The organism is Lacticaseibacillus zeae DSM 20178 = KCTC 3804 (assembly GCF_000260435.1).
Lineage (GTDB): Bacteria > Bacillota > Bacilli > Lactobacillales > Lactobacillaceae > Lacticaseibacillus > Lacticaseibacillus zeae.
The window spans coordinates 1-57,671 of the sequence record NZ_BACQ01000012.1; the positions used below are offsets into that span (position 1 = coordinate 1).

The following is a 57,671-nucleotide window of genomic DNA, read 5'->3' on the forward strand; positions in this document are numbered from 1 at the left end:
CTTCCCGAACATCACTGCCTTCAAGGTTCTTATCCCGGTCTTTCAACAAGCCGACTTTGCGCGCGAACTCATTAAACGCCCGGGTCATCCCACTACGCAGGCCGATTTCGTGCGTGCCGCCATCTCCGGTGCGCACATTGTTAACGAAGGAAATAATATTTTCGGAATAGCCATCATTATATTGGCCGGCAAAATCAACCACAATGCCGTCTTTCTTGCCTTCAAAATTGATGACCTGCGACAAGGCATCTTTGCCTTCATTAAGATATTTGACGAAACTAACCAAACCATCCGGATAGTGGTACTGATCCTGCTTGCCGGTACGCTCATCAATTAAGTTAATCGTAATATTTTTCAGCAAAAAGGCTGATTCGCGCAACCGTTCGGCGAGTGTATCATAGTTGAAAACCGTGGTCTGGAAGATCGTCGGATCCGGTTTGAAGGTGATTGTGGTGCCATTTGGTTCATTCACTTTGCCGAGCTTTTGCAAACCACCGTCTGGATGACCACCGTTGATGAAGTGCTCCTCAAAAGCCCGTTTGTCGCGGACAACCCGCACGGTCAGTGATTCAGATAAGGCATTCACGACACTGGAACCGACTCCGTGCAGACCGCCGGATGTTTTATAGCTATTTTGGTTAAACTTCCCGCCGGCGTGCAGCACCGTTAAGATCACTTCAATCGTCGGCTTGCCGCTGGGATGCATCCCCGTCGGCATCCCCCGTCCATGATCCTGCACGGTAACCGAATTATCGGCGTGAATGGTTACATTGATTTCGTCCCCAAACCCCGCGAGCGCTTCATCGACTGAGTTATCCACGATTTCATAAACCAAGTGGTGCAACCCGCGGCCATCGGTGGAACCAATATACATCCCAGGCCGCTTGCGAACGGCTTCCAGGCCGTGTAGCACCTGAATGGATGAATCATTATATGCTTGCGTTGCTTTGTCCATAATAAACTCCCTTTTTGAAACAACTAATTTATAGAATACACCACGCACCCGCAGAGCGCGAACAAAGCATGACTAAAAAATGCTTAGAAAACGGCACAAGGGCGATCTCAGCCAACATTCGCACACAGCTGCTTTACGAACAACGTATTTCCAGTGTAGTCTTTGCGTCAATAAAAAGTCTGTGTTGAGGTTTCTCCAGGTCATTTAACCCATCGCCGCAAATCGAATGTCTGTTCGCATTATTTTAACGGCGTATCACTCAAAAGTCAAAAATGCTAAAATAGTTTTTAAGTCTGAGAGGAGGGGTACACTTGGTTCTTGTGCTTTGTTTTATACTCGCTTATTTCATTGGTGCCATTCCGTTTGGCGTGGTGATTGGCAAAGTATTTTATCATACCGACATCCGCAAAGGTGGCAGCCATAATATCGGGACAACCAACGCTTATCGGATGCTAGGACCGGTTGGCGGAACACTGGTGTTGCTATTGGATATTCTAAAAGGAACGTTGTCAGCCAGTTTACCCATTCTGTTTGGGATTGACCACCACTGGCTGATTCTGATTGTCGGGCTGGCGGCTGTTTTAGGCCATACTTTTTCGGTTTACATTCATTTCAAAGGTGGCAAAGCAGTGGCAACCAGTGCCGGCATTTTGCTGGCGTATAATCCCGAATTTTTCTTCATCGCCTTTGCTATCTGGTTTAGCCTGATTTTGTTGACGTCCATGGTCAGCGTTGCCAGTACCCTTGGCATGGTAATCATCACGAGCTGGTCGCTTGTTTATCACGACTGGCTACTCACCACCGTGGCGTGCGGCTTGCTCGTCGTTTTCTTCATTAAACATCGTGCCAATTTTAAACGCATCAAGGCCGGCGACGAGAACATGGTGCCATTTGGCCTCGGCCTTTACTTACGTCAACACCGCCGCCAGCAATAAGGGCAACAAAATGTGCCACGCAAAAAGACATCCCCTGTTGGATGTCTTTTTGTTATCGATCACCAGCTATCAGTATCCGCATCAAAAAATGCTGATTGTGTAGCCCTTTTCAAACGCCGTTCCCGGTTCCAGACGATTGATACCCAGCTTCTTGGTGAAATCACCGGTCGTGCCAATCGTATCTGCGATGCCCCACCAAGGCTCAATGCAAACAAACTCACCCGTCTTAGGATACGGGCTCCAAACGCCTAAGTAAGGTGTGTCTGTCATGGTGACACTCACACCGTGTTTGGTTTTGTCCGAAAGCAGATTAAACGAGGTCTTGCCAAGCGGAGCAAAGATGAGTGCATCATTTTTAAACGTCTCATGGGTCAGCGCTAGATTGGCATCAGTTGCGGCCAGCGTTCGGTGCGTATAATCCACGCCTTTGCCGGCAACCAGCGGAATTTGAACCAACGACTTGCGCGGTTTGAAGTTCATGTAATAATCCGTGAACTGCGTGTCTGCTGTCATCGGCACCTTAAACCCCGGGTGTCCGCCAACACTGAAATATAAAGGAGCCGTTTTGTCTGGATTATCGACATGGTAAGTAACGTGTAGGTTATTATTTTCCAATGCATAGGTGATAATCAGACGAAACGCAAAGGGATACATGGCACGCGTCTTGTCGTCATCTTTAAGAACAAGACTGGCCTTAAAAGGCGTTGCCGACACGACTGTGAAATCACGATCACGGGCAAAGCCATGCTGGGTCATGTGGTAAGTTTTGCCAGCATAATGATATTGGTCATCAGCCAGTGCACCGACAATCGGGAATAACACCGGTGCGTGGCGCGGCCAGACTTCCGGATCAGCCTGCCACAGGCGCTCACGCCCAGTCAGGTTATCCTTGATACTAGTCAGCTCGGCACCATGCCGACTGATGTCAACGGTCAAAAAGTCATTTGCAATCGTTACCATACATCCTCATCCTTTATCTACAGTTCTCCACGGGTTGCCTTACAAAATATACCGGGTCATGTTCGTATCGGCAGCGATATGGCCGATCTTATCATCGACATATTGCTGCGTCACCGTCACACTGCCCATCGCCATATCCGGGCCTTCATAAAGTACATCTTCCAACAGCTTCTCCAAGATGGTGGCTAATCGCCGCGCGCCGATGTTATCGGTGTCGTGATTAACCTGCGTGGCAATTTCGGCAATCCGATTAACGGCTTCCTTGGTAAACGTGATTTTCACGCCATCAGCACCGATCAACGCAATATATTGTTTAATCAACGCATTGTCCGGTTCGGTCAGAATCCGCACGAAGTCTTCTTCGGTCAGATCCTTTAGTTCAACCCGAATCGGGAATCGGCCTTGTAATTCGGCAATTAAATCACTTGGCTTAGCTTCGGCAAATGCTCCGGAGCCGATAAACAAAATATGATCCGTATTGATCGGGCCATATTTGGTGTTAATCTGTGAGCCTTCGACAATTGGCAAAATATCGCGTTGAACCCCTTCGCGAGAAACTTCACCACTGGTATGCTTATCGCCTGCTGCGATTTTATCGATTTCGTCAATAAAGATAATGCCATTGTTTTCGGCACTCTGGATGGCGTCGTGATAAATATCGGCATGGTTGACCAGCTTATCAGACTCTTCTTTAATGAAGATTTCGCGGGCTTCCTTCACGGTCATGGTGCGCTCGACTTTTTTCTTGGGCATTAACGCACCAATCGTATCACTTAAGTCAATCCCCATTTGGCCGTACATATCGCTCATGCCGCCGCCTTTTTTCTCATCGTTGACGGCAACGGTAATTTCCCGATCCTCTAGCAAGCCCTTCTCCAGCTGTTCGGCGACGCTTAAGCGCTTATTCCGAATGTCATCGGTCACTTCACCGCCAGCATCGGCATCGTCAGCAGCAGGCGTTTTGCCATTTTGCATACCTTGTAGCATGTTCATCATTTCAGCCATCGGATTCGAGTTCTTTTCTTTACGAATCGCTGGTACCAAAATCTTAACGAGGCGTTTGTTGGCTTCTTTTTCGGCGCGAACGCGGACTTTCTTGAATTGCTTTTCTTCTTCCATCGCCACTGCGGTTTCAGCAAGATCACGGACCATGGATTCAACATCCCGACCGACATAGCCGACTTCCGTGAATTTGGTCGCTTCGACTTTAACGAAAGGCGCATCTACAATTTTGGCTAATCGGCGGGCGATTTCCGTTTTCCCGACACCGGTTGGTCCGATCATCAACAAGTTCTTCGGCGTGATTTCTTCTTGCATCTTGGGTGACAACTGCATCCGGCGGTAGCGATTATATAAGGCAACCGCAACGGCGCGTTTGGCATCGTCCTGACCGATGACATATTGGTCAAGTTTTTCAACGATTTGTTTAGGTGTTTGAACTTCTACCATCTTAAACTTTATCCTCCTATGAGCGTGAGCCGGCGTGGTTAGAAACTCTCAACGATAATGTTGTGATTGGTGAAAATATCAATGTTACCGGCAATATTAACTGCCTCTTTGGCAATGTCGGAGGGGGTCATATCAGGCGCATGCCGCAACATCGCAATAGCGGCCGCTTGGGCAAAATTACCACCAGAGCCGATCGCCACAACATCCTCGTCCGGATCAATGACCTCACCGGAGCCGGATACAAGCAACAAGTCGTGTTCGTCCATGACGATCATCATGGCTTCAAGTTTTTGCAGCGTTGGATCTTTGCGCCAATCCTGTGCCAGCGCTACTGCGGAACGCCGTAAGTTGCCGGCATAGTGTTCGAGCTTCTTTTCAAACCAATCCTGTAAGGTGAACGCGTCGGCAACACCACCGGCAAAGCCGATGACAACCTGATCATGATAAATGCGCCGAACTTTTTGGGCGTTGCCTTTCATAATGACTTTTTCGCCCAAGGTTACCTGGCCATCGCCTGCTAAAGCGGTTACGCCATCTTTTCTAACTGCTGCAATTGTTGTCATTGTGTTACGCTCCTTTTTATTTCCCTGATAAGTCGCGCTCATCAGCGGTGGCGGTTATTGGCAACCGACCAATAGTCATACTTTAGAAAACTCAAGCACCGATTACATCGTACTTTAGTCTTAATGATGCTTAGGATAATATTTCATATACTCGTTTTTTAAATGGGCCATCGTCACGTGGGTATAGATCTGGGTTGTCGACAGACTCGCATGCCCGAGCAGCTCCTGGACAGTGCGTAGATCTGCTCCGTGATCCAACATGTGGGTAGCAAAGCTATGCCGCAACATGTGGGGATGGATATTGGCAGTCAGACTCGTCTGTTTAATAAGCTGATCCAGAATGTATTCAATTCCGCGTGCTGTGATCGGCCGACCATACTGGTTGACGAACACCACCCGATGTTGGGTCTGGTGCTTCTGCATCAACGTGTGGCGTCCATCCTTTAGATAAGTTTGTAACGCGCGCTGGGCGTACTGACCAAATGGTACGTAGCGATCCTTATTGCCTTTCCCATGAATCAGTAACAACCCTGTATTAAAGTCCACCTGGTTGAGTGTTAAGTTGGCACACTCGGAAACCCGGATGCCGGTGCCATACAAGACTTCCAGCAATGCCCGATTGCGCTGGTCAAGTGGCGTTTTGCCTTCAACGGTTTTAAACAGTTCCTGAATTTCCGCCTCATAGAAAAACTGCGGCAGGTGATGGTGTTGCTTCTTCAATTCAACTAATTCAAACGGGTTGCGCTTGACCGCATCAATTCGCACCAGATACCGATAAAAGCTACGCAAACTGCTAATTTTGCGGGCAATGGAAGTACGAGCCAGTCCCTGTTTATTCAAATCGGTTAAATAAGTCTGAACGTCTAGATCATCTACCTTGTTAAAATCCGTGAACCCGCCATTGGCTTTGAGAAAGGCCTGGAATTCCTGAATGTCGTTTAAATACGCCGTGACGGTTTCTGGTGAATACTGACGCTCGACCGTTAAGTATTCCTGAAAAGCTGTAATTGGCTTCATCCCGACATCCCTCCGCTTAATAGATTAACATAAAAAGAACGATTGTTGACGTTTTCAGAAGCTAAACCTTAATAGCTGGCGGTGAATTTTCGCTCTCCAGGCAACAAGATTGCTTAAGCACTGGCTTTGTTCCATTATAATAAGTTCTTTATGAAGATAACATGACACGACAATGAAAAAATCCCGGTTACCCGAGATCTTTTTATATTTTTAAGGTTGGTTAACGCGGCTTAATTCATTTTTAAATGCCGCGAGATCGGTCAAGGCCCGTTCTGCTAGTTGCTGGTTGCGCTCCTTCTTTTGCCGCACTTTGACTGCTAGCGGCGGCATAATGCCGAAGTTTGCGTTCATCGGCTGAAAATGCGTTGGCGAGGTGTGGGTGATGTAATGTGCCATGGCACCCATCGCCGTTGTTTCCGGAAATACCAGCGGTGGCAAATCCTGTGCCAGACGGGCTGCATTTGTCCCGGCAATTAATCCGCTGGCAGCACTTTCAACGTAACCTTCAACGCCGGTCATCTGTCCTGCAAAGAAGAGATCTGCGCGCCGTTTAGACGCATACGTCGGCTCAAGGACGGCCGGTGACTTCATGAACGTATTCCGATGCATCACGCCATAGCGGACAATCTGAACATTTTCCAATCCCGGAATCATCCGGAAGACCCGTTTTTGTTCGCCCCACTTAAGATGCGTCTGGAAGCCCACGATGTTATACAGGCTCGCTGCAGCGTTGTCTTGCCGCAACTGGACAACCGCATACGGTGTTTTGCCGGTTTGCGGATCCTCCAAGCCAACCGGTTTCAGCGGGCCGAACAGCATGGTTTTAATCCCGCGTTTGGCCATCACTTCAATTGGCATGCACCCTTCAAAGACCGTCATTTTTTCAAAATCGTGGCCTTCCGCAACTTCAGCAGAGATTAATGCCTGGTAGAACGCTTGAAATTCTTCCCGGTTCATCGGGCAATTTAAGTAAGCAGCTTCGCCACGATCATAGCGCGACTTTTTATAAACAATGTCGGTATTAATGGTGCTGGCATCCAAAATCGGCGCGGCAGCATCAAAAAATGATAAGCCAGCTTCACCGTTTAAGGCGACAATAGCATCAGCCAAGCCCGGTGCGGTCAGCGGCCCTGTAGCAACCACTGTCACCCCTTCAGGAAAATCAGTCAGCTCTTCATGAATGACATGAACACGGGGATGCGCCATGAGTTTCTGGGTCACTAACTGGGAAAACGGCTCGCGGTCAACCGCCAATGCCCCGCCAGCTGGCACGGCGGTCGCGTCAGCACTTTGAATAATAATCGAATCTAGGCGCCGCATCTCTTCTTTCAACAATCCAACCGCGTTCGTAATTTGATTGGCACGCAGCGAGTTTGTGCAGACCAGTTCCGCAAAATTGGCGGTGTGATGCGCCGGGGTCATCGTAACCGGACGCATTTCATATAAATTGACGTCGACACCTGTTTGGGCGATTTGCCAAGCGGCTTCCGAACCGGCTAGGCCGGCGCCAATGACGTTAACAATAGGCATGATGCATTTCCTCCTTTGGTGTGGGGTTTTGGATCGAGGGTGGGACGGGGACTCTTAAAGTTTGTTTGATGTGGGTTTTCGTGATGCTACATTTAACATGTGCTTTATTGGCGCAGAGGCTTGTGTGTGAGCTTTGGGCGTAGAAAAAGCCTTCTTGTGAGAAAAGTTTTTGGCCGATGCTGTCGTAAACGCGCTCACTGGCGCAGAAATCTCCGTGTAAGGACCTTGAAGCCTAAATGGCCAAAGCCCAGCCATTTAGGCTTCAAGGCCACTTACACTCCGATTTCTAAGCGCTCCTGTTCGCGCTCTGTCGTAAACGCGCTCACTGGCGCAGAAGCCTACGTGTAAGGACCTTGAGCGCAATGGCGAAGCCCACGCCATCACGCCCAAGGCCACTTACACTCCGGCTTCTGAACGCGCCAGCTCACGCCCTTGCCTAGTTTATCAAAAAAACCAGCAGACCCAAAGGATTCGGGCTTGCTGGTTTTGGTTTTATGCTTTTTGTAAGGCTTCCTTGTAATCGTTGTTTGGGCAAACGACTTGGGTGCCGGCTTTGGTTTTCTTTTCGACTAAGAAGTGACCACAGACCGGGCAGTCGCGGCCAACTGGTTTGTCCCAGGAGACAAAGTCACAGTCTGGGTAGCGCGAGCAGCCATAAAAGACACGGTTCCGCTTGCTCTTGCGTTCGACCACCTGACCCTCGTGACACTTAGGACAAATGACGCCAATTTCTTTGACAATCGCCTTGGTGTTGCGGCAATCCGGGAATCGAGAACAGGCGTAAAATTTACCGTAACGCCCCATTTTGATAACCATGGGTGCGCCACAGATGTCGCAGTTAAAGCCTGCTGGTTCATCCTTAATCTGAATCTTTTCGATGCCGGTTTCGGCGTGCGCTACTTCTTTCTCAAACGGCTTATAGAACTGGTCGATAACCTTTACCCAATTGGCTTCGCCGGTTTCGATACTATCTAATTCGGATTCAACATTCGCCGTGAACTTAATATTGACGATATCAGGGAAGAATTCAACGATCAGACTGTTGACGATTTCGCCTAATTCGGTGGGTTCAAACCGGCGGGCATTGAGCTTGACGTAATAGCGCTTCTGGATGGTTTCAATAGTCGGAGCGTACGTTGACGGCCGACCGACACCATTTTCTTCCAGCGCCTTAACCAGATTGGCTTCTGAGTAACGGGCTGGTGGCTGGGTAAAATGCTGAGCCGGATCGGTTTTCAGCATTTTAACGGCATCCCCGACAGCAAGCGGCGGCAAAACATTGTCCTTTTCGTCGTTATCACGCGAGGATACGTAGAGCTTAGTAAACCCTTCAAACTTCATCTGACTGCCATTAGCACGGAAAGTGACGTCATTTTGGTCGAGAGTAACGGCGACGGTGTCGATCACTGCCGGTGTCATTTCACTGGCAACAAACCGGCTCCAAATCAACCGATAAAGCTTCATTTGGTCTTTATCTAAAACCGATGCCAAACTTTCGGGCGTCCGCAACGTACTGGTTGGGCGAATAGCTTCGTGGGCGTCTTGAGCCCCTTCTTGAAGCTTACCTTGACGGATTTTAACGGCGGCATAGGCTTCGCCATACTTTTCGTGCAGATAGTGACTGGTCTCGGTTTTGGCGACATTGGAAACACGAGTCGAGTCAGTACGCATATACGTAATCAACCCGACCGTACCCAATTTGCCACCTAAATTAATGCCTTCATACAGCTGTTGGGCCAACATCATGGTCTTTCGGGTTCGGAAACCCAGCTTGCGGTTGGCCTCCTGTTGCAAGGTACTGGTGGTAAAAGGCGGTGCCGGGAAACGCTTGCGTTCTTTCTTTACTACTTTGGTCACGTTAAACGGCTTGGTTTTATCGACCTGGCTTAAGACTTTTTGAACAGCCTCATTATTTTTTAAGGCCTGTTTCTTGTTCTTGATGCCGTAAAAACTGGCCGTGAACTTTTTGCTGCGACCTTTCTGAAACTCTGCATCCAGTGACCAATACTCTTCAGGAATAAAATTCTTGATTTCATTTTCGCGATCAATAATCAGTTTTAATGCAACACTCTGAACTCGACCGGCACTTAAGCCTTTTTTGACCTTCTTCCACAGCAACGGGCTGATGGAATAGCCTACGAGCCGATCGAGAATCCGCCGGGCCTGCTGGGCATCAACGAGATCCATATCAATCCCGCGCGGCGTCTTAAACGCATTTTTGACTGCATCTTTGGTAATCTCGTTAAAAACGACGCGATTTTTGGCCTGAGGATCCAACCCGAGAATATGACTGACATGCCACGCGATGGCTTCTCCTTCACGATCCGGATCGGCTGCAAGATAAACGCGGCTAGCTTTTTTAGCGTCTTTCTTTAAGGATTTAATGACATCGCCTTTACCGCGAATCGAAATGTAGCGAGGTTCGTAGTTGTTTTCAACATCAACACCCATTTGACTCTTGGGTAAATCGCGAATATGCCCTAAACTAGCAACAACTTTATAGGTGCGGCCAAGATATTTTTCAATGGTCTTGGCTTTGGCTGGCGATTCAACAATGACTAACTTCTTGTCGGCCATGAACGCGCTCCTTCCGGTGGCATTGCTACAATAGCAAGCCCTGATTAATTTGTGCGGGCTGACGTGTTACCGTCAGTGCTTCATGATTCAGCAGGTCGCTATGCTCGGTCACAGTGGCGGATACGCCTCCGCCCAAAAACCATCCGATCACGCCTGCTGGCTCAAAACAGTTGCTATCATAAGCTAGTCATTTTGCTCTTGTCAAATCATATGAAAATTTTCCTACTATATAAAGGGCACTTTTTGGCACTTTACGGGTAATAATGCAGGTTCTCGATCACCGTATCCGGACCGGTCACAATTGCTGCGCCTGCTTGAATTAGCGCGTTGGTTCCTGCCCCCAAACGCTCGCCAAAACGGTTAGGTAACGCAAAAACTTCACGATTATGCTGCAAGGCATAATTTGCCGTGATCAGACTGCCGCTTTTGATTTCCGCTTCAGTGACCATCACCCCATGCGCCAAACCGGCAATAATCCGATTACGCGCCACAAATTGGAACCGTTGGGGAGCCGTTCCGGGCGGGTACTCACTCACGATCAACCCAACCCGGCCGATCCGTTCCTGCAGTAAACGATGCTTAGCCGGATAGACCTGATCGATGCCGTTAGCGATCACCGCAATCGTCGGCAAGCCAGCTGTAAGCGCCGCCTCATGTGCCATACTGTCGGCGCCGGTTGCCAAGCCGCTTGCAATCGTCATTGGCGGCAATTGCGGGAATAATTGCGCCAATGTGGCCGCTGAATAACCGGTAGCCTTACGCGAACCAACAACACCCAATGTTAATTGGCGAAGCAACTTTATCTGACCGCGATAAAAAAGCACCAGTGGCGGCTGGGGAATTTCACGCAGCCGTGGTGGATAGGCAGCATCGACATAAGTGACGTAGGATGACTGCCGCGCTACCGCCAATAGTGGTTCTACGGATTGAGTCAGTTTCTTGTCAAGTTCGTGTTGGAATGCCGTCAAATCGGCTTTGGCACGAATAGCTTTCTCCAAAGCGACCGCCAAACGTGGATTCTGATGGGTTGCTAAATGCCAAGTTAATAAAAAGTCGCGTAATCTCATGCCAGAAGTTCCTCCTGTCAATACATTACGCGGCTTAACGACGATTACGTCTTAAGGATTCAGCCAGTCACGCACCGGACCGAAACTACGCCGATGAATTGGCGTGACGCCATGAGCAGCCAGACCTGCTAAGTGTGCTTTCGTACCATAACCCATGTTGTGTTTAAAATCATAACCAGGATAAACCTGATCGTACATCACCATCAGCCGATCCCGAATCACCTTCGCAACAATGCTAGCCGAAGCAATGCTAATACTATTGGCGTCGCCTTTTATTAAGCGCTCCTGCGGCAAATCGACCGGCACATGCATCGCGTCTACCAGCAAAAACTCCGGGGCAACGCGTAAGTGACTCACCGCCTGTGCCATCGCAAGTTCAGTCGCATGGTAAATATTCTCCCGATCGATCTCGCAATTGTCGGCAACGCCGATGCCAACCGCGATGGCCTCCGTCAAAATATGCGGGTATAGCACATTTCGCTCATGGGCCGTCAGTTGCTTTGAATCATTCACCGGCCATTGAAAATGATGCGGCAAGATGACCGCCGCCGTCACAACCGGCCCAGCAAGCGGTCCACGCCCTACTTCGTCTAACCCAGCAACATACTGGTACGTTCCCCATAACTGGCGCTCATACCTGCTGCGATATTTCAGTGCCACTGCCTCAGCAGCGCGATGATCCTCACGCCGTTGATAAGCCGCCAGTAATTTGCCCGCACCAATGCGACTATCGTTTTTGAGCGCCGTCAAGATTGCGGGATCGACATGATCTGCTTGTAACAGCGCCTTATACTCACTCAGTCTCGGCATCGGTCTCACCAGGCTTTTCCAAGGTAAAGCGGCCTAATTTCCCCTGCCGTGCATCGAAAATCAGCCGTTCCGCCATGCGATTAAATTCCTCTCCGAATCCCTGTGTTCTTGTCAGCTTCACCAGCAAGTCATGCGGTGCTGCTTGCAAGTCGGCATCTGTGAGATGGTAAGCTTTTTTCAGGGCGTCTGGATAATGGGCCATAAAATAAGTTAAGCCATATAACCCGACCACATCTTCTTGAAAAACCGCGTCAGCAATCGCGCCGGTAAACGCCAAGCGCATCCCGATCGTCTGCGAGGCAAACTTAGGCCATAGAATCCCAGGGGTATCTAACAACTGAAAATTATCACTCGCCTTTAGCCATTGTTGATTCTTGGTCACGCCGGGCTTGTTACCAGTCACCGCAATATTACGGTGAACCAGCCGATTCAGTACAGTCGACTTGCCGACGTTAGGAATACCAATACACATCGCCTTGATCATGGGATTGCGAATTCCCCGCGCCTTCTTTCGCGCAATTTTCTCCGCCATCAATTTGGTGGCCAACTGGGGAATCTGCTGCAGTCGTTTAGCATGTTGCGCATCAGTCGCAATCGCAGCAAAACCTTGATCTTGATAGTATTGCACCCATTCACGTGTCAAGGCCGGGTCTGCCAAATCCTGCTTATTGAGGATCATCATGCGCGGCTTTTCGCCAATTATTTCATCTAACATTGGGTTGCGCGATGACTCAGGCGTGCGGGCGTCCACGACCTCAAGAATGAGATCAACCTGTTTAATTTTTTCCTGTACCTGTTTACGGGCCTTCGCCATGTGACCCGGGAACCATTGAATTGTAGTCATACTAACTCCTCTAATTTATCCGATAGCGATAGCTTTACTAGGGCCTGTTTTAAGACTGCCAAAGCCACAATGACACAGTGATGATTTTGGGCAAAATGGTATAGAAACTGTACTCGGCATCAACATAGTCGCATAAAAAGTTCGACTTGCTAAAACCCTACCAATAGGGCTCCACTCCAATCTTGGTGATTCTGTTAACGCGATTCAACCCTACTAACCGATTTTCTAAGATATATTTGATTTTTTACCCAAGCTGCTCCCTGAGTAACATGTATGTGCCTTGAATCTAAGCTCAAACCTTCAATGTCAATATCACTGGAAGTTCGACTATTGTGGAAATTTTATCACACAATCGCTAGTATCCGTCCAGCCGGGAAAAAGCTGTAGACCATCTTCCAGGATCGATAAATTTGGCAAAATCCCGTAGTAAGCGTAGCTACTTTTAAGCAACCACAAAATCGCACTACAAGGTACCTTTGTGGGGATAAGCGATCGTCTGGTGTGGAAAATGAAAATCAACGGTGCAATCTCTTCCCATTGCTTGTCAGGAAGTTCATAAAGCCTAGTCGGCCTTTTCCCAATTCCAAATTCTTGATCTAGGCTTTTGCAAATTCATCCATGAATAGAAATCAAGCATTTCGCTCCTAGTTGTTTCCGGACCTAAAGAACCCCTAAGAGCTATTCCCACAACGGTGTCTCCATTGGCATCTAATACAGGGCCCCCGCTGTTTCCCGATTGAATGCCACCCTTTTCATTGGTAATGATATCCATCTTACGAGTCTTTATTTCTTTGTTGGATAAGGAAAGAGTAAACTCATCCATTTGTAATGGGGCGTCTATCATACTCTCAATACGCTCCCGGGCCTCATACAACTGATAGGACTTACCTATTTGGTTTACGTATGGATATCCAACAACAAGAAGTCTCGTACTTGGCTTTAATATGTGAGTGGGGTGTTTAAATCCCCTTTTGCGCCAATCTTTATTTCCAAGAATCGTAAGAACTGAAACATCGAAGTTTGGCCAATATTCAATTTTAGTTACTTTATATCTTTTATGCTCCTCTTTGGTTTGAGGATTATATTCAACCATTTCAACACTGTCGATATCTTCAATTCTTTTTTGATCAGTAAAAATGTGAGTGCAGGAGTAAATCTTATCTCCACAAGCAAAGGCCGTTCCGTAAAAAATATTTTCACCCTTTTTTACTTCAACAGAAAAAACAGCATTGTAACGCTTGTAACGTTGTGGCATTGCAATTTTAAGATCAAAAAAATGTCTGCTATCAGGCCACTTAATCTGATTGAATTCTTGCATAAGGCGTCTCGACAATGCACTATCTTTCAGAGGATCTTGTCGAATCTGATAAATAAACGAGATCATACCCTTTACAATTTGAGCTGGATCGCCTTGATCACCTTTATTATAATATTTGAAGAATTTTTTACTGGTGTCGTCGTAATTTTCTGAAATCTGAAAATTGTGTAATATGGCTCTAACACGTCTTTCGTAACGTCTAGAAACATTTACTTTTTCATTTACAACAACTCCTGTAACCTCCATTCGACTTCCACGACCCGACTTTCACGTTTTTTCACTATTAACTCTGAACCCTGCAGCGTTAATAATCTGTTTGAGTTCATTGGATATATCGTCATGGTGCCAAATCACCTTAGGCATGTTCCCTCTAGAAGAAAACGTTATATCGTCAACATACCTTGTATAGGTAGTTCCTGTTCTTTTGGCAATACGAAGCATTTGGCTATCCAACTTATGTAAAATGATGTTTGAGAGACATGGGGAAGTCGGAGATCCCTGCGTCAAGCAATGATGTAGGCACACTAATTTTGCTAGAACATCACTAACAGCAATGGGCAAATTAAAATATTGCGCAAAAACACCGAAAACTTTATTTTGGGGAATACTAGGGAAAAAATTTTCAAGATCAAAATTCACTAATTTCTTTCGATGTTCGTGTTTACTCGCGCCATATCTCAATCCACGTTTAGAGACAAATCCGGACACACAACTTAGCGGATGATAAATCTCTGATATGGTAAAAGCAAGTTTCCTTTGAATTGTTTTCAGGGCATCGGAAGGCGCTTCAATAGTCCTGAAACCTCCCCGTTTTTTTCTTAACTTAAACGAGACATAATGTTTTTCTTTAATTCCTTCTGAAGAAAAGTATCCTAATTGTTTAGAGGTTATCGAAAGAAAAGAGGCAAGTTCTTGGACATTATTTAGGCCCAAAAACCTGTCTCTAACCTCGTTAGCAGTCATTCCAATAAAAGGATTGTCCATATTATTACCTACTTAGTATTACGTACTTGGTCCAGAGTAAAATACAACAGAGTCATGCTTACATCTTCTATTGCTGTTTTTCTGAAGGGTGTTACATGATGGTGGACTATCTGCTAACATTGTGATAGCCAGGCGAAACGCCGGACAGAGATTTACTAGAAGTAATAATATCGCCTTTCTTTGAACCAGTCAATTCTGTCTGTCTAGCAAATTTAAAAACGCTGGATTTAAGAATTTGATTCTAAACGCGGATTACCTAGAACGCCCTAAAGTACATGATCTAAGACAGCATTAATTGTGACAATCCCAACATAAATCAGCGCCAATTTCACCCCATATACTCTATAACTGATCAAGGCAGTACCGCCAAAAATAACCACTTCTGCAAACGCCCGTTCAAGTTCATTAAGTCGATGCGGTGACATCGGCGCCATGAACCGCGACCAAAATAAAACTAAAGCAATCGGCACGCAAATGCCTAAAAGAATCTTGCTTAATCCTTCACCTTTAAATCCAGCGCCAATCAGCAGCACAAGGGTGATCAGCTCCATCAAGAACCTAACGCCATCATTTATTGGCTTAATCATTAGGCTTGCTCCCCTTCAATTTTCATCAATAATATGTAAAGAATTTCAGTTTTTCGCAGTTCCTATTCTGAGAATACTTGCCAATATCTCTTCCCCAGGAGCGCTCATCTCAATGTTCTTCAAGACATCGTCAGAAATCTCTTCAAGTTCAGTATAAAAACGCTTCAGCTCATGAAAATCACGCCGCTTTTTAATCACTAAAGCAAGTGAACTGGTGCGACACACCTTACTTTCAGGACGGTTGACCAGATCAGTAATTAGCCGGATTTCCTCAATTTTCAAATTGGCTTTACGAAGTGTCAAAATAAGCTTGGCTGTTGCTACGTCGGATTCTTCATAATAGCGGTACTGATTGTCCGCACGATGAGCTGGTAAAAGACCCTCTCGATCATAAAAACGTAACGTGTCTTTGCTACAACCTAACTTTTTCGAAAATTCTGATATATTCAAAATGCGCGCCTCCGTTCTTTGTCTGGTCTAGTATCACATGTGAGTGCACTCTAATGTCAAGTTAATTTTTAACTTTTGAAAACAGACCATGGATTTGACCTCAAACACCGTTCCAACGACAGTAAAAAGGCTATTCGTATTTGAACTGTCACGAATTTTTGGTTAGAGTGTCGCGTACAGGGGCAGCCAGCTTATTTTCAGGATAGTAAACCGCTAAGATGTAGCGTAAACTTTGAATTAAATATCCAATCAAACCACTAAGCGAGGAACCCAGTATGGCACAACAACCACTCAGAAGGATTGAAAGTATGATCCAAAAGTTCATGGCCTCACCTCTACCAGAGAAACTGTTACCTTATATTGACGAAGATACCATCGAAGGCACGTTAGAAAAGTTTGGTACAGCCATGTATATGCAGACAGGGCGGGATTACACAGGTTGGACAGACGTCAATCGAATTTTAAGTGTGATGGAAAACCAGCTTACACCCTTTCATTCTGACTCGGTCGAATATGCTTCTCATTCGGCTATTATTCAGCTTTTTCTAACCTTCGTCGTACAACCTCGCTTACAGAATCCGTCAGCTTTGATCAAGGGAATTCAAACGCTTGCGCATCGACAAAACGTCACGGTTACTGATGATAATTTCGATACTGGTAGATTGAGAGTAATTGCTGGAATTGACCAATCGCCATCAATCCCCGAAGTAAAGTTTGCGGCGGCGAGAGGTATCAAAATTAGTTTTGATGGCGAATATGTCATGCGAATCGAACGGCCTGAGCGCTTACCGCATGCTACCCATTTAGGTAAATATGACTGGAAAAGCCTCACTGCTGAACGTACAACACCCAAGGCTTCTGGTTCGCCTTGGACTTGGTGGAAAGAAAGACGGAGTTGACCGCAAAGAACGTTTATGGGATGCCAACCGCGATCTTTATTGCACTGGTGACGACGTTTTATGCAGCCATGTATGCCGACGCGATTGAAACACCCAAACGCTGGTCCGCTTCAGCCCTTAATCGCCACCTGCAAAAAGCTCGAAATGAACTTCCTAAACTAGCGTGGAAACGTTACTGGCAGGTCGTTGATCTTGTTATCAACAGTTTATGGGACAGCCGAACATTGGCAGCGAAGCAAGCAAACGAGCTGGAAAGAATTGTGATGGACGGGCAACCTTAGCCGACAATTTTAAAAATTAACGGCGACACACCGAAAAGCTGCGAAATTTCTGATTTCTTGAAACTTCGCAGCTTTTGTCTTGGACAGCTATTCACTTGCTTGTTAGGTTCGGATTAACAAATTCATTTTCCAGCTGAAACTTCATGCTTGGAACGGATTCATCAATACATTCATGCCAAAAAGCGACATGAACCTTATCAATCGGATTAGGACTCTCTGTGACATCCGGACTAGGCGCGGTTTGCTCAGAATACCAGAACAGATACATCCGATTATTAAACGTAAGCGAAAAGATTCGCTCAACGGTGATGTGTTCGGGCACCAAGGTTGCGTTAACAGCCTCTTGATGACTTTTCAAGAAAGCCATCCATTCTTGAGCACGCGCAATTTTGTCGGGATGGACAGCAAATCCTTCTAATTCAATCAATGTTGTTCAACTCCTCCGATTATTTCCTTAACCTTACAAAAAAGCGCACACCCAATCAAGGCATGCGCGCATCTAAACAACTTCAATCTAACTTACTTCGCGACTTCCTGCACCGCGGCTTTTACCATCGGATCATCTTTGGTCAGCTGATCACTCAACTTTTGAGCAAGGGCTGCCAAGGTTTCCTGATCGGCTGTGCCGGTTGCGTCGAGTTTGTTGGCTTGCTGGAAGGATTTGACGGCAGCTTGTGTCGCGTCGTCGTACTGGCTGTTAACGTTAACCGTGCCGATTTTCAAAGCCGTCAGCATCTGCTGCAAGGACTTCACATCGCTGCCCTTGTCGCCGGGCTTGAGCTGAGTCGCATTGATTAACGTGATTTTGGCCGCAGCTGGATAGTCAACCTTCACATCGGGAGTTAAACCTTTGTGATTAATCCATGTGCCGTTTGGTGTAAGCCATTTGGCAACGGTCAGTTTAAGCTCCTTGTTGCTGCCCATTTCGCCAACATTTTGAACGGTGCCTTTACCAAAACTCTTCTCACCGACTAAGGGAATATTGCGGTTTTGGTGAAGTGCTGCCGCCGTGATTTCGCTGGCCGAAGCTGAATTGCCATCAATCAACACCGCGGTTTTCTCAGTGATCTTAAAGCCGCCATCAAGCTTCTTGCCAGCTTTGTAGACCTCTTTGGCGCCGTTACGGTCTTCGATTTGCATCACGGTTTGCCCGTTCTTGGAAAACATCGAACTGATCGACAAAGCGGCTGTCATCATGCCACCGGGGTTTTGACGCAGGTCGAGCACAAAGGACTTCGCGCCTTCTTTACGCAATTTTTTAACGGTCGCTTTGAATTGCTTCACAGTCGGTTCACTGAAAGTGGAGATCGTGATGACACCAACCTGCTTGTTTTCCGGCGCAAGCTTACCAGTCACCGTATCAACCGTAATCTTCTTGCGCTTCATGGAAAATGTTGCCTGCTTGTTGCCGCGCTTGACCGTCACTGCAACGGTTGTCCCGATTTTACCGCGAATTTTGTCAACCGCTTGCGTGACCGTCTTTTTGGAGACATCTTTCCCGTCAACTTTGAGCAGGACATCGCCTACCTGCATGCCGGCTTTTTTGGCTGGCGTGCCTGGCAAAATGCTGGCAATCGACAGACTGTCGTGATTTTGTTGAATCGTGGCGCCAATTCCCCCAAACGAGGCAGAGATGGTGTCGTCAAGGTCGGTTTTGTCATTGTTTTGCAAATAGACCGAGTAAGGGTCGTCAAGCGTCCCCAACATCCCCTTGATCGCCCCGTCTGTCAGCTTGGTCGTGTTCACCTTTTTGTAGTAATTGTTGGTGACTGTTTCGTACGCGGAAACGACAGGTGCCAATGCCTTAGGAACGCCGGTTTTCAGCACGCTTTGTTGGGCCTGCTGATACGACAAGGCATAGCCGCCTGCTGCACCGCCGCCAAGCGCAACTACAAAGATCAAAATGACCGCCCACAGTGGAACCTTGTGTTTATTGATTGGAATCGCCTCCTGTGCTTTCGCTGGCCAGATAGTCGTGGTACGTTTCATCAAAAATCGCCATTGTCGGCAGATAATTACCGTTTAATTCCAGGTAATCACTTAGCCGATGGTAATCTTTCTCCTGTTTCGGAAAACTTTGATCCAGAAAAGCGTTCTTGGCAAACTCGGCAATTTCCCCATGGTCATTGGGATTGCGCAATGTCATGAGATATTCGTAAAAAGTCCGATGCATAATTAGTCCTTCCAGTTTTTGTCAATAAAGTCCTGGCGTTGGGCATGTTCCATTGCGTACCGCCGCGGATTCTTGGCGTAAAATTGCTGATGCTCCGGTTCGGCCGGATAAAACGGTTTAGCCGGTTCAATCTGGGTCACAATCGGATCGGCAAAGCGTCCGCTGGCCTCCAACGCCGCCTTCGATGCTTCAGCGGCTTTGCGTTGTGCCTCATCTTTCACGAAAATAACCGGCCGATAATTGTCGCCACGATCCTGAAACTGTCCCATGGCATCAGTGGGATCGGTTTGCTGCCAATAGATTTCCAACAATGCGGGATAGTCAATAACGTCTGCATCAAAAGTGATCTCAACGGCTTCAGTATGACCGGTCGTATGCGAAGACACCTGTTCATAAGTTGGATTAGGCACATGCCCACCGGTATAACCGGAAACCACATTTAAAATGCCAGGTTGTTCCTCGAACGGTTCAACCATGCACCAAAAACACCCGCCGGCAAAAATAGCAGTTTCTTTTTTCATGTTTCATCAGCCTCTTTCTAATGGTTACGGCTCATCAGGCAGATAAACCGCAAATTCAAGATCATCATTGGTGAGATCCAATTTGGTGGCCTTTAGTGTCATCCCATTTTGAAGTTTAAATTGGCTCAATTTTAGCACAACAGTTCCGGTCTTACTATTCAGACTTACCCAGCGCGGGATTTTATAACTATTACCGATATAACTCATGACAAAACTGATCGGCACCGGTAACGCACCGACATTCAGATCCTTCGCTTTGAGCAGCACGTCGCCATTTTTCAGAACCAATGGATCGAACGTTAACTGAAATTTAACGGAATTGCCAAGGAATTTGAACTTACCGCTTAACGCAGCTTCGTTCGTACCCAACGTCACAGCATATTTGACATTGCTGTCACGCAGATAATTTTTTAAATAGTGGGCCATGATGCGATTGGCACTGGCTTTGGTGAGCTTCACGGTGAAAACCGGTTCATTCGTGGTTGTGGCGGTTTTAGCGGTTGTGTTGATGTTCACCGGTGTCAAAATTGTCTTCGTGAACCAGATACCGGTTCCCAGCAGTAACCCGACCAGCACAAGCAATAACCATTTCCACCAGTTAATCCCGGTTCTGATTTTTTTGGGCTGCGGCGTGTTTCGCTGACGTGATCGTTTCTTTGCTTCCATCCTACCTACTCCCACTCTTTCTTCGTTGCCTGTATTTGTTTCATAAGCTGCTTCGTCATCTGCGCATAACCAGCATTATTGGGATGAAAATGATCCTGAGAGAAAATAAGCGGATTACCTTCGCCGGAAGTCGCTTCTTTGAGCGCTTCTTTAGCCGAAGCCTTGTTTGCTGCTGTGTCCCCGCTCGACAAAACGCTGTCAATATCAACGTAATAAACGTGTTTAAACTGATGTAACGTTTTTTGAGTCGCTTCATTCCACGCGGTAACGCTGTTAGTCATGGCCGTCATTTTTGGAAAATAGACGTAAAATGGGTTGTAAATGCCGAAAACATAAATCGGCGCGGATGGATTTTCCTTGCGAATCGTGGTAAGTAGCGTTGTCAGGCGTTTTTGAAACGCAGTACTGCCTGCCGTAATCTGCTTTTCAGATAACGTCAAAAAGTGCTTTTGGAGGACATGCATTAAATCATTTCCGCCGGCAGTCACGGTAATGATATTGGCGCGTTTCAGGTCAGTACGGATCTTGGCCTGTTTGTTGATGCGGTTGAGAATTTGCGTGCTGGTGTCGCCACTAACCCCGTAATTTTTCGTAGTGACCTGATACTGGCCGGTTGCCTCTAAATCACTTTTCGTTAACCCGACATACCCGCCATTGTTGGTTGCGTCGCCGACACCATAAGTTAACGAATCGCCAACCGCCGTCAGCTGGATCTGTTTAGGCGTGCTCGAGGCAACTTTAACCTCACTAGGGTCGGTTGCCGGCCCAAACAGCTGCCACCCGCCAAACGCCAGCAGGCAGGCAATCAGCACGACGCTACAAGCTATAAAAATATTTTTTAATTTAGCCATATTGCCTCCCATAAACGTATGTGTTGTTGATCATAATAGATTATTGTACTTGACTGCGGGTGAATAAACAAAGGTGAATGCTTTTTGACTTGTTTTTATGGTATCGATACCAGTTATTTTTGCGTGGTGGTTGTTGGCGTTTAGGAAGCGGTGTTTGACTGAGTGCGGATGTGTCGTTGAGCCTGCGCTTGGCTATAACGCGCTCACCAGCCCAGAAACCTCCACATAAGGACCTCAAGCCTAAATGGCCAAAAACCAGCCATTTAAGCTTGAGGCCACTTCCGCGCCGGTTCACGCTCACAAACAAAAAAGGCCAACGCCTCCGCGCCGGCCGATCGAAGTTTATATAAAATTTAATCAACGTAATAAATGATCGCAAGGGCGCCGGGACCGGTGTGGGTTGCGATGACCGGATCGGTTGGCCGCACCAGAACCGGGACGCTTGGTAAGACTTCCGCAATGCGCTTGCCAACGTCTTCACCTAACTCGGTTGCACCCGCCGTTGAAATGCCAACACTTTTTATATTCGGCATTTTGGCCATTTGACTGATTGTTTCAGTGATAAAGTTATTGATGGTCTTCATGCCGCGGCCTTTGCGTAGCGCTGACAACTCGCCATCTTTCAACTGCAAAACAACTTTGATATTCAAGAATGACGAAATCAAACCGGAAACGCGACTAATCCGTCCACCTTTAACCAAGTTATCCAAACTCGTGACCCCTAAAACCAATGTTGTGTTGTCGCGGATTTGCTTGATTTTATCAAGAATCGTTTGCAGATCCTTACCGGCCTCTGCCATTTCCGCAGCTGCCAAAACCTGAAAGGCCAGCCCGCGATCCGTCGATAACGAATCAACGACCGTCACTTTGCCCTTTGCAAGTTGCGCGGCCTGCCGTGCTGAGTTAACGGTGCCACTAAGCGTTTCCGTCATATGAATCGCCAACACCTGGCTCCCATCGGCAGTCAACTTATCGAAAACATCCGTAAAAGTGCCGATTGCCGGCTGGGATGTCTTTGGCAGATTATGCGCCCCTGCCATTTCATCCATAAAGTCTTCGCGGGTGATCGTTTCACCGTCAATGTAAACCGTATTGTCAATCATAATAGTCAACGGAACAACCGTAATATGGTACTTGCTGATCTCTTCTGGAGTCAGTTGAACGGAGGAATCCGTGACGATCTTGATATTTGCCATGTCTGAGCCACGCTTTCTGTTAGGTTCGTCTACCGTCATAATTATAGCAAACTCCCTAACCAATGTCAGTATACATTACCTAGTTATCATAACTACATTGCGTTGTTTTGTAAACCGTAACATGGTAGAATTTGATATGTAGTAGCGACAGTCGCATTCAAAATTTACACGGCTGTCTTCAAGGAGGTTGGCAATGCGCGTGTCAAAATCAAGCCATTATGAATTTAACAATGAAATGTTTAGTGCCATCACCCATGCGTTCGCACTCGGCTTGGCTGTGATGGGAACCGTCATGTTAGGCGTTAAGGGAATCAACAGTGGTAGTCAGGTCGAATTATTCAGCCTTATCGGGTTCGGTGTTTCGCTGATGTTGCTCTACACTGCTTCAACTGCCTTTCATGGTTTCTATTTTAGCAAGGCCCGCCATGTTTTGCAGGTACTGGATCACTCCGGCGTCTTCATTTTAATCGCCGGTTCCTACCTGCCGTATTGCTTGGTGGCCATTGGCGGCAAACTCGGCACCGGTCTTTTAATCGCCATTTGGACTTTATGCCTCGGGGGAATTGGCTATAAGCTCTTTTTCCTGAATCGCTTCAAACATTTGGAAACCATGATTTATGTGGTGTTAGGTTGGCTCTGCGTGATCGGCATGGTCCCGCTATGGCATCACTTGGGCCCGGTCGGATTCAGCTTATTAGTGGCTGGCGGCTTAGCTTACACTGGCGGTGCCATCCTCTACTTACAAAAAGGCATTCCTTACATCCACGTTATCTGGCATCTCTTTGTCATTCTTGGCAGCCTGTGCATGTACTTATCGATTTACTTTTATCTGTAAACCAACCCAAAATAGCCACGAAAAAACGCCTCTCCCGTCATGTGAAGAGACGTTTTTTCGTGGCTATTGTTACCGAGATTTTATCCCCGGCATGTTTTACTGGCAAAGACTAATACATCCAAAAGTAGCGCTTACTAAAGTTGAATTAAGCCTACTTTTTCCAAACTTCATACGTGTGGGTCAAATCCGGATTAACATCTTCAACAGTGCGGCTGGATACTTTGGTGAAAGCATCCCAGTCTAACGGGATCATTTTCGTATCACCATCAAAACTCCCAGCCAATCGCGTAACCAATAAGGTATCGACGTCGTTTTTAAATGCCGTAAAGACTTGTGCACCGCCTGCGATGACGAGATCCTGATCAGGGTGCTGCTTGGCGTATGCAAAGACTTCAGGGACATCGTGCAGCACCACGGCTCCCGGCGCCTGATAATCGACTTGATGAGTCAAAACAACATTCGTGCGCTCAGGCAGCGGCCGCTTAGGAAAGCTTTCGTAGGTACGCCGGCCCACAACCATGATTTTGCCCACCGTTTGTGCCCGAAAATAATGCAAATCATCCGGCAGATGCCAAGGCAAATGGCCGTCCTTGCCGATAATGCCATTGCGATCTTGTGCCCATAAAAATTCGGTCATATGAATCTCCTCCTTGATCGTTGAAAAATCCCCAAATCATTGGATAAACATTTTTGCCATCAATAATTTCATTGATCATACCACGGGCCGCATTAATGAGTCCCCTGACAAGCCCGTCAAACCGCAACTGGCGCCTTGATAGCCGGGTATGGATCATAGTTCAGCAATTTAATATCTTTCATCTCAAAATCAAAAATATCGTGCTTATCCGGATTCAAAGCTAGTGTTGGCGCCGGACGCGGGGTGCGCGTGAGTTGCTCTTTGATCTGATCAATGTGATTGACATAGAGATGAGCATCGCCAAATGTATGAACGAACTCGCCGACTTTTAGCCCGCACTGGTGCGCGACTAAATGCGTCAGTAACGCGTACGAGGCAATGTTAAACGGCACACCCAGGAAGATATCGCCTGACCGCTGGTAAAGTTGCAAGGACAACTTACCATCATTGACATAAAACTGATAAAGCGTATGGCAAGGCGGCAATGCCATGGTCGGAACATCTTCGGGATTCCAAGCCGACACGATTAAACGCCGCGAATACGGGTGGGTCTTGATTTGCTCGATAACATCCGCTAGCTGATCGATGGTTTGACCGGTACTGGTACGCCAAGCACGCCACTGGGAACCATAAACCAGCCCGAGATCGCCATATTTCGCAGCGAAGGCATCATCGTTCAACACCTTTTCGTCGAACTTAGCCATTTCTTCACGATAAACTTTTGCAAATTCGGGATCTTTTACCCGGCGATGACCAAAATCCGTCATATCCGGTCCATGGTATTCCGGGCTGGCAACCCACTTTTCAAACGCCCATTCGTCCCAGATATGGTTTTTATGTTGCAGTAAGAACCGAATGTTGGTGTCGCCGCGCAAGAACCACAACAGCTCACTTTTAATTAAGCCAAATGGCACTTTTTTAGTCGTAAACAACGGGAACCCCTTGCTGAGATCAAAGCGCATTTGATGTCCAAAAATACTGTAAGTGCCGGTGTGGGTGCGATCGGGTTTGAAATGTCCTTCATCGAGGACTTTTTTTGCAAGATCGAGATATGGCTGCTCTAACATCGTCTTTCCCCTTCTATCGTTCATTGCTCATACATATTGATCCAGCTCGGCGAACCGGTCAAACTTCTGGTCAATCGTCTGGTTGATTTTGTCAATCTTTGCCTGAAGATCACCTAACTTAACGTAATCTTCGCCGTTGACATCGGCCATTTCCGCCTTCACTTTGGCCAAGCGCTCGTCAAGTTCATCGAGTTCTTGTTGGAGTTTATCATACTCTATTTTTTCAGCGTATGTGAGTTTCGACTTCGCTTTCGGCGTAACTTTTTCCGGTTCCGGTTTCGTTGCGACAGGCTTAGCTTTGGGCGTCGCCGGTTGCGCGGCTTGCTTAGCCAGGTAATCGGAAAATTCGCCAACAGCACGGTCAATCTGGCCGTTGCCATTGAAGATCAGCAGCTGATCGGCCACTTTATCAAGAAAATAGCGATCATGCGATACGGTGATCACGGTGCCGGGAAAATGATCCAGATAATCTTCCAAAACGGTTAACGTCGCAATATCCAAATCGTTCGTCGGTTCATCCAAAAGCAAAACATTCGGTTGCCGCATGAGCACCTGCAACAGATACAGCCGCCGCTTTTCGCCGCCGGAAAGTCGCCCGATTAACGTGCCGTGCATACTGCGTGGAAACAGAAACTGCTCCAGCATCTGAGTCACCGATACCCGTTGACCATCTGCCTGGACGACTTCTTCGCCAACTTCCTGGAGATAGGTAATGATCCGTTTATTTGGATCGAGATCGGCATTCATCTGGGTGTAATACCCCAACTGAACCGTTTCTCCTAACGAAATCGTGCCGCTGTCCAGCTTCTGCTTGCCGGCAATAATGTTTAACAAGGTTGACTTACCGGCGCCATTTTGCCCGGTAATGCCGATTCGGGTTCCCGGCTGAACCAACCAGTTAAAATCGTTTAATATGACCTGATGACCAAAACTCAGATTGGCGTGATTCATCTCAATTACTTTCTTGCCAAGCCGGGCACTGGCAATCTGGATCGGATCCAACTGTTGATCTGGCGCGGGGGCATCGTCTTTGGCTGCTTGCAGTTCTTTGAATCGATTGATGCGCGCCTGTTGCTTGGTTGACCGTGCCTGGGCGCCCGCGTGCATCCAGGCAAGCTCCTGGCGATAAAGCTGGGCCTGTTTGTGGTTAGCCGATTTTTCGGCCTCCAGTTGATCAGCCTTTTTGGCGACATATGCCTGATAGTTGCCTTGATACTGGAAAAGTCGGCCGCGATCCAACTCAAAAATGCGATTGGTGACGCGATCCAAAAAATAGCGATCGTGGGTGACCACAATTAAGGCGCCGCGATAATTGCTTAAATATTTTTCGAGCCAAGCGATGGAATCAAAGTCAAGATGGTTCGTCGGCTCATCCAGTAGCAAGAGATCAGGTGATTCAATCAAAACCTGCGCCAGTCCTACCCGCTTTTGCTGCCCGCCGGAGAGGCTACCGACCCGAGCCGACAAGTCATCAATATGCAGCTGTGTCAGAATCGTCTTAATATCGGTTTCGGCCGACCATGCGTCTTCTTGGGTCATTCGGGCATCGGCTTTGGTGTAGGCATCGGTTTTCGCCTGATTCAGTGGATCCTTGGTGTAGGCAGCCAATGCCCGTTCATACTGCCGAATAGCCTGAAAAACCGGCGAATCACCGCGATAAATGGCATCCATAATCGGCAGCTCAGGATCAAGATCAGGTACTTGGGCCAGGTAGCTGATGCGATAATTCTTCGGCGTTTTAACCGTGCCGGCGTCTAATGCTTCCAGCCCAGCCAAGGCGCGAATCAGCGTGGTCTTTCCGGTACCGTTCACCCCGATCAACCCGATGCGTTCGCCTTCATTGATTAAAAAATCGATTTGTTTGAATAATTGCTTGTCACCGTATGCCTTGCTCAGGCCTTCTGCTGTTAGCGTCTGCATGTTGTCCCTCATTTCCCTTGTATCGTTGTCCATCTTAGCAAGAAGCAAGGCACAAGAAAAGGCCGACCCACTTGTCGACCTGCCTGTTTGCTGCCTTAAATCCGCGGGTATTCGTCGTCCACGGTATGTTGGGCATCGATAACGATGTAAAGATGACCATTCTTGGCTAGCTTGCTGGTTTGATATTCATTATCAAGCCCACTTGGATCTTTTTGCTTAAACGGGAAGTAAATTTGAACCTGCTTCTTGGCTTCTTCGTCAAACACCAAGTCCATCTTCTCGATGTCCTGGTATTTCGTGGCACGGCCAAACATCCCCATTTCAAGTGAACCGGTGTTGATGTCGCTTGATTTGACATGATCGGCTTCCGGCAAAATTTCAACCTTGAAGCTCTTGCAAGGATGAATTTCCTGAATCTGGCCGCCGTGAATCCGCCCATAGCTGGTGGTTACCCGGCTGATCCAGACATCGGCCAGCTCATCATGCTGGACCGTCCATTCATCACCATTACGAAAATGAAAAACCAATTGTTCAAAAACATGTTCTGCCATTAGAAATCCCCCTTCACGATCACACCAGCATCAAGATTGGCCAGAAACTTTTGGGAAGCCTTGCGACCATGCATTGATCCTGATGTGACGTTGTTGTATGTGCTTACATGCTCATCATAACACACTCACTGCCGTTCTCGAGACATTTCAATTGCTGCAGGCAACAACTTTTTGGGATCATTGGGCAAAACACCGACCACAACCTGTGATTCAACCTGATGCAGCAATTTTCCCATTTCGGGGCCGGGACGAACACCGGCTGTGATTAAATCACGCCCGGTCAGTGCTAGCTCCTTTTTGGCGTGAATTGGCAGCCGGGCATATGCTGCTGCCAGCGCCTGTCGATCAAAGTTCGGTTCCAGTAAGGCGGCCACTTCACCAGCAACTGCCACAGCCCGGGAGCCGGCAGTATACAAATCCCAGGGAGTCGGCGTCGATATTTTGGCCAGCAGCGTCACCGTCTGACTGACTAGGTCAATTAAGTCGTTAGATTGCTTCCAGGCTTTTAAGGTTGGTTTCGGATCTAGCTTGAGCATAAAAAGCAGCGTGCTCCAACCGCTGGCAATGCCGCTAAAAGGGGTGTCCGGCAGCTCGCTAAAGTGCCATAAAGCCGTCCTCTGGCGAGCCAGTGCCGGGGCATACGCGAACAATCCGGTCGTCACAAAGTCTTGAATACCAAACCGCCGATCAATCCCGATCAACAGCCGATTAAACTCGGCCGCAATCCGTTCAACCGAAATGTGCTTTAGCAACGGAGCATTTGCCGTAATCGCTTCTTTGGTCGCCGGCTCAATGTGAAAACCCAGCTGACTTTCAAACCGGACGGCGCGCATCATCCGCAGCGCATCCTCGTGAAAACGCTCGTGCGGATCACCAACTGCCCGCAACTGGTGCTTTTTCAAATCAGTCAGTCCGTCGAATAAATCAATAATCGTGCCGTCATGGCGAACTGCCAAAGCATTAATCGTAAAATCCCGGCGCTTGAGATCTTCTGCCAACGAACGGACAAATGTCACGTGATCCGGCCGCCGAAAATCCTGATACCGTGACTCGGTCCGAAATGTGGTAACTTCGTATCCCGTCCCATGGTCCAACACCATCACGGTTCCGTGCTCGATACCGGTATCGACGGTGCGCTTAAAAATGCGCTTAATCTCCTCCGGGTAAGCTGAACTGGCAATGTCGACATCATGGATCGGCAGCCCTAACAACGCATCGCGCACACTGCCACCGACAAAATAGGCTTCATAACCGGCTGCTTCAATTTTTTTAAAATAGGAATTGCCGCTTGAAAATCAGGCTGCTTTAAATCTAACTGCATTTACGCTACTCCTTTTGTTTTGGTGTTGACCTCACCTCAAAAACACCACAAGATAAGATTTCTGTTAGAATGAGCTTAAATTCTTTTTTGGGAGGCACCTTATGTCACGCAACATGCGGATTTGTCTGGATCTTTTGATGATTGTTCTCGGTTGTGCTTTATACGGATTTGGCTTGGTCTATATTAACATTGCCAACCACCTGGCAGAAGGCGGCGTCACGGGGATTACGCTGCTGATTCGTTACTGGTGGCACTTGGACCCGGCTTATAGCACGGTACTGCTTAATATCCCGCTTCTCATCGTGGGTTATAAGTTTCTGGGAAAACGGGCGCTGGCATATACGATTTTCGGAACGTTAATGTTATCGGCATGGCTATGGATCTGGCAACGGGTCCCACTGAGCATCGACATTCATCATGATTTATTCATTTCCGGGGTACTGGCCGGTCTTTTTGGCGGTTTTGGCAGCGGCTTGATTTACCGCCACGGCGGCACAACTGGCGGCACCGATGTTGTGGCCAGAATTGTCGAGCAACAAACGGGGGTGCCGATGGGGCGGACACTGCTCATTTTTGATGCAATCGTTTTGACCATTTCGCTGACTTATTTGAACCTTGAATTGATGATGTACACACTGCTGGGTGCCTACGTCTTTTCCCGCATCGTCAACTTTACGCTGGATGGCGCATATGCAGCCAAAGGTGTGCTGATCGTTTCGGACCACAGCCAGGCAATTGCCACGGCGATTATGAATGATCTTGAACGCGGCACCACCTTTTTGCACGCGGAAGGTGGATTTGCGCATGATCGCAAGCAAGTCGTTTACGCGGTTGTCGCCTCAACGGAAATCGCCTATACGAAACGGTTGATCGAAGCCATCGATCCCCACGCCTTCATCAGCATTCTGGATGTCCACGAAGCATTAGGCGAAGGCTTCACTTACCAGAAGAAACGGCGACGACTTTTGTTCGGCCACTAATCCCTCGCACTTTAATCCGCCTCATCATTGAGTTCATCTAACCGCATTTGCATGTCATCATCGGTCGGCACCAATTTCAGGTAACGAACCAAAGCAGCTTTGAGTTCGGCGCGGGCACCGGTTGACTGGAAGAAATCAATCAGATCATGAAGAAAGTCTGGCGAATCCTGGAAGCGATTGAACGCTAACAGGTAATTCTCTCGGGCTTTTTTAACATCATCTAGCCGATCATAACTTTTAGCCATGTTCCAGTAAATCTGCGGGTCGACATCACCGCTGCGATCAATCTGGCTAAGAAAATCGATATTCTCCTGATCACGTTCCTGCTGAACCAGAAAATTACTCCAGGCCAACATATTGCCTTGATCTTCCGGATCGATTTTCAGTGCTTTTTGTAAATAATTTTCGGCTAAATCGGGATTATCTTCACTAAGCGCTAGTTTGCCGCCTAACGCGTATAAGTCGGGGTTCGTGTTATCCACCATAACCCCCGCTTGAACGGTGTCTAAGGCCTTATCAGGCTGATTCTGGGCCTCATACGCACGTGCCAACGGTAAATAAGCATTGGCATAACTTGGATCGGTGTCAATTACCGCCTGTAAGTTGGTAATGGCCTTGGCCGGATCATCCAACTGCAAATACAAACCGCCAAGTTCAAATCGGCCATTGAGATCCAATGCATCCACACCGACATCCTCATAAGCAGCCACTGCGTCTTCATACTGGCCGGTTTGCGCCAGACTGGCCGCCAGCCGTGCTTCAATGTTAACCCCGGCAAGTTCCTTGGTTCCGCCCGCAAGAAGCTCGTTGTACGCCGCAATTGCCTGAGGAAAATGGCCCCAGTCAAAATAAAACTCACCAAGCGCAAATGTTACGACCGGCTCTTTGGGCGCCAGTTTCTTGGCTTCCAATAACTTCTGCTCACTAACTTCATACAACCCCAGTGTCTGATAAACATCGGCGGCGCTTACCAGACTTTGGACATAAGCCGGATCGCCTGGCTGAATGCGACTCAGATAGTTCAGTGCGGCATCTGTATCGCCATCAGAAACCGCAATATCGGCTAAAGCAGTGGCCAAGTCGCCTTGATCTGGATAACGACCTAACAGGCCTTGATACAGCCGCTTAGCCTGACCATTGAAGCCCATAGCGTAAAGTTCTTCAGCTAGATTATATTGGGTTTCGTCGTCATCATGCTTCAAAACCTGCGTAAAAAGTTGCCGCGCCGTTTCCATCTGACCTGCTTCAAGTGCATCAAGCATTTTTTGTGCGTAACTCATAGCTGCCTCCGTATCTGAAAAGCCAAAATAAATTCCATATGCATAAGTTTAACATGTGTGAGCGTGAACCGGCGCGGGAGAAGCCGGAGTGTAAGTGGCCTTGGGCGTGATGGCGGGTTTTGCCATTGCGACCAAGGTCCTTACACGCAGGCTTCTGCGCCGGTGAACGCGTTAATGTGAGCGTGAACCGGCGTGCTTAGAAGTCAGCGTGTAAGTGGCCTTAGCGTGATGGCCCGGGCTTAGGTCATTGCGACTAAGGTCCTTACACGTAGACTTCTGCGCCAGTGAACGCGTTAATGTGGGCGTGAACCGGTACTTGAGCCAGTAACCACATCATGACCTTATCACAGCCAAAACGCGCAAAAACCGAGTCCGCTAAGACTCGGTTTTTGGTGGTACTTTAACAGTTGACTCAATTGAACCGTTTATTTAACGGCATCCTTGAGTGCTTTACCAGGCTTGAATGCTGGTACTTTAGATGCTGGGATCTTGATCTCGGCACCGGTTTGTGGGTTGCGACCCTTACGAGCAGCACGCTCACGAACTTCGAAGTTACCAAAGCCGATTAATTGAACCTTGTCACCCTTAGAAAGGGAATCCTGGATAGAACCGAAAACTGCATCAACAGCTGCGGTTGCGTCCTTCTTGGTCAAACCGGTTGCAGTTGCAACGCTTTCGATCAATTCTGCTTTGTTTGCCATGAACATTTCACCTCCATAATTGATTAGGTGCGTGAACACCTAAACATGTTCATTCCTGACCGCTCAGGAATGAAGAAACAATGATAATTATGTATCACCATTTCAGGTTTAAACATAGCATAGCAAGCCCGCCGTGACAAGGTTTTTGCCAAAATTTTTGTCCGAAAATCGCGGATTGGTTATCGAAAATCTCGATTTATTGAATGAAAAGTCATTATCCAACATTGTAAAATTTATTTACGTTGACGGGCAATGACGTGAATCGGCGTTCCACTAAAATCAAATGCTTGACGCAACTGGTTTATGAGAAAACGCTCGTAAGAAAAGTGCAATAAATCAGGATCATTCACGAAAACCACGAAAGTTGGCGGTTTGACGGCCACTTGGGTCATATAATAAATTCGCAAGCGTTTCCCATTAACTGTCGGTGTTGGTGTGACAGTAATGGCATCCATCAAGACATCATTCAACACACTACTCTGAATTCGGCGGGTTTGGTTTTCTGAAACCTCGACGATCATTGCTGGCAAGCTCTGTAAACGCTGTTTGGTCTTGGCTGAGACAAAAATAATCGGCGCATAATCCAGATATTGGAATTCCTGACGAATCAAATTCTCAAAGTCTTTCATGGTGTGATTATCTTTTTCGACCGTATCCCATTTATTCACCACGATAATAATGCCGCGACCGGCTTCATGAGCATAGCCGGCGACTTTCTTGTCCTGCTCGCGAATGCCTTCTTCCGCATTAATCACAACCAAAACCACGTCCGACCGGTCAATCGCACGTAAAGCCCGCAGTACGGCGTATTTTTCCGTATTTTCGTAAACCTTGCCGCGTTTACGAATTCCGGCGGTATCAATCATGGTAAATGTTTCACCATCGGTTTCAAACTTGGTATCAATTGCATCACGGGTGGTGCCTTCAATGGGACTCACGATGACGCGATTTTCGCCCAGAATAGCATTCACCAGCGATGACTTCCCGACATTCGGGCGGCCAATCAAACTAAACTTGATACTATCGTCTTCAACTGAATTGGCTTCTTTGGGGAACACCGCCAAAACAGCATCCAAAACATCGCCTAAACCGATGCCATGGGTACCGGAAAGCGGAAACGGTTCGCCAAAGCCTAATGAATAAAAGTCATAGATATCCTGCCGGCGCTCTGGATTATCGACTTTGTTGACGGCCAAAACAACCGGCTTTTTCGCTCGATAAAGTATCTGCGCGACCCGTTCATCAGCGTCAGTGACACCTGCTTCGACACTGGTCAGAAACAGAATCACATCGGCTTCCTCAATGGCAATTTCAGCCTGATCTTTAATTTGGGACAGAAACGGCTCATCGCCGAGATCAATCCCGCCAGTATCGATCACCGCGAATTCTTTGCCCAGCCATTCACTTTTTCCGTAAATCCGGTCACGCGTGACGCCTGGCGTATCTTCAACAATCGAAACCCGTTCACCGAGAATTCGATTAAAAATAGTTGATTTACCGACGTTGGGCCGACCGACAATGGCAAGTGTTGGTAAAACCATATAGTGGCCTCCTTTCTTTGCTGAGGTCTTTTATTAGCACTTTTAAAATGTATCGCAACCGATCCGCTAATTTTATGTGCAACAGACCGTTAGCCATAAAAAAAGTTGAGCCAAGGCTCAACTTTTTAAAGGACGGAACAATTACTTGTTGTCATCCTGATCATCGTTCTTACCTTTAGCAGCGTCTTTCAACGCATCGCCCAAGATATCGCCGAGTGAGAAGCCGGAATCATCTTGCTGATACTCAGCAGGAATCGATGTCGACTGATGACGATCATTGCCACGACGCGGACGGGATGAGCGGCGACGTTCGTTGTTGCCGTTGTTATTGCCGCCTTCGTGCTCTGGCGCTTCGCTGGCGCCTGCCGGACGATCCTGCAATGCTTTGATGGACAATGCCAAGCGGTGTGCGTCAGGGTCAACTGACAGCACTTTAACCTTCACTTCTTGGCCTTCCTTTAAAACATCTGCTGGCGTTGCAACATGTTCATGTGAAATCTGGGAAATATGAACAAGGCCTTCGACACCAGGGAATACTTCGACAAATGCGCCAAATGTCGTCAAACGCTTAACCGTGCCGGTCAAAACTGAGCCAGCCGGTGCTTTTTCTTCAATACTATCCCATGGCTGTGGCAAGGTTGCCTTGATGGACAAGGAGATCCGATTACGGTCAGGATCAACATTCAAAACCTTAACCTTAATCTCTTGACCAACCTTCAAGACATCGCTTGGCTTATCAACATGGTCAAATGAAATTTCAGACACATGAACCAAACCATCCACACCGCCGAGATCGACAAAGGCACCAAAGTTGGTCAAACGCGCAACCTTGCCTTCAACAACATCGCCAGGCTGAATCTTAGCAAAGATTTCTTTGCGTGCTTCAGCTTTGCTTGCTTCAACAATCGCTCGATGCGAAAGAATCAAACGGTTTTCACTAAGTTCGATTTCAATAATCTTAAATTCGAGTTCTTTGCCTTTATATTGATTGAGATCTTCTACAAAGTGATCTTCAACCATCGATGCCGGAACAAAGCCACGAACACCGGCATTAACGACCAAGCCGCCTTTAACAACGCTGGTAACAGGTGCCGTGATGGTTTCGCCGGCCTCATATTTAGCCTGGATTTCTTTCCAAACCTTTTGTGCTTCCAGACGGCGCTTGGACAGCAGGAACTGACCATTTTCTTTATCTTTGTCAACCGTTGAAAGCACAACTAAATCAAGTTTGTCGCCGACCTTGGCAACATCGTGAATGTCATCGATTGGCTGAGTTGATAACTCTTTGATCGGGACCACGCCTTCGACGCCTGTTCCTTCGATCCCAACGATCAATTGTTTATCTTCAACAGCAAGGACATCAGCCTTGACAGTGTCACCAATCTTTACCGTAGTGACACTCTTAAGGGCGTCCGCCATTGTTTCGGTGTTCTCATTAACGTTATTATCACTCATGCCAAAAAATCCTCCTATGCAGCTGTATACTGGATCTATTGTACTTGAAAACGAAACAAATTACCAGCGCTTATTTCGCTCTGGTTAACTAATGCGTTTTCGTTTCTGCCACTAATGTAAGAATCCGCGTCACGACCTCATCAATCGACATATTCGTCGTATCGATCCGAATCGCGTCAGACGCCTGCCGTAACGGCGATACCGCCCGATGGGAATCTTTACGGTCACGTTCGGCAATTTCATCCTCGAGTGTTGCCAGCGGTGTCGTGATCCCCTTTTGAACATTTTCTTTATAGCGCCGCTTAGCACGCTCTGTAACTGACGCTACCATGAAAATTTTCAAAGCAGCGTTTGGCAAAACGGTTGTCCCGATATCGCGACCATCCATCACAATATCATGGGTCGCCGCAATATCGCGTTGCCGCTTGACCAATTCAGTTCGCACGCGGGGTAATGCAGAAACCTGGGACACATTATTCGTCACATCAGGTTCACGGATGGCCAGTGTCACGTCTTCGTCATTCATGAAAACCCGTTGTTCCGTTTCGCCGGGTGCAAACCGAATCACCATCTTGGCGAGATGTTGCATAATGGCTGATTCGTCGTCCAGCGGTAATTGATCCTTAAGCGCCATATATGTGACGGTACGATACATCGCACCGGTATCGCAATAAATAAAGCCCAATTTCTTGGCGACAAGTTTTGCAATGGTACTTTTGCCGGCGCTTGCCGGGCCGTCGATCGCAATCTGCATGAATTTCCTCCACAACACACGCCCCTGTTCATCATGTCAATGGTTCGAACAGGGGCGCGTTACATTTATTTCACTTTTAAAACGGTTCCGGGGGTCAGGCTGGAATTGGCGCTAAGGCCGTTTAACTGTAAAAGTTCATCCAGCGTCATCCCATGATTAGTTGCAATCCGATAAAGATTATCCCCAGACTTAACCGTGTATGAATTGGCCGCCGCAGTACTGGCCTGACTCGGCGTTGCAGTGCTCGCTGCAGACGCCGCTGCGCTAGGCTGTGTTTGTACAGAGGCGCTGCTGGCTTCCTCCGATGCCTTACCCGTCTCCTGTTGTTGAGTAGACGACTGCTGTGCCGGCTGCTGGCTGCTTGCTTCTTTCTTAGAAGTTTTTGCCGCTTTAGAAGATTTTTCGGACTTTTTAACCTTTGATCGATGGCTGGCTTTCTTGGCGCTTTGAATCACCACTTTGTCATTTGACAAATTTGAGCCACTGCTGCCTTGGCTTCCCCAAACCTTAAAGTAAATAATTGGCGATAAAACCAGCAAAATCAAAATAATTGCCAAAATCCAGGTAAATTTTGAGCTGCCTTGGCGTTTCTTACGGGTGGCCAATCGACTTAAATTGCCTTGGTCATCACGATCATCATCGAAAAGGGTTTCCCAAGGCTTGTTTTGATCGTCACTCTTATGTTCTTGATCCGCACTGTCATGTTGGTGTTTATCTTTTTCGGCCATCACGAACCTCCTCACTACATGGATTTATTGTATCATATCGCGGCAAATCAGGACGCCGCTTATCTAAAGATTTGCCTAAAAACGGCTTGCCAGTGTTTCGGTGGGGTCGTTTGGTGTCCTTTTTCTGTGGCAAAAGTTTGTAAAACGTCTGGCGTCACTGGGCCGCAGCAAAATGAGCCATGTGCCGGAACCGGTGAATCAAAGTGCTTAAGTAATAACGCCCGGCGACAACCGGATGCGTTGACAAAAGCTGCCATCGCCGTAAAACTATTCTGTTTTTCCGTCATTCGCTTTTCAAGTTGCTGCTGCGTTTGAAGCAGCGAAAAGCCGGCCGTAATATACGCTTCAATCAAGCTGACTTGCGGGTCATCAAAATTGCGATAAATCTCCGGGTGGGCAAAAATAGTCTGAATCATCGTTTGATCAGGCAGCATCCCTGCCAGCGCCTGACTGCGTTTCAGGTCATCCTGAGTCACCACCATCGCCGCTAAACTAGGCGCCCCATCACGTCCGGCGCGACCGATTGCCTGGTAATACGCTTCAAGCGATTCCGGTACATACAAATGAACAACAAGGCGTACATTTGCCTTATCGATGCCCATGCCAAAAGCACTTGTGGCGCAAATCACCTGAAGCTGATCGGATTGAAACTGCCGCTGAATCAAATCACGCTGATGCTGGTCCAATCCGGCATGATAAAAAGCGGCTGCCGTCCCGGTCTTTTGCAATTCGCCGGCCAGGTTTTCAGATGCTGCACGGGTGGGACAATAGACAACCGTCGGGCCAATGTTCGCTGCCATGATATGTTGAAGCTTCTGCCGCTTTGCTTCCTCGTTGGGAAAGACGTCAACCCCGAGAAAAATATTCGGGCGATCAACCGAGCCAGCGATCGTTACTGGATGCTGCATGTTCAGTTGCGTCAAAATGTCAGCGCGAACCCGTTCCGGCGCGGTTGCCGTGAGCGCCAAAACGGCATCAACGTGTAACTGGCTTCGAACTTGCCCCAACTGCAAATAAGCCGGCCGAAAATCCGGGCCCCATTGGGAAATGCAATGGGCCTCATCGACTACAAACAAGCCTAAGTCAAGTTGCTTGAGTGCCGCCAAAACATCCTTACGCTGCAACATTTCCGGAGAGATGAAAAGATAGCGATACTGGCCCAGATTTCGCAAAACTTCAGGAAACACATTTGGGGCAATTTGTCCCGACAAAGCCAAGACTCGCTTCTCCCCCGCAGCCTGTAGCCGCCCGACCTGATCGTGCATCAAAGCAATTAACGGCTCGATAATCAAGGTTGGCTTTGCTTTGACGAGCGTTGGCAACTGATAACAAAGCGACTTGCCGCTACCGGTTGGCAGGATCCCCAAAGTATCTTGTCCCGCTAAGATTGCCTGAATAATTGCTTTTTGTCCGGGCCGGAAATGTTCAAAGCCAAAGTGGCCGGCCAATAAAGTTTCAAGTTGCGGCACACGGCCATCTCCCTTGCATTTTAAAAATCTGAAACAAACGAATCTGAAAAAAATCACTGCCCGGAATCATCGCCAGTAACGCCTGATGATCCTGCCATTGATCCACCTGATCCAAAGCGTGATGCACCGCTGGCGTAATCAGTCTGGCTATCGGAACATCCTGACCCATGATAGCGGCTAATAGTAGATGCTCTTTGACAGTACTCATTTTGCGATGACTTTGTGCGGCAACTGTCTCCAAATCAACGCCTGACCGAACTTGCTTCAAGGTCGCTTGAGCCGGACGCGTCACCAACTCCTGCGGTCCACCCCACAAGGCATACCATTGATTCTTGGCTGCAGCAATTTCCTGAATCAACGCAGCTAACGCATTCACATTGGCAAAATGTGCCGATAATGTTGCCGGTTGGCGCTGACCTGCATAATTGTGCCCGATCAGGTTGGCGGCGAGCTCATCAGCAAGTGACGCCGGTAATCGCTCAAAAAGATCGGTTAATTCATCAACCGCTGTCTGAACACGCGTTTGTCGATACCAGCGCTTCACAGCCTGCTGGGTTGCCCAATCAGTACTGATCGGTCGGTAAGCTTGCGAATGATAGCTGGCTTCGGATAAAACCTGAACTGCTAAAAAGAAGCGCGGTGCGAACCTGTCAACCCGCATCCATGGTTGGTAGTAAGCAGGTAGTGACACCTTCTGTGCTGCTTGAATCCGACGCTTTTGGCCGCTTTCCGTTAACACCAATCCGGTTTCCGTGGCCGCTAAACATTTTTGCGCTTTTAGCTTCGCCACGGCGGCTAAAAACGCCTCCTTCGATAATCCGGGATAAAGATGGAGCCATTGCAACTGATGGTGACTCAAAGCCGCATAGAGGATAGAAATGGTTTGTTTGCCGGTTAACAGCCCAAATACAGACCGTTCGCGGCGCGGTTGGGTATTAAAAAATTGAATCACCAAGTCTGGCAGCAAAATAAGCACCTCTTTTCCCGGTTGTTATTGTACAATGACAGGTAGTTGAAATCATGACAAAAGATTGAAGGCGGATATGAAAATGGCTTTATATGGCAGAGTGGAACGGCCTGAATGCATCGCGTGTGGTTTATGCCAGATGCTGGCGCCAGACTTATTTGACTACGACCAGGCAGGCATCGCCTATTATAAGCCTGATCGCAATACCGGCACAAAAGCGCTTGATGATCAGGCGACGATTCATTTTCGGCTAGCATATAAACGGTGCCCGACACATGCCATCAAACGCAGTGACCACCCGTTTGACGCTGAGCCTTATACGCCAACCAAGGCAGAATAAGTCGGCAGTCTTTTTCATACATCGATTAACGCTCTATTCATACACTACGCCGTTTTCAAATGATGCCTGCCTGTAGCCAAGTCGCGCAAAAAAACTTCCGCCAAATTGACGGAAGTTTTTATTTGCAAACGTGCAGTTACTAAAGGTTCCAAAAGGCCTCGACGAATCAATTAGTGGCTCATCTGCACTTCTTGACGGGCAAGCCAAGGTGCCAGTGCCTTCGCAATCGCAAAGAAGGCGACTGAAATAACAACACCTTTAATCAAATTGAATGGCACAACGCCAATCAGCACGTAACGGGTTAACGGCATGCCTAAGTTGAAATTGAACACCGCCATGTACATCGGCGTGATCACCAGCCAATTCAGAATGCTCATCACCAAAGTAAGGCTTAAAGTACCTAAGACCAGGCCTTCGACTTGGCGCCATAAACTGTGTTTGCCGCGAACGGTGTAAACCACCGGCAGTAAGAAGCCGACACTGGCAATAAAGGCGGCCAAATCACCGATGAGGTTCACAACACCGCCGCCAGTCAAAGCGAAATGGACCAGACTCCGAATAAAGGCAACACCGATGCCGCCAACCGGCCCATAAAGCAGCCCTCCTAGCAACACAACCAAGTCAGATAAATCCAACTTCAAGAATGGAAACGCCGGAATAATCGGAAACGAGAACATCATCAATACGTAACCGATCGCCGCTAATAGTGCGATACCTACCAAACGATGAACTTTAGAACGACTTGCCATAATACATAACCTCCATGAGGCCGTCTTCCGGAACTTAAAAAGACCTATTCCTCCTTCAGGGGGGAATAGGTCTCGATTGAATGCAGATTCAAAAAAGCCCCATCTTCTTCCATCTAGACTATCACTATCGGTACCGGAGTCACACCGGTTCCACCGCAAATGCGGGTCGCGGACTATACCGCCGGTCGGGAATTACACCCTGCCCTGAAGACGAACCAATTATTTAATTACAAGCATACTTTATCAGAGGTGCGGTTTAAATTCAAGCACTTACCTTGAAAACGCTAACAACTTAATGTTTTTCGTCCTGATCACCAGTAAGTTGCCGTAAATCATGCAGCTCCTGCGGTTTAATCTCACGGTGTTCTCCCGGCTGTAAACCGGCAAGTGTCAGGTTGCCATAAGCTTCACGGGACAGCTTGATCACTGGGAAGCCAACCGCTTTAAACATCTTTTTCACCTGATGATTCATGCCTTGATGAATGGTGAGCGCCACAATTGCGGTTTTCTTTGCCTTATCTGTCGACAGAATCTCGAATTTTGCTGGTGCCGTCATTTTACCGTCAACGACCACCCCGGCTTTAAGCGGCGCTAAGGCAGGCCGATTCGGAATCCCTTCCACTTTGGCAACATATTTTTTCTCGAGTGCATAGCGCGGATGCATGAGGTGGTTGGCTAACTCGCCATCATTCGTCATCACTAACAAACCGCTGGTGTCATAGTCTAGACGGCCAACCGGGTAAAGTCGTTCGCGAATATCTTCAAAATAATCAGTGACGACTTTCCGGCCTTTGTTGTCCTCGACTGCGCTAATCACGCCACGCGGTTTATAAAACAGAAAATACCGTTTAGCCTCTTTGCCGATTGGAACACCGTCTACTTCAACGTCATCATGCGGACCGACTTTAATGCCCATTTCAGTTGCAACTTGGCCATTGACTTTCACATGCCCGGTAGCGATGAGTGTCTCTGCATGACGGCGTGAGGCGATGCCAGCATTGGCAATGACTTTTTGCAATCGTTCAGTTTTGGTTGTCATCTTGTTGGTTTTGCTCCATTTTCTTATCGTCTTCAGCCTGTTGCGACTGACCATCATCACGAAATGTTGTAAAAAGATCGACTTCACCGGTATCTTCAGGTGCATCGGTCAGTGGCGGCAGATCTGCCAACCGATTGAGGCCAAAGTAATCAAGGAAAAACTGGGTGGTCGCATACAAAATCGGCCGTCCCGGTGCTTCTTTACGGCCGGCTTCTTTAATCAGTTGCCGGGATGCTAATGTTGTCAGCGCACCGGAACTTTGAACGCCCCGAATTTCGTCAATTTCGATTCGCGTAATCGGTTGCTGATAGGCAATGATGGCCAAAACTTCCAGTGCCGCCTGCGACAAACCAGCAGCAGGCGGTCCGGCAAAATACTTTTTGATAGCAGCTGCAAAAGCCGGTTTGGTTAACAAGTAGTAACGGTCAGCAAATTGTTGGACCTGTAAGCCGCGTTGCTCGTCGGCGGCCAGCTTTTGCTGATATGCCTCTAGCTGTTGGCGCATCGCACTTTCGCTGATTTCCAAAATCCCGGCAAGTTCACCTAGGGTCACGCCGCTTTCACCTGCTGTATACAGAATAGCTTCCAATACTGGCTCCATTAAGCGGCCTCCTTCAGCGTCACCGTGATCGGATCAAACGGCGCATCTTGTTCGCAAATCACCTGATCGCTTTTCATCAGTTCCAACAAGGCCAAAAAGGTCGTAACCACCTGTTCAACCGAATGGACCGCCAACAAATCGGCAAACAAACATTGACCGTCTTTTTGCAACGTCTTCAAAACTTCCCCGATGCGTTTTTCGACCGACACCGGCTCGGTTTCAATATGCGCAATTGTCTGGCGGGCCGCCTGTTGCGCTTTCATGACCCGGGCCATCGCTGCCTGCAGGTCAATCAATTTGACGGTTCCCGGAGCGAGCGGCACAGCCATTTTCTCGTCTGGTAATGTCGTCGGCTTGGCAAAGGATTGTGCTCGTTTAGCTTCCCGGTGCTTTAAATCTTTGGCTGCTTCTTGGTAAACCTGATAAGTCAACAGCTGGGCCACTAAATCCGCCCGCGGATCGGTTGGCTCTTCCGGCTCAGTGGTTTCCGGTTCCGGTTGCGGCAACAAAAGCCGACTTTTTAAAACCATTAAATTAGCGGCCATGACAAAATAATCGCCGGCTACATCCAGCGCCAGATCCTGCATCTGGTGCAGGTAATCAAGGTACTGGGTGGTAATCTCGGCGATCGGAATATCGTAAATATCCACTTCGTTTGTCCGAATCAAATGCCACAACAAATCCAACGGTCCGGAGAAATCATTCAGCACGAGTGTCAGTGCCATGGTCATCCTCTTTTCGAAACTTGTTAAAAGCAGCTATCAATGACGCATGCTCTAAAGCCCCCATCAATTTCTTATCAGGGAAAAGCTTCGTCAACTCTGTCAGCGCAGCAAACGCCGTCGCCTGATCACGAAAATTCGGTGAAAAGCTCAAATGCCGCACCAAAACAAAATCATCACTTAACTCGATACCGATCACACCGACAAAATCATGCCCCTGCTTATACAAATACAGCGCATGCGAATCGTCTTCGGTGTACATCTTAAGTTCGGTCTTCAAGTGTCCGACATCTTTGAGATCGGGAATAAAAGACAAAAGTCCCATGGCGATCTTCTCGTAGTCGTTTTTGTATTTAACCAGCATATTTGCCTCCAAGAGATACTCTCGTAACACTCTATCATACAAACCGCGTTGGGGCAATGTACTCCTTAACCACGCGGATGCGTTTTATGGTAGACCGCAACCAAATGCTGATTACTAAGATGCGTGTAAATCTGCGTCGTACTAATGTCACTATGTCCCAATAATTCCTGAACAACCCGTAAATCTGCCCCGTTTTCAAGCAGTCGGGTCGCAAAACTGTGCCGCAGCGTATGCGGAGTGACATCTTTTTGAATGCCGACACTGGAAATATAGGCTTTTAAATTTTTCCAAATTGCCTGTCGTGTGAGTGCATGTCCATGAAAATTGACGAAAACAGCTTTAGGTTGCTGCTGCTTAATCAACTGTGGCCGCGCCTCCCGCAAATAGCGGTTGACCCACTCTGTTGCTTGGGGACTGATTGGCACGAGCCGCTCCTTGTCACCTTTCCCGGTCACCTGCAACAAGTTCATGGCTAAATGCAGTTGATCCATGCGTAACCCGATGAGTTCCGACACACGCAACCCGGTCGCATACATCAATTCAAAAATGGCGCGATCACGCAGGCCAAGTGGTTTCGTAATATCCGGTTTGGCCATAAGCGCGTCGATTTCTGGACCTGACAACGTTGCCGGTAAATGCTGCGCCTTTTTGGGGGTATCGATTTTGGTCATCGGGTCGGTTTTAACGGCCCCTTCCCGCAGCAAAAATCGGTAAAATTTCCGCAGCGCCGAAATCATGCGACTGACTGACGCAGGCGCTTTCGTATCGTTTTGCTTTTTCAAGAATGCCTGAATAACGGCAAAATCTTCCGGAAAGGTGGTCCGTTTTTGGGATGTCAGCCAAGCCTGAAAGGTCATTAAGTCCTGTTGATAGCTTATTTGCGTCGTGGGCGCCAAGCCTCGCTCAACATTTAAATAATGAATAAAATCCGCAATCAACCCGTGCATATTCTTACTCCTGAGATGCGTTATCGTTCGTCTTTAACAAAATCGTATAACCTGCTTCTTCTTTAATCAATCCGGCTTTCAATAAGTGCCCTAATGCCCGCTTAAACGCGCCTTTACTAATGCCAAAGACCTGTTTAATCGCATCTGGATCGCTTTTGTCGGTGTAGGCGATTTTGCCGGCCGGATCGTGTTGCAAGACTGCCAAAATCATCGCCGCATCGTCGCCAATCGCCTGGTATGCCCGTGGTTTTAACGATAGATTCAGTTCGCCTTGATCACTGACACCAATCACGCGGGCATGGAGCACCTGACCAAGTCGCGGCTCGACATCACGTTGACTTGGATGAATAAAGCCAAGGTAAAAGTCATCGGTCAATACCCGCGTACCCGCCACTTTCAGGCGATAAGCGGTTGCAGTCACATCAGCATTCATTTGGTCAGGTTTGGCACGATTGGCCACTGCCCGAATAATTGTTTCATCAGCCAGATTGCCCCACAACCGGTCTTTTTTATCGGTTGTCAAAGCAATCATCAACCGATCGCCGCGTTGAGGCCAAAGCCGATTGAGTTCAGGCAGTTGATCCTCACTTACCACAATGTCTTTATCCGGTAAGCCGATATCAACAAAGACACCTAAATCGCGGCGCACTTCAACAACCGGTGCAAATGCGTAGTGATCGCGTCCTACTTTAGGCAATTTGGGCGTTAACCGTGCCTCGCCATGCTTATTCTCATAAGCAAAACCTTTAAGTTCGCTACCAACTTCAGGCAAGGCCGGTAATTCCTGCCGATCGACTGCCAAAGTAACACCGTCGTATTGGGCAAACACTTCTTTATCATTGTGATCCGTCACGTGCGCGGTGACGATTTGACCGTTAAATTTCATTTTAATTACCTTTTCTCCCTGATTAACTGCATCCGACTTACCTTACCGTCCAGGCAGTATGTTGAACGCTGTCAAAATAACATAAGTAATGCCACTAGCAATCACCGGACCGGCAGCGATACCTTTTAAGAACACAACCCCTAAAATCGTGCCAAAAACCAAAGCGACGGTCATTTCCGGACTCATCGCTAGCAAACCGACACCTTTGGCAGATAACACTGCCACTAAAACGCCGCAGCCAATGGCAATCCAGCCAGCCGGACTCTTGATCACATGCAATAACTCTTTCAAGCCGATTTCACCTGTCGCAATCGGCACCATAATCGCAGCTGAAATGACGGTGACACCCCAATTAATACCTTGACTCTGCAACAATTTCATCAAATGCTGCGTTTGCGGCAGTAACTTTAGCACCATCACGACAGCAACGCCGATCACGAGGCTCTTATTTTTGCCGACTAACGCAATGATCAAAATGGCCAGTAAAAATAACCAACTTTCCACAGGTGCGCTCCTCCAATCATTTGCCGATCAGGATCATCGGCTGCCTGCTATTCATCTCATCAATTCATACTGCTCTTTATTATAAGCTACCCGATCATCGCTGACGAGTCCCCAGTCATTTTTGCTAGCCGTATATTGCTAAAATGAGAACTCATTTCAACCATCAAAAAACTCCCGAGTTTCCTCAGGAGTTTCTGAAAACCATTGTTAAGTTGATTGTCCGGATTAAAGGGCGTTGGTAGCACCTTTATAAACAATCCCCCGACGAGAATCAACGGTAATGATCTGGCCGTCAGAGATAACGCTGGTAGCATTTTCAGCACCAACAACAACCGGAATGCCCATGGCAATGCCGACAACAGCAGCGTGACTGGTCAAGCCGCCAGTTTCAACAACCAAGGCAGCTGCTTTTTCGATCGCTGGCAGGTAATCCTTGTCGGTTGTCTTAACAACCAGAATGTCACCCTTTTGCATCTTAGCAGCAGCTTCTTGCGCATTGCTTGCAATGACCGCTTTACCAATCGTGGATTCGTCGCCGACACCTGAGCCTTGAACCAGCTTGGAGCCGATAAGTTGAACCTTCATCACGTTGGTTGTGCCAGATTCGCCAACAGGAACACCGGCAGTGATCAGAATCAGATCGCCTTCCTTAGCAAAGCCAAGGTCTTGAGCCTTCTTGGTTGCCAAGTCGAACATGGCATCGGTGTTAGCAGGCTTGTCGGCAATGATTGGGTAAACACCCCAGTTAACCATCAAACCACGCTGGGTCTTCTCGTTAAAGGTAATGGCAAGAATGTCAGCCTTCGGACGATACTTGGAAATCATCCGTGCGGTGTAACCGGATTGGGTTGCAGCAACAATCGTCTTAACGCCAAGGTTACGAGCCGTGTGCGCAACACTTTGGCCGACAGCTTCGGTAATGTTCTTGTTGCTGTATTCCTTCAAGGCAAATGCATCTTGATCCATCATGGCTGCTTCGGTGTATTCATCGATCCGGGCCATTGCAGCAACAGATTCGACAGGATAATCACCATTAGCAGATTCACCGGAAAGCATCGTTGCATCGGTACCATCAAAAACAGCGTTAGCAACGTCGTTTACTTCGGCACGGGTAGGACGAGGGTTTTCCTGCATGGAGTCAAGCATTTGAGTAGCGGTAATAACCGGCTTGCCCAAAGCATTGCACTTCTTGATCAACCGCTTTTGAACGATCGGGACATGTTCAAATGGAATTTCAACACCCATGTCGCCACGAGCAACCATCAAACCGTCAGAAACCTTCAAGATGTCATCGATGTTGTCGATACCTTCTTGAGATTCAATCTTAGGGAAGATCTGAACATTAAGTGCGTTCTTTTCTTCAAGGAGTTCACGAATGTCCAAAACATCCTGAGGCTTACGAACAAAGGATGCAGCAATGAAGTTGATCCCGTGATCCAAACCGAAACGAATATCATTGGAGTCTTTTTCAGTGATACCAGGTAAATTGATGGCAACGCCTGGAGCATTGACACCTTTCTTACCGCCAAGCACACCGTCGTTTTGAACAACAGTGACAAGTTCGCGGTTCTTCTCGTCTTTTTCGGTGATCTTCATGTCGATCAAGCCATCATCGAACAAAACATGGCCACCAACATGTGTATCATCGTAAAGACCAGGATAAGTAACAGCAACCTTTTCCTTAGTACCCTTCAAACTGGCATCCATGGAGATGCGAACTTTATCACCCGTGTGGAATTCGATCGTGCCATCAGGGGTATCCTCAAGCGTGGTCCGAATTTCGGCACCTTTCGTATCAAGCATGATACCAACGGTCTTGCCCGTGATCTTTTCAGCCTCGTGAACCATCTTCATCCGTGCCAAGTGCTCTTCGTGATCACCATGGGAAAAGTTGAAACGGAAAACGTTGGCGCCCGCTTCGATCAACTTAACGATGATGTCAGTGGTGTTACTAGCAGGTCCAAGTGTGCTGACGATCTTGGTTTTTTTCATAAGTGAAATCGCTCCTTGCAATTATTTAAACAGACGTTAATGTCGTTTGTTTACAGAAATTAAAATGTTAACTCTTCCGCCAAGGTGTAGAGCGAAAGTTCAGCGTGGTGCTTAGCATCAAACAAGGTCCGGACGTCATGCGCCGTGATCTTGTTGTTTTCAATGCCGACTGCTAATGCACCCTTGCCGTCCAGCAAAAGTTCAACGGCGTAAGCACCCATTTGTGAAGCCAATACGCGATCACGAGCGGATGGTGCACCGCCACGGACAATATGGCCCAGAACCGTTGCACGTAACTGGAAGTCGCCGTAAGCTGCCAATTCTTTGGCAAACTGATCAGCATGCATCACGCCTTCAGCAAGCAAAATAACCGCATGCTTCTGACCGCGTTCACGGGAACTTTGCAACTTCGATGCAATCTTTTTAACATCAAAGTCGTGTTCCGGAATGATGACATCTTCAGCGCCACCGGCTACCCCAGACCAAAGTGCGATGTCACCAGCCTCACGACCCATAACCTCGACAACAAAGGTACGTTCATGGGAAGCCGCGGTATCACGCAACCGGTCGACCGCCTCAACCACGGTATTGACCGCAGTATCAAAACCGATCGTAAAGTCGGTGTACGGAATATCGTTATCAATCGTTCCCGGCAAGCCGATCGTATTGAAACCGTGGCGGGTTAATGCCAAAGCTCCGTGATAAGAACCATCGCCGCCAATGACAACCAATGCTTCAATCCCGAACTTGTTCAGCTGTTCAACCCCGCGCAACTGGCCTTCTTCTTGAGCAAATTGCGGATAGCGTGCCGAGTACAGCATGGTCCCGCCACGCTGAATCTTATCGCCGACAGTTGACTCGCTCATTTTAAAAATATCGCCAGCAACTAATCCGGCAAAGCCATAATTGATGCCGTATACTTCAAGGCCTTCATGCATCGCCTTGCGAGCAACAGCCCGGACCGCAGCGTTCATGCCTGGTGCATCGCCGCCACTGGTCAAAATACCAATGCGTTTCATTATTTCACCTCATGCATATTCTTTTGCGATATGTTCTACCACAAATACTCATTGAGTTTACCACTTTTCTGAAACAAAGTCCTTGAAAATGAGAACATTTTTCAATTTTCTCTAGGACTCCTGCCGCGTTCTTAGGACCACATTGTTGGCGCCGAACTGTGACTTCAGGGCTTCCACCAATGTTGTATCAGCCTTGACCCAGTAACGCTTGTCTAACAAAATACTTTCACGAGTAGCAGTGTCCACAGTGATAACAGGTGTTGTTCCATGAGCGGCTTGCAATTTTTTCAGTAAATCGGTTCGCAAAGCCGTATCCTTCGCGTCCAGCCGAATGAATAATTCGGCACTTGGCAGGCTAGCTAATAACGGTTGTGCATCCTGAATCCGATTTACCACCAGCTGCAAGTCGTCATTGCGCTTTTCCACGCGCCCGTTCACAAATACCACCGTATCCGTGGTTAAGTCTTCAATCGTCGGATAAAGGTTTGGGAAAACTGTCAGCGACACATTGCCGGTAGCATCCTGGCCGTCCACAAAGGCCATCGGTTTGCCTGTTTTCGTCCGAATTCGTTTGATATGCCGCACCAGCAGCAAAATGTTCACCGTCTGCCCTTCCTCCAGATCGCTGACGCTCACCAAGGTATATTGGGTTTTCAACGGCGCATATTTATCAACCGGATGTCCGGAAAGATAAACCCCAAGAACCTCCGCTTCGGCTTCAAGCCGCTCACTGGCGGACATTTCCGGCACTTTGATTGTTTTAGGAGCCAACATTGAAAAGAGCCCGACATCGTTGCCTGCTAATTTTACGGAATCAATCAACTCGTCCAGATTAGCCAGTGTCTGCGCCCGATTTGCATCAAACGTATCAAATGACCCGGCAAGAATCAATGATTTAAAGTTGTCAGCTTTCAACCACTTAGGATCCAGTCGCTGTAAAAGATCGCGTAAGTTTTTGAACGGGCCATTTTGACGCGCGGTAAAAATGGCTTCGCTAAAGTCGCGGCGCATCCCTTTGACGGACAACAGGCCAAAGCGAATTTTCCCTTGGCTTAATTTAAACCCGCCATTGCTGGCATTAATATCAGGACCTAATAAACCGACTTTCCGGGCCTTGGCTTCTTGAACGTAGGTACGCAGTTTTGGCAGATTGTTCATGCTGGCATTCATCAAGGCGGCAAAAAACGCTGCCGGATAATGAACTTTTAAATAAGCCAGCCAAAAGGCAACCTTGCTATACGCCACGGCATGCGAACGGTTGAAGCCATAATTGGCAAACCGATCAATGTAGGCGTAAACGGTTTTGGCTGTTTCTTCAGGAAAACCTTGCTTAACGGCACCTTCGATAAACTTGTCCTGCTCTGCCGCCAGCACTGCGGACTTTTTCTTGCTCATCGCGCGCCGAAGCAAGTCCGCTTCGCCAAGACTGAAGCCGCCCATAACGTTGGCAACCTGCATGACCTGCTCCTGATAAACGAGCACGCCATACGTCGGCTTGAGGATCTTGGTCAGCACCGGATCGGGATAAGCAATCGGCTCCTGGCCATTCTTGCGGGCGATGAAGGTGTCAATATTTTCCATTGGCCCAGGTCGATACAAGGCATTAACCGCAACCACGTCTTCAAATGCTGTCGGGTGCAATTTTCGCAAGACATTTTTGATGCCGGAAGACTCAAACTGAAAAACGCCATTGGTATCGCCACGCGCAAACAAGTTTAGCGTGGGTTTGTCGTCCAATGGAATTGCCTTGGGATCAAACGGTTTGCCGGTATCCCGTGCCACAAAATGGCTGGCAGCGGCCAAAATGTTAAGGTTCTTCAGTCCCAGAAAATCCATTTTCAACAAGCCTAACGCTTCAACGTCGTCCTTGGGAACCTGAGTCTGTTCAAGTCCGTCTCCACTGGGCTGCAGTGCCACCGTATCGGTTAATGGTTCTTCTGACAGCACGATCCCCGCCGCATGCGTCGAGTAATGCCGCGGCAGCCCTTCTAAGGCTAGCGCGGTTTGAAACAGCATCCGATTTTTGGGTGAGTCGGCAACCAAATTCTTGAGCGGCTGGCTTTGCTCATAAGCTGTCTTCAAATCAATGTGAAACAAATTAGGGATTGCCTTACTCCATGTGTTACTTTCAAACTGACTTAAGCCAAATACCCGCGCAACATCACGAATCGCCTGCTTGGCCCCGAATGTTCCAAAAGTAATGATCTGAGCCATGTGATTCTCGCCATACTTGTCGTGCACATACTGAATTAACTCGCCGCGGCGGTTGTCTGGAATATCCAGATCAATATCCGGCATCTGCGCCCGTGCCGGATTCAAAAACCGTTCGAACAGCAGATTATATTCAATCGGATCGACTTCGGTAATGGCCAGCGCATAACTCACTAACGAACCAGCCGCCGAACCACGCCCAGCGCCGGTCATGATGTTTACCTTATGCGCATAATTCATCACATCCCAAACCACCAGAAAATAATCGGCAAAGCCCATTTCGATAATGACATGCAGCTCATATTGCAAACGTTTCTGGTAAGCTTCTGGAATCGGCTGGCCATGAAAACGAGCGTCAAGACCGGATTTAGCCAGTTTGGTCAAATAATCTTTCGACGGTATCTGATCCGGCGTCTGGTAATGCGGCAGCTGAGGCTGTTTAAAGTCAATGGTGACATCGGCACGGGCGGCAATGTCAGCGGTATGATCCACCGCTGCCTGTAATCCAGCCGCTGCAAACGGTGCAGCAGCGTCTGTTGGCGGTTTTAACCAAGCTTCACCGGCATCGGTTAAAACCGGATCACGAAAGTTTAATTGGCTGCCTTCATCAATGGCAACCATGACTTTTTGCGTAAAGGCATCGGTTGGGTCACGATAAAGAACATTGCCCAATGCCAGCGGTTCAAGCTGGTGCGCTGCGATAAACGCCGGAATAGCACTGTCAAGATGCGCCTCATCCACACCGACATAAACCGACGCCGGCTGCTTGGCTTTTAAAGCCGTTAAAAACGCCATTGCCTGCTCATCGTGATGCGTCGTAACGGCCTCCGCAAATGGCGAATCCGGCAGCGCAATGGCGGCCAACCCAGTCAGCGGTAATAAATCAGCAAACTTAACCGGTGTCTTCGCCAGCATGATTTGCGTCGATAATTTCAAGAGTTGGTGATAGCCCGTATTGTTTTCGGCAATGACTAACAAGCGGGCATCGTCAATATCAATCTGCATGCCTAGCAACGGCTTTAGCCCTGCAGCTTTTGCCTGGCGATAAAACTCGACCAGACCGTAAACCACATTGGTGTCGGTTAAGGCAATGGCCGTGTAACCCCTTGTTTTGGCCGCCTGAATCAAATCCGGCAGTGCCAATGGGCTGTGTAATAGGGTATAATTGCTATGAACCTGTAATTGGGTAAACGTCATCTTGCCACCTCACCCCTATTATACTGAAAATTGTCACAATTTCAGTTGATTTCATCAAGAGTCGTGGTAAGATGACGACAGAAAAGAGGGATTTCATGCGGTATCTACCTACCATCGTCTGGGGCCTGATCCTCGGCCAAGTTGTCGGCTTCCTGGTCGGCGCCTTGAGCGGCAGCAGTTACGATCCTAAAACAAGTGCGATCGTTAGTGTTATTTTCATCGTGATTTTATTTTTCTTCCCGCCGGTTATGCAGCACTTTGCCAAGTCAGCAGGAAAACCAGAACATTAAACTACAACGTGCCAATTGAACACGCTTGACAGATCAGTATCCCAAAAAAGCACCTGGAGACGGCCTTCGTATTGGCTGCCCTCAGGTGCTATTTTCATGATCTCTAAATTTCGATGTTCAGTCGGGCCCCAAACGACATGATCAGTGCGCGTGGAACCAGCCATTCAACAATTTTGGTTGAACTACTTTGTGACGTAAAGGTACAAAGCGGTGGTTGAATAGCCAACGTCAAAATGCACACCGTTGCTCTTAATCGTGCTAATCGTTGTGGCGTTGTTCTTAGATTTGGCATCTTTTGTCAGTTTCTTGAAGTGCGAGAAAACGGTTTTGGCATTGGCACCGACCGCCGTACTGAGGAGCCCGAAATCAGTTGCGAAGGCCTGCATCTTCTTGCTGTCCTTGAGAACCGCTAACGGCACAATAACAGCAAAGCCCATTGCCTTGCCATGCGCAACACTCGCGCGATAATTGATATCAGCCGTTTTTAAGATGGACTGAATACCAGTTTTGGCCGTTGTTGGCAATTGATTTGTCTTTGTATTGGCCGTTGCCTGGGCCATCAGCGTTTTAAGTGCCTGTGCCTGTTGTGCAGCTGCCATTTTTTCTGCAGGGGTCATGCCAGCCGCATTTTTTTGGAGCGCAGCCGCTGCTGCCTGCCCTTGTTTCAGTTTAGCTTGATCAGCTTTTGAAAGACTCGATACTGCCAGCATCTGATTGAATTTAGTTGCAATATCGGCGTAATTCCCCAATGACTTGCCTGCTTTGACCGTAACGTTGGTTTTGAGTGAACCCGCCTTGAGGTTAACCTTCTGTGCCTTATCGGTGATCGGTACATCGATGACAAACGTGCCACTGTTAACCGGCACGCTTCCTTTGCCAGCGTCACTGGTGTAACTGACGCGTTTGACGCCACTGGCATTGCCCTTGACCGTTGCAACTAGCCCATCGCGGCCGTAAGTTGTTTTTGTGGTGCTTAATTGCTGCCCGCAGCCTACCAGCAATAATGCCAATAGACCAATCAGACCGTATTTCCAAAACTTCATGACGGAACATTCCCTTCACTTGATCTCAATTAATGACGTCCATCAGCATAAGCGTTCACTGTGCGCTTGACAAGCAAAATATGACTCAGTGTCACATTGACGGCAAGACAGTGAAATTATGATCTGCCACTGCTTCTAAATCCGGATGAACTTTCAAATAATCAGCAATCAATTCGGTCATATCTTTTTGATTTTCGCGAATGATCTTTTCCGGTCCAAACATAGCAAAATTACCACCACCAGCTGCTCGGTATTGGTTGACGGCAACATCATAAGTTTGCGCTGCTGTCACTGGTTGCCCATGGTACGTCAGTTTGGTCACGCGTTGACCGACTGGCTGGCGAATGTCCAACGTATAATCGATACCCTGATACATATCATAGTTATAATGTTGCGGTTTAGGCCGCTCGAATCGCGGTGTCACTGTCAACTGACCATCAGCAGTCAATGAAAAGTAGGTCGCACATTGTTCTAATGCGGCTTTAAGATCGGCGCCCGTCAATCGCAGAACAGCCAGTGTATTAGGATAAATATAATTGGTCACGACATCGCGCATCGTGATGGTCGCGCCGAAACCGCGGCCTTCGTTATTAAACAAAGCGGTACCGGAAATATCGGCGCCGGTACTGGCCATTTGTACTCGCTGAATAAACTCGATATAAGGGGTTTCATGCACCCGCGCCGCAAACGGATCCCGAATCCGCATGTCACCTTGGACTTTTGCCAATGGCTGATCAAGCCAAGTCTCAACAACTTGATTGAGCGGCTTGGCAACGTCCACAATGGCTTCGCTGGCAGCCGAAGCACCGGCTTTAACCAAAACCGCTTTGCTATCGGTCACCTGATAACCAGTTGCAGTTGGGGTCAGGGTTAAAGTGATTTTACCGACTGCTTCGCCGCGATAGCCTGGTTGCGTAATCGGAACGCCGTTAACAGTTGCGGCCAACTGGCGATGTTGATGGCCCGTAATCAACGCATCGATTCCAGGAATCTGCGTCAACGCATAACCCACATTTTCACCAGTTAAGCGTTCGGTAGGCTGCCCGGTTCTTAAATCCCGCTCAAAACCGCCATGATACGCCACAATGACAACATCTGCCTGCTGTCGTAAACGCGGCACATAATACTTCGCCGTTGTGATTACATCCTGAAATTGAAGCCCGGCAATATTTTTAGGTGCCTCCCAGTGCGGGATATAGGAAGTTGTCAAGCCAAGAACAGCAATTTTGACCCCATCCCGTTTAAAAATTTGATAAGGAGCACCAAAAGTGGGTTTACCATCACGGGTAATATTCGCATTCAACGTTGGATAATTCAGCGTTGCCAACGCTTGCCGTAAATAGTCGGCACCATAGTTAAACTCATGGTTGCCGATGATGCCCGCATCATAACCAACCGCGTTGTAAATTTGTGTAAGCTGCTCCGGCTGGCGACTAATCTTGGCGACATAATACGCTAATGGCGAGCCTTGCAGCCAATCGCCATTTTCAATCGTCAAAACCGGACCTGGGGCAGCAGCTTTTTGCGCATCCATAACCGTCTTGGCTTTGGCAAGGGAGAAAGGCAGGTCCTGCTGACGTTTGACATAATTAGTCGGCAGAACAAAACCATGGGTATCGCTGGTCGACAATATCGTGAGTTTCATGCCTTTTTTCCTTCCTTTGGCGCCGGTGTTTCTTCGAGTTCCAGCATTTTTTCAACCATCAGCTTTTGCAAAACCGCATTAATCGCTAATGTCACCACTGCATGCTGAGTCGCAGTGGTGTCTGGTTTATTAACCCGGTTAATGGTCAAGGCATCATTAAAATCGGAGTTGGCCTGCTCAATGGCACTGACAAAGGTAAGGATAAAGGTGTCATACGCTTGAGCGACTGGCCGACCTTCTTTGGCAAAGCGGATCCCCTTGGCAATCATGTCCAATGCAAAAACCGGTTTCAACATCGCAATCACTAAAATATTCGCCAATTGTTCTGGGCGATATTTTTTCTTGATTGGCGCCTTAATCACCCCTTTTTTGACATAGTTGTTCACCATAGTCGATGTGATCTCACCAAAGCCAAGCGGTGATACAATATCATTCACATATTGAATAACCTGATCCATATACAAATCAAATTGGGGTAAATCAGCCCAGCGGGGAAACTGTGCTTCTTGAAGTTGCGCTAAGTAATCGGCAAATTTTTTGTTATCAGCCATATTGCACCTCGTTTTAGCTACATTATATCATGACAGTTAGTTTTGATAACCAAATGTTCACTGGTTCAATAGTTGAATATCTACTATGCTATTTGTCATGTATTTATTTAATTTCTAAAGATTTGATTATTTATAGAGGTTTATCTATGCATGTATTTCGGTGATTCTCGCGTTTGGTTAAGCGATCACAGGCGCAGAAATCTGCGTGTAAGGACCTCGGACGCAATGGCCAGAGTAGCGTCAGCAGGAAGCGTTGTTCTATTATGGGCAAGTGTATGGTCGGCTTTCGATTTCTATAACGCGCTCACCGGCGCAGAAGCCTGCACATAAGGACCTCGCACCTAAATGGCCAAAGACCAGCCATTTAGGTGCGAGGCCACTTATGCTCCGGCTTCTAACCGCGCCGGTTCACGCTCACAACAAAAAAGCCAACACCGATGATGTGTGTTGGCTTTTTATTATGCATTTGCGTTATCGTCAGACTTCTTGACCACTTGTGCACCCTTGTAATAACCCTTAGGTGAAACGTGGTGGGAAACGCGGTATTCGCCGGTTGCTGCATCGAATTGCAAGTTAGGCACATTCAACTTAATGTGACCGCGGCGCATACGCTTCTTGGTCTTTGACGTTCTGCGTGCTGGAACTGCCATGAGCGGAAAACCCCTTTTTTAGTAAGATTTCTAAACTACTTTATACGGTCGATGATCAAAATGCAAGTCTGATCATCGTCACGCGTGGACAGAAACTTGTTCTGTCACAGCAACGCTAATCATACATGAAAAGCGGCGTCAAGGCAAGGGTCTTTACAGAATAATTCAGTTGTTACAAGCTTACGCCTTGGCTGCGACCTGCTTGGCTTTAAATTGCAACTGATCGTCGACAACAGTGATCACGACTTCCTGACCGGGTTCAATGGTGCCGCGAATGAGCTCTTTGGCCAATGGGGTTTCAACGGCGCTGGTAATCAAACGTTGCAGCGGCCGAGCGCCAAATGCCGGATCGTAGCCCTTGTCTGCCAGCCAGGTCTGTGCTTCTGGCGTAATATCCAAAGTGATCTGCTGATCGGCCAACCGGGTTCCCAACTGATGCAAATCTTTAACGGCAATTTGTTTAACATCATCCAGTGAGAGCGGGTGGAACATGATAATGTCATCAATTCGGTTCAAGAATTCCGGTTTGAAGGCCTTATTGACCAGTTGACGCACTTGATCCTTCGCCTGCTGACTGACGGTGCCATCAGCTTGAACGCCATCCAAAAGGTATTCCGAACCCAGATTCGAGGTCATAATGATGATCGTGTTCTTAAAATCAACCGTCCGGCCTTGTCCATCGGTTAAGCGCCCGTCATCTAACACTTGCAATAAGATATTGAAAACATCCGGATTGGCTTTTTCGATTTCGTCCAACAACACAATCGTATATGGATTACGCCGGACCGCTTCTGTCAATTGCCCGCCTTGTTCATAGCCGACATAACCCGGCGCTGCACCAACCAACCTTGAAACACTTGCTTTTTCCATATACTCTGACATATCAATGCGGACCATATGCTTTTCCGAATCAAATAAATCCTCAGCCAACGCTTTGGCAAGTTCGGTCTTCCCGACACCTGTGGGTCCCAGGAAAAGGAAACTGCCCAGTGGACGGCTTGGGTCTTGCAGCCCGGCACGGGAACGCAAAACCGCATCGGAAACTGCAGTGACCGCTTCATTCTGGCCAATAACGCGTTTGTGTAAATTGTCTGCCAGATGCAGCAACTTTTGGCGATCGCCTTCAACCAGTTTAGCAATTGGAATGCCGGTTTCCCGTGAAATCACTGCCGCAATTTCATTTTCAGTCACACTTTCCTGCACTAACCAGGACTGGGGCCGATCGTTATTCTCCATGGCTTGCAACTCTTTTTCAAGTTGAGGAATCGTACCATGTTGTAAGCGCGCCGCAGTTTCCAGATCATAACGGCTTTGGGCATCTTCCAGCTCATGTTTGGCCTTGTCAATTGCCGACTTTTTCTCGTTAAGCTGCCGGATATCTTTCTTTTCTGCTTCCCACTGCGCTTTTAACTTGTTGGTTTTTTCTTTCAAATTAGCCAATTCGGCATCAGCGTTCTCTAGGCGCTTCTTACTTGCCGGATCACTTTCATTCTTCAATGCCTGCTGTTCGATTTCCAGTTGCATTTGTTTGCGTTCAGCAACATCCAGTTCGGTTGGGCGGGAATTCATTTCGACATTGATCGTCGCGCACGCTTCATCGACTAAATCGATCGCCTTATCCGGTAAAAAACGATCCGTGATATACCGGTTCGACAAGGTTGCTGCTGCCACAAGCGCTGAGTCATGAATTCGTACCTTGTGGAAAATCTCGAAACGCTCTTTTAGGCCGCGCAGAATGCTGATTGTATCTTCCACGGTTGGTTCCTGCACCAGTACCCGTTGAAAACGCCGCTCCAAGGCTTTGTCTTTTTCAATGTTTTCCCGATATTCGTCAAGCGTTGTAGCCCCGATCAGATGCAACTCACCACGTGCCAACATCGGTTTAAGCAAGTTACCGGCATCCATGGAACCTTCCGCGCGACCAGCACCGACGATGTTATGAATTTCGTCGATAAAAAGAATGATCTGCCCTTCACTCTTTTTAACTTCTTTCAAAACCGACTTTAACCGTTCTTCGAATTCCCCACGATATTTGGCACCTGCTACCAAACTACCCATATCCAAGGAAATAATCGTTTTATT

The 57,671-nt window shown here is 47.9% G+C and carries 56 protein-coding genes, 1 pseudogene and 1 riboswitch (1 of these 58 running past the window's edge); of the genes and pseudogenes, 7 read left to right on the forward strand and 50 right to left on the reverse strand.

Annotation, left to right across the window (positions count from 1 at the left end; translation table 11 throughout):
• A partial coding sequence (locus GSO_RS02000; protein WP_010488368.1) for an ATP-binding protein occupies positions 1 to 955 on the reverse strand: 955 nt, incomplete at its 3' end.
• Positions 956 to 1,266: 311 nt separating this feature from the next.
• Between GSO_RS02000 and plsY the strand changes: the two genes are divergently transcribed.
• Entirely contained in the window at positions 1,267 to 1,890 is a 624-nt protein-coding gene (gene plsY, locus GSO_RS02005) for a glycerol-3-phosphate 1-O-acyltransferase PlsY (RefSeq protein ID WP_010488370.1), read from the forward strand.
• An 81-nt stretch (positions 1,891 to 1,971) separates the two neighbouring features.
• Here plsY and GSO_RS02010 read toward each other — a convergent pair whose 3' ends face one another.
• The 13 genes from GSO_RS02010 to GSO_RS15410 all read right to left on the reverse strand — a co-directional run bounded on the left by GSO_RS02010 (position 1,972) and on the right by GSO_RS15410 (position 16,046).
• Positions 1,972 to 2,850, reverse strand: coding sequence for an aldose 1-epimerase family protein (locus tag GSO_RS02010; protein ID WP_010488372.1), 879 nt, complete (start codon positions 2,848 to 2,850; stop codon positions 1,972 to 1,974).
• Between the two features lie 39 nt (positions 2,851 to 2,889).
• The gene (gene hslU, locus GSO_RS02015) at positions 2,890 to 4,299 is read right to left on the reverse strand and encodes an ATP-dependent protease ATPase subunit HslU (RefSeq protein WP_010488374.1); all 1,410 of its coding nucleotides are present in this window, start codon (positions 4,297 to 4,299) and stop codon (positions 2,890 to 2,892) included.
• 38 nt (positions 4,300 to 4,337) lie between these two features.
• A complete protein-coding gene (gene hslV / locus GSO_RS02020; RefSeq protein ID WP_010488376.1) occupies positions 4,338 to 4,862 on the reverse strand; it encodes an ATP-dependent protease subunit HslV in 525 nt (174 codons plus the stop codon).
• A 120-nt stretch (positions 4,863 to 4,982) separates the two neighbouring features.
• Positions 4,983 to 5,879, reverse strand: coding sequence for a tyrosine recombinase XerC (gene xerC / locus GSO_RS02025; protein WP_010488377.1), 897 nt, complete (start codon positions 5,877 to 5,879; stop codon positions 4,983 to 4,985).
• Between the two features lie 210 nt (positions 5,880 to 6,089).
• A complete protein-coding gene (trmFO, locus tag GSO_RS02030) occupies positions 6,090 to 7,409 on the reverse strand; it encodes a methylenetetrahydrofolate--tRNA-(uracil(54)-C(5))-methyltransferase (FADH(2)-oxidizing) TrmFO (RefSeq protein WP_010488379.1) in 1,320 nt (439 codons plus the stop codon).
• A 492-nt stretch (positions 7,410 to 7,901) separates the two neighbouring features.
• Positions 7,902 to 9,986: a type I DNA topoisomerase gene (gene topA, locus GSO_RS02035; protein ID WP_010488381.1), complete on the reverse strand. Its 2,085-nt coding sequence runs from the start codon at positions 9,984 to 9,986 to the stop codon at positions 7,902 to 7,904.
• Between the two features lie 251 nt (positions 9,987 to 10,237).
• Positions 10,238 to 11,053, reverse strand: a complete 816-nt coding sequence (dprA, locus tag GSO_RS02040; protein WP_010488382.1) for a DNA-processing protein DprA — start codon at positions 11,051 to 11,053, stop codon at positions 10,238 to 10,240.
• 51 nt (positions 11,054 to 11,104) lie between these two features.
• Entirely contained in the window at positions 11,105 to 11,863 is a 759-nt protein-coding gene (rnhB, locus tag GSO_RS02045) for a ribonuclease HII (protein ID WP_010488383.1), read from the reverse strand.
• Positions 11,847 to 12,707, reverse strand: coding sequence for a ribosome biogenesis GTPase YlqF (gene ylqF / locus GSO_RS02050; RefSeq protein ID WP_010488384.1), 861 nt, complete (start codon positions 12,705 to 12,707; stop codon positions 11,847 to 11,849). Before ylqF ends, rnhB begins: the two co-directional genes overlap by 17 nt.
• A 562-nt stretch (positions 12,708 to 13,269) precedes the next feature.
• Positions 13,270 to 14,271: a trypsin-like peptidase domain-containing protein gene (locus GSO_RS02055; protein ID WP_010488385.1), complete on the reverse strand. Its 1,002-nt coding sequence runs from the start codon at positions 14,269 to 14,271 to the stop codon at positions 13,270 to 13,272.
• 21 nt (positions 14,272 to 14,292) lie between these two features.
• A complete protein-coding gene (locus GSO_RS02060; protein WP_010488386.1) occupies positions 14,293 to 15,009 on the reverse strand; it encodes a reverse transcriptase family protein in 717 nt (238 codons plus the stop codon).
• Between the two features lie 266 nt (positions 15,010 to 15,275).
• Positions 15,276 to 15,596, reverse strand: a complete 321-nt coding sequence (locus GSO_RS02065) for a YrdB family protein (protein ID WP_010488387.1) — start codon at positions 15,594 to 15,596, stop codon at positions 15,276 to 15,278.
• Between the two features lie 45 nt (positions 15,597 to 15,641).
• Positions 15,642 to 16,046 (reverse strand): MerR family transcriptional regulator, encoded by a 405-nt coding sequence (locus tag GSO_RS15410; RefSeq protein ID WP_010488388.1) that lies wholly within the window; start codon positions 16,044 to 16,046, stop codon positions 15,642 to 15,644.
• Between the two features lie 275 nt (positions 16,047 to 16,321).
• Between GSO_RS15410 and GSO_RS16200 the strand changes: the two genes are divergently transcribed.
• Both GSO_RS16200 and GSO_RS18315 read left to right on the forward strand, forming a co-directional pair.
• Positions 16,322 to 16,945: a hypothetical protein gene (locus GSO_RS16200; RefSeq protein ID WP_225358760.1), complete on the forward strand. Its 624-nt coding sequence runs from the start codon at positions 16,322 to 16,324 to the stop codon at positions 16,943 to 16,945.
• On the forward strand, positions 16,942 to 17,226 hold the full coding sequence (locus tag GSO_RS18315; RefSeq protein WP_010488390.1) for a hypothetical protein: 285 nt from the start codon (positions 16,942 to 16,944) through the stop codon (positions 17,224 to 17,226). The genes GSO_RS16200 and GSO_RS18315 overlap by 4 nt, the downstream gene beginning before the upstream one ends.
• A 91-nt stretch (positions 17,227 to 17,317) precedes the next feature.
• Here GSO_RS18315 and GSO_RS02080 read toward each other — a convergent pair whose 3' ends face one another.
• From GSO_RS02080 to GSO_RS02110, 7 genes are all read right to left on the reverse strand, one after another.
• Positions 17,318 to 17,653, reverse strand: coding sequence for a DUF6176 family protein (locus GSO_RS02080; protein ID WP_010488391.1), 336 nt, complete (start codon positions 17,651 to 17,653; stop codon positions 17,318 to 17,320).
• 92 nt (positions 17,654 to 17,745) lie between these two features.
• Complete coding sequence (locus GSO_RS02085) at positions 17,746 to 19,215, reverse strand: S41 family peptidase (protein ID WP_439708959.1); 1,470 nt, start codon at positions 19,213 to 19,215, stop codon at positions 17,746 to 17,748.
• Positions 19,157 to 19,399, reverse strand: a complete 243-nt coding sequence (locus GSO_RS02090; RefSeq protein ID WP_010488395.1) for a YozE family protein — start codon at positions 19,397 to 19,399, stop codon at positions 19,157 to 19,159. Before GSO_RS02090 ends, GSO_RS02085 begins: the two co-directional genes overlap by 59 nt.
• 2 nt (positions 19,400 to 19,401) lie before the next feature.
• Entirely contained in the window at positions 19,402 to 19,920 is a 519-nt protein-coding gene (gene msrA, locus GSO_RS02095; protein ID WP_010488397.1) for a peptide-methionine (S)-S-oxide reductase MsrA, read from the reverse strand.
• A gap of 24 nt (positions 19,921 to 19,944) precedes the next feature.
• Entirely contained in the window at positions 19,945 to 20,586 is a 642-nt protein-coding gene (locus GSO_RS02100; RefSeq protein ID WP_010488399.1) for a YpmS family protein, read from the reverse strand.
• A gap of 5 nt (positions 20,587 to 20,591) precedes the next feature.
• Positions 20,592 to 21,437: an SGNH/GDSL hydrolase family protein gene (locus tag GSO_RS02105; RefSeq protein ID WP_010488401.1), complete on the reverse strand. Its 846-nt coding sequence runs from the start codon at positions 21,435 to 21,437 to the stop codon at positions 20,592 to 20,594.
• Positions 21,438 to 21,790: 353 nt separating this feature from the next.
• Positions 21,791 to 22,633 carry a DegV family protein gene (locus GSO_RS02110; RefSeq protein ID WP_010488403.1) on the reverse strand — a complete coding sequence of 281 codons (843 nt, stop codon included), beginning with the start codon at positions 22,631 to 22,633 and terminating at the stop codon, positions 21,791 to 21,793.
• A 193-nt stretch (positions 22,634 to 22,826) separates the two neighbouring features.
• Here GSO_RS02110 and trhA point away from each other — a divergent pair, with 193 nt between their 5' ends.
• Positions 22,827 to 23,468: a PAQR family membrane homeostasis protein TrhA gene (trhA, locus tag GSO_RS02115; protein ID WP_010488405.1), complete on the forward strand. Its 642-nt coding sequence runs from the start codon at positions 22,827 to 22,829 to the stop codon at positions 23,466 to 23,468.
• A gap of 151 nt (positions 23,469 to 23,619) precedes the next feature.
• Here trhA and GSO_RS02120 read toward each other — a convergent pair whose 3' ends face one another.
• From GSO_RS02120 to GSO_RS02140, 5 genes and pseudogenes are all read right to left on the reverse strand, one after another.
• Positions 23,620 to 24,105: a dihydrofolate reductase gene (locus tag GSO_RS02120; protein ID WP_010488407.1), complete on the reverse strand. Its 486-nt coding sequence runs from the start codon at positions 24,103 to 24,105 to the stop codon at positions 23,620 to 23,622.
• Between the two features lie 116 nt (positions 24,106 to 24,221).
• Positions 24,222 to 25,172 (reverse strand): thymidylate synthase, encoded by a 951-nt coding sequence (locus GSO_RS02125; RefSeq protein ID WP_010488409.1) that lies wholly within the window; start codon positions 25,170 to 25,172, stop codon positions 24,222 to 24,224.
• A gap of 27 nt (positions 25,173 to 25,199) precedes the next feature.
• Complete coding sequence (locus tag GSO_RS02130; RefSeq protein WP_010488412.1) at positions 25,200 to 27,092, reverse strand: ABC-F family ATP-binding cassette domain-containing protein; 1,893 nt, start codon at positions 27,090 to 27,092, stop codon at positions 25,200 to 25,202.
• Between the two features lie 95 nt (positions 27,093 to 27,187).
• A complete protein-coding gene (locus GSO_RS02135) occupies positions 27,188 to 27,643 on the reverse strand; it encodes a hypothetical protein (protein WP_010488414.1) in 456 nt (151 codons plus the stop codon).
• 125 nt (positions 27,644 to 27,768) lie between these two features.
• Positions 27,769 to 28,964 (reverse strand): annotated as a pseudogene (locus tag GSO_RS02140) (CCA tRNA nucleotidyltransferase).
• Between the two features lie 101 nt (positions 28,965 to 29,065).
• Between GSO_RS02140 and GSO_RS02150 the strand changes: the two are divergent.
• Positions 29,066 to 29,944: a YitT family protein gene (locus GSO_RS02150; protein WP_010488418.1), complete on the forward strand. Its 879-nt coding sequence runs from the start codon at positions 29,066 to 29,068 to the stop codon at positions 29,942 to 29,944.
• Positions 29,945 to 29,955: 11 nt separating this feature from the next.
• On the opposite strand, the gene GSO_RS02155 is transcribed toward GSO_RS02150, so the two are convergent.
• The 8 genes from GSO_RS02155 to GSO_RS02190 all read right to left on the reverse strand — a co-directional run bounded on the left by GSO_RS02155 (position 29,956) and on the right by GSO_RS02190 (position 38,839).
• Complete coding sequence (locus GSO_RS02155) at positions 29,956 to 31,224, reverse strand: tetratricopeptide repeat protein (RefSeq protein ID WP_010488421.1); 1,269 nt, start codon at positions 31,222 to 31,224, stop codon at positions 29,956 to 29,958.
• A gap of 425 nt (positions 31,225 to 31,649) precedes the next feature.
• A complete protein-coding gene (gene hbs, locus GSO_RS02160; protein WP_003658248.1) occupies positions 31,650 to 31,925 on the reverse strand; it encodes a non-specific DNA-binding protein Hbs in 276 nt (91 codons plus the stop codon).
• 233 nt (positions 31,926 to 32,158) lie between these two features.
• Positions 32,159 to 33,466, reverse strand: coding sequence for a ribosome biogenesis GTPase Der (gene der / locus GSO_RS02165; protein WP_010488434.1), 1,308 nt, complete (start codon positions 33,464 to 33,466; stop codon positions 32,159 to 32,161).
• A 141-nt stretch (positions 33,467 to 33,607) separates the two neighbouring features.
• Positions 33,608 to 34,921, reverse strand: a complete 1,314-nt coding sequence (gene rpsA / locus GSO_RS02170; protein ID WP_010488435.1) for a 30S ribosomal protein S1 — start codon at positions 34,919 to 34,921, stop codon at positions 33,608 to 33,610.
• Between the two features lie 88 nt (positions 34,922 to 35,009).
• Complete coding sequence (gene cmk / locus GSO_RS02175; RefSeq protein WP_010488437.1) at positions 35,010 to 35,675, reverse strand: (d)CMP kinase; 666 nt, start codon at positions 35,673 to 35,675, stop codon at positions 35,010 to 35,012.
• Positions 35,676 to 35,740: 65 nt separating this feature from the next.
• Positions 35,741 to 36,403 carry a LysM peptidoglycan-binding domain-containing protein gene (locus GSO_RS02180; protein WP_010488440.1) on the reverse strand — a complete coding sequence of 221 codons (663 nt, stop codon included), beginning with the start codon at positions 36,401 to 36,403 and terminating at the stop codon, positions 35,741 to 35,743.
• A 59-nt stretch (positions 36,404 to 36,462) separates the two neighbouring features.
• A complete protein-coding gene (locus GSO_RS02185) occupies positions 36,463 to 37,872 on the reverse strand; it encodes a RecQ family ATP-dependent DNA helicase (protein ID WP_010488441.1) in 1,410 nt (469 codons plus the stop codon).
• Positions 37,859 to 38,839 (reverse strand): helix-turn-helix domain-containing protein, encoded by a 981-nt coding sequence (locus tag GSO_RS02190; protein WP_010488443.1) that lies wholly within the window; start codon positions 38,837 to 38,839, stop codon positions 37,859 to 37,861. The genes GSO_RS02185 and GSO_RS02190 overlap by 14 nt, the downstream gene beginning before the upstream one ends.
• An 82-nt stretch (positions 38,840 to 38,921) precedes the next feature.
• On the opposite strand from GSO_RS02190, the gene GSO_RS02195 reads away from it, so the two are divergent.
• Positions 38,922 to 39,179 carry a ferredoxin gene (locus GSO_RS02195; RefSeq protein WP_010488445.1) on the forward strand — a complete coding sequence of 86 codons (258 nt, stop codon included), beginning with the start codon at positions 38,922 to 38,924 and terminating at the stop codon, positions 39,177 to 39,179.
• 170 nt (positions 39,180 to 39,349) lie between these two features.
• Here the strand turns inward: GSO_RS02195 and GSO_RS02200 are convergent, their stop codons facing one another.
• The 11 genes from GSO_RS02200 to dnaE all read right to left on the reverse strand — a co-directional run bounded on the left by GSO_RS02200 (position 39,350) and on the right by dnaE (position 51,410).
• Positions 39,350 to 39,928, reverse strand: a complete 579-nt coding sequence (locus GSO_RS02200; protein ID WP_010488446.1) for an ECF transporter S component — start codon at positions 39,926 to 39,928, stop codon at positions 39,350 to 39,352.
• A 97-nt stretch (positions 39,929 to 40,025) separates the two neighbouring features.
• Positions 40,026 to 40,144: riboswitch (FMN riboswitch) on the reverse strand.
• Between the two features lie 76 nt (positions 40,145 to 40,220).
• Entirely contained in the window at positions 40,221 to 40,967 is a 747-nt protein-coding gene (locus GSO_RS02205; RefSeq protein ID WP_010488448.1) for a pseudouridine synthase, read from the reverse strand.
• Positions 40,951 to 41,568, reverse strand: a complete 618-nt coding sequence (gene scpB / locus GSO_RS02210; protein WP_010488451.1) for an SMC-Scp complex subunit ScpB — start codon at positions 41,566 to 41,568, stop codon at positions 40,951 to 40,953. The genes GSO_RS02205 and scpB overlap by 17 nt, the downstream gene beginning before the upstream one ends.
• Entirely contained in the window at positions 41,568 to 42,293 is a 726-nt protein-coding gene (locus GSO_RS02215) for a segregation and condensation protein A (RefSeq protein ID WP_010488453.1), read from the reverse strand. Before GSO_RS02215 ends, scpB begins: the two co-directional genes overlap by 1 nt.
• Positions 42,268 to 42,654 carry a riboflavin biosynthesis acetyltransferase RibT gene (locus GSO_RS02220; RefSeq protein ID WP_010488456.1) on the reverse strand — a complete coding sequence of 129 codons (387 nt, stop codon included), beginning with the start codon at positions 42,652 to 42,654 and terminating at the stop codon, positions 42,268 to 42,270. The genes GSO_RS02215 and GSO_RS02220 overlap by 26 nt, the downstream gene beginning before the upstream one ends.
• A gap of 65 nt (positions 42,655 to 42,719) precedes the next feature.
• A complete protein-coding gene (gene xerD, locus GSO_RS02225) occupies positions 42,720 to 43,601 on the reverse strand; it encodes a site-specific tyrosine recombinase XerD (RefSeq protein ID WP_010488457.1) in 882 nt (293 codons plus the stop codon).
• 4 nt (positions 43,602 to 43,605) lie between these two features.
• On the reverse strand, positions 43,606 to 44,487 hold the full coding sequence (locus GSO_RS02230; RefSeq protein WP_010488459.1) for a CvfB family protein: 882 nt from the start codon (positions 44,485 to 44,487) through the stop codon (positions 43,606 to 43,608).
• Positions 44,488 to 44,529: 42 nt separating this feature from the next.
• Positions 44,530 to 44,991, reverse strand: a complete 462-nt coding sequence (locus GSO_RS02235; protein ID WP_010488461.1) for a DUF441 domain-containing protein — start codon at positions 44,989 to 44,991, stop codon at positions 44,530 to 44,532.
• Positions 44,992 to 45,216: 225 nt separating this feature from the next.
• Entirely contained in the window at positions 45,217 to 46,983 is a 1,767-nt protein-coding gene (gene pyk, locus GSO_RS02240) for a pyruvate kinase (protein ID WP_010488463.1), read from the reverse strand.
• A gap of 59 nt (positions 46,984 to 47,042) precedes the next feature.
• Positions 47,043 to 48,002, reverse strand: a complete 960-nt coding sequence (pfkA, locus tag GSO_RS02245; protein ID WP_010488465.1) for a 6-phosphofructokinase — start codon at positions 48,000 to 48,002, stop codon at positions 47,043 to 47,045.
• A 111-nt stretch (positions 48,003 to 48,113) separates the two neighbouring features.
• On the reverse strand, positions 48,114 to 51,410 hold the full coding sequence (gene dnaE / locus GSO_RS02250; protein WP_010488468.1) for a DNA polymerase III subunit alpha: 3,297 nt from the start codon (positions 51,408 to 51,410) through the stop codon (positions 48,114 to 48,116).
• Positions 51,411 to 51,505: 95 nt separating this feature from the next.
• On the opposite strand from dnaE, the gene GSO_RS02255 reads away from it, so the two are divergent.
• Complete coding sequence (locus GSO_RS02255) at positions 51,506 to 51,700, forward strand: YjzD family protein (RefSeq protein WP_010488470.1); 195 nt, start codon at positions 51,506 to 51,508, stop codon at positions 51,698 to 51,700.
• A 182-nt stretch (positions 51,701 to 51,882) separates the two neighbouring features.
• Here GSO_RS02255 and GSO_RS02260 read toward each other — a convergent pair whose 3' ends face one another.
• The 5 genes from GSO_RS02260 to clpB form a co-directional block, all read right to left on the reverse strand.
• Entirely contained in the window at positions 51,883 to 52,743 is an 861-nt protein-coding gene (locus GSO_RS02260) for a hypothetical protein (protein ID WP_010488472.1), read from the reverse strand.
• A 91-nt stretch (positions 52,744 to 52,834) separates the two neighbouring features.
• On the reverse strand, positions 52,835 to 54,388 hold the full coding sequence (locus GSO_RS02265) for a bifunctional metallophosphatase/5'-nucleotidase (RefSeq protein WP_010488473.1): 1,554 nt from the start codon (positions 54,386 to 54,388) through the stop codon (positions 52,835 to 52,837).
• Positions 54,385 to 54,939 carry a DUF1836 domain-containing protein gene (locus GSO_RS02270; RefSeq protein ID WP_010488475.1) on the reverse strand — a complete coding sequence of 185 codons (555 nt, stop codon included), beginning with the start codon at positions 54,937 to 54,939 and terminating at the stop codon, positions 54,385 to 54,387. Before GSO_RS02270 ends, GSO_RS02265 begins: the two co-directional genes overlap by 4 nt.
• 458 nt (positions 54,940 to 55,397) lie before the next feature.
• The gene (gene rpmF, locus GSO_RS02275) at positions 55,398 to 55,589 is read right to left on the reverse strand and encodes a 50S ribosomal protein L32 (RefSeq protein ID WP_005686472.1); all 192 of its coding nucleotides are present in this window, start codon (positions 55,587 to 55,589) and stop codon (positions 55,398 to 55,400) included.
• Positions 55,590 to 55,769: 180 nt separating this feature from the next.
• Positions 55,770 to 57,671, reverse strand: the 3' portion of a protein-coding gene (gene clpB / locus GSO_RS02280; protein WP_010488489.1) for an ATP-dependent chaperone ClpB. The gene runs 705 nt beyond the window's last position; only the last 1,902 of its 2,607 coding nucleotides appear in the window; its start codon lies beyond the right edge, outside the window; it ends in the stop codon at positions 55,770 to 55,772.

Bases quoted from the DNA above. Each gene is read 5' to 3' on its own strand.
- GSO_RS02150 (WP_010488418.1), top strand. From the start codon at position 29,066: ATGTCACGCAACATGCGGATTTGTCTGGATCTTTTGATGATTGTTCTC.
- GSO_RS02090 (WP_010488395.1), bottom strand. From the start codon at position 19,399: ATGCATCGGACTTTTTACGAATATCTCATGACATTGCGCAATCCCAAT.
- ylqF (WP_010488384.1), bottom strand. From the start codon at position 12,707: ATGACTACAATTCAATGGTTCCCGGGTCACATGGCGAAGGCCCGTAAA.
- GSO_RS02200 (WP_010488446.1), bottom strand. From the start codon at position 39,928: ATGGCAAGTCGTTCTAAAGTTCATCGTTTGGTAGGTATCGCACTATTA.
- GSO_RS02195 (WP_010488445.1), top strand. From the start codon at position 38,922: ATGGCTTTATATGGCAGAGTGGAACGGCCTGAATGCATCGCGTGTGGT.
- GSO_RS02120 (WP_010488407.1), bottom strand. From the start codon at position 24,105: ATGACCGAATTTTTATGGGCACAAGATCGCAATGGCATTATCGGCAAG.
- GSO_RS02010 (WP_010488372.1), bottom strand. From the start codon at position 2,850: ATGGTAACGATTGCAAATGACTTTTTGACCGTTGACATCAGTCGGCAT.
- cmk (WP_010488437.1), bottom strand. From the start codon at position 35,675: ATGCAGATTGCGATCGACGGCCCGGCAAGCGCCGGCAAAAGTACCATT.
- xerD (WP_010488457.1), bottom strand. From the start codon at position 43,601: ATGCACGGGTTGATTGCGGATTTTATTCATTATTTAAATGTTGAGCGA.
- GSO_RS02265 (WP_010488473.1), bottom strand. From the start codon at position 54,388: ATGAAACTCACGATATTGTCGACCAGCGATACCCATGGTTTTGTTCTG.
- GSO_RS02125 (WP_010488409.1), bottom strand. From the start codon at position 25,172: ATGTTAGAGCAGCCATATCTCGATCTTGCAAAAAAAGTCCTCGATGAA.
- GSO_RS02270 (WP_010488475.1), bottom strand. From the start codon at position 54,939: ATGGCTGATAACAAAAAATTTGCCGATTACTTAGCGCAACTTCAAGAA.
- dprA (WP_010488382.1), bottom strand. From the start codon at position 11,053: ATGAGATTACGCGACTTTTTATTAACTTGGCATTTAGCAACCCATCAG.
- rnhB (WP_010488383.1), bottom strand. From the start codon at position 11,863: ATGCCGAGACTGAGTGAGTATAAGGCGCTGTTACAAGCAGATCATGTC.
- GSO_RS02255 (WP_010488470.1), top strand. From the start codon at position 51,506: ATGCGGTATCTACCTACCATCGTCTGGGGCCTGATCCTCGGCCAAGTT.
- GSO_RS02085 (WP_439708959.1), bottom strand. From the start codon at position 19,215: ATGAAACGTACCACGACTATCTGGCCAGCGAAAGCACAGGAGGCGATT.
- hslU (WP_010488374.1), bottom strand. From the start codon at position 4,299: ATGGTAGAAGTTCAAACACCTAAACAAATCGTTGAAAAACTTGACCAA.
- GSO_RS02135 (WP_010488414.1), bottom strand. From the start codon at position 27,643: ATGGCAGAACATGTTTTTGAACAATTGGTTTTTCATTTTCGTAATGGT.
- GSO_RS02105 (WP_010488401.1), bottom strand. From the start codon at position 21,437: ATGGCTAAATTAAAAAATATTTTTATAGCTTGTAGCGTCGTGCTGATT.
- GSO_RS02065 (WP_010488387.1), bottom strand. From the start codon at position 15,596: ATGATTAAGCCAATAAATGATGGCGTTAGGTTCTTGATGGAGCTGATC.
- xerC (WP_010488377.1), bottom strand. From the start codon at position 5,879: ATGAAGCCAATTACAGCTTTTCAGGAATACTTAACGGTCGAGCGTCAG.
- GSO_RS02130 (WP_010488412.1), bottom strand. From the start codon at position 27,092: ATGCAGACGCTAACAGCAGAAGGCCTGAGCAAGGCATACGGTGACAAG.
- rpsA (WP_010488435.1), bottom strand. From the start codon at position 34,921: ATGAGTGATAATAACGTTAATGAGAACACCGAAACAATGGCGGACGCC.
- GSO_RS02220 (WP_010488456.1), bottom strand. From the start codon at position 42,654: ATGCTGGTTAAATACAAAAACGACTACGAGAAGATCGCCATGGGACTT.
- GSO_RS02055 (WP_010488385.1), bottom strand. From the start codon at position 14,271: ATGGAGGTTACAGGAGTTGTTGTAAATGAAAAAGTAAATGTTTCTAGA.
- pfkA (WP_010488465.1), bottom strand. From the start codon at position 48,002: ATGAAACGCATTGGTATTTTGACCAGTGGCGGCGATGCACCAGGCATG.
- GSO_RS02110 (WP_010488403.1), bottom strand. From the start codon at position 22,633: ATGGCAAATATCAAGATCGTCACGGATTCCTCCGTTCAACTGACTCCA.
- GSO_RS02205 (WP_010488448.1), bottom strand. From the start codon at position 40,967: ATGACAACCAAAACTGAACGATTGCAAAAAGTCATTGCCAATGCTGGC.
- dnaE (WP_010488468.1), bottom strand. From the start codon at position 51,410: ATGACGTTTACCCAATTACAGGTTCATAGCAATTATACCCTATTACAC.
- hslV (WP_010488376.1), bottom strand. From the start codon at position 4,862: ATGACAACAATTGCAGCAGTTAGAAAAGATGGCGTAACCGCTTTAGCA.
- der (WP_010488434.1), bottom strand. From the start codon at position 33,466: ATGGTTTTACCAACACTTGCCATTGTCGGTCGGCCCAACGTCGGTAAA.
- trhA (WP_010488405.1), top strand. From the start codon at position 22,827: ATGCGCGTGTCAAAATCAAGCCATTATGAATTTAACAATGAAATGTTT.
- rpmF (WP_005686472.1), bottom strand. From the start codon at position 55,589: ATGGCAGTTCCAGCACGCAGAACGTCAAAGACCAAGAAGCGTATGCGC.
- pyk (WP_010488463.1), bottom strand. From the start codon at position 46,983: ATGAAAAAAACCAAGATCGTCAGCACACTTGGACCTGCTAGTAACACC.
- GSO_RS02060 (WP_010488386.1), bottom strand. From the start codon at position 15,009: ATGGACAATCCTTTTATTGGAATGACTGCTAACGAGGTTAGAGACAGG.
- GSO_RS16200 (WP_225358760.1), top strand. From the start codon at position 16,322: ATGGCACAACAACCACTCAGAAGGATTGAAAGTATGATCCAAAAGTTC.
- trmFO (WP_010488379.1), bottom strand. From the start codon at position 7,409: ATGCCTATTGTTAACGTCATTGGCGCCGGCCTAGCCGGTTCGGAAGCC.
- msrA (WP_010488397.1), bottom strand. From the start codon at position 19,920: ATGAAAAAAGAAACTGCTATTTTTGCCGGCGGGTGTTTTTGGTGCATG.
- topA (WP_010488381.1), bottom strand. From the start codon at position 9,986: ATGGCCGACAAGAAGTTAGTCATTGTTGAATCGCCAGCCAAAGCCAAG.
- GSO_RS02215 (WP_010488453.1), bottom strand. From the start codon at position 42,293: ATGGCACTGACACTCGTGCTGAATGATTTCTCCGGACCGTTGGATTTG.
- GSO_RS02100 (WP_010488399.1), bottom strand. From the start codon at position 20,586: ATGGAAGCAAAGAAACGATCACGTCAGCGAAACACGCCGCAGCCCAAA.
- GSO_RS02230 (WP_010488459.1), bottom strand. From the start codon at position 44,487: ATGAAATTTAACGGTCAAATCGTCACCGCGCACGTGACGGATCACAAT.
- GSO_RS02155 (WP_010488421.1), bottom strand. From the start codon at position 31,224: ATGAGTTACGCACAAAAAATGCTTGATGCACTTGAAGCAGGTCAGATG.
- scpB (WP_010488451.1), bottom strand. From the start codon at position 41,568: ATGGAGCCAGTATTGGAAGCTATTCTGTATACAGCAGGTGAAAGCGGC.
- GSO_RS02180 (WP_010488440.1), bottom strand. From the start codon at position 36,403: ATGGCCGAAAAAGATAAACACCAACATGACAGTGCGGATCAAGAACAT.
- GSO_RS02260 (WP_010488472.1), bottom strand. From the start codon at position 52,743: ATGAAGTTTTGGAAATACGGTCTGATTGGTCTATTGGCATTATTGCTG.
- hbs (WP_003658248.1), bottom strand. From the start codon at position 31,925: ATGGCAAACAAAGCAGAATTGATCGAAAGCGTTGCAACTGCAACCGGT.